Here is a 56116-nt window from a genome sequence, read left to right on the forward strand (position 1 = left end):
CGCAGGGCAAGTGGAAGTTCGACCACATGCTCGCCTATCACACGGCGGAGCTTGACCACACGGGCAAGATGGCTGCCGATGCGCGCTTCCCGATCTTCCCGCCGCACCTTGTCGGCCAGGTCCGCGATGCGATGCCTGAAGACGGGATCATCTGCCTGGATAACGGCGTCTACAAGATCTGGTTCGCGCGCGGCTACACTGCCTATCTTCCCAATACCGTGCTGCTCGACAACGCGCTTGCCACGATGGGCGCGGGGCTGCCCAGCGCGATGATGAGCGCGATGGTCTATCCCGAACGCAAGGTCATGGCGATCTGCGGCGATGGCGGGTTCATGATGAACAGTCAGGAGATGGAGACGGCGGTAAGGCTGGGCCTGAACCTGACGGTGCTGATCCTGCGCGATGATTCCTATGGCATGATCCGCTGGAAGCAGGCCAACATGGGCTTCAAGGACTGGGGGCTGACCTATGGCAACCCCGATTTCGTCGCCTATGCGGAAAGCTATGGCGCGAAGGGGCACCGCATCGAAAGCTCTGCGCACCTGGCCGAAGTCCTGGCCCATTGCCGCGATACACCGGGCGTCCATCTGATCGATTGCCCGGTCGATTATTCGGAAAACGACCAGATCCTGAACAAGGATATCAAGGAACTTTCGAAGGCGTTGTAGGCTTTGCAATAACGAAGTGCCCCTCTCGCTTAAGGGAGGGGATAGGGGTGGGCCTGTTTGCCGCCCCGTCCTTTCCCACCCCCGGCCCCTCCCGCAAGCGGGAGGGGGGAGGAAACGATGGTCAAGCTCAAGGACACCTATCCGCTCTATCTCAACAACAAGGCCGCGCAGCCTAACACGGACCTTGCTGTTACCGACAAGTTCACCGGTGAGGTGGCGTTCCGCACCGCGCTCGCCACGCCGGACGTGATCGACGAGGCCATTGCCGGGGCGGTGCGCGCGGCGGAGCCGATGGCGAAGTTGGCGAGTTACGAAAAGCGCGACGTGCTGGATCACTGCGTCGCGCGCTTCCAGGAACGGTTTGACGAACTCGCCTATGCGCTGTGCGTCGAAGCGGGAAAGCCGATTGCCGATGCCGAAGGCGAAGTAACCCGGCTGATCGACACGTTCCGCATCGCGGCGGAAGAGGCGACGCGCAATTATGGCGAGATCCAGCCGCTGGATATCTCGGCACGCGCGAAAGGATACATGGGGATGTGGAAGCGCGTGCCGATCGGGCCGTGCAGTTTCATCAGCCCGTTCAACTTTCCGCTGAACCTTGCCGCGCACAAGATCGCACCCGCCATCGCGGTCGGCTGTCCCTTCGTGATGAAGCCCGCCAGCATGACGCCGCTGGGCGCGATCATCATGGGCGAAGTGCTGGCGGAATGCGATGTGCTGCCCGAAGGCGCGTTCTCGATCCTGCCCGCCAGCCGCGACGGCGCGGACCTGTTCACGGTGGACGACCGGCTGAAGCTGCTCAGCTTCACCGGATCGCCCGGCGTCGGCTGGGATCTGAAGGCGAAGGCGGGCAAGAAGAAGGTCGTGCTGGAACTCGGCGGTAATGCCGCGGTGGTGGTCGACAAGGATGCCGATCTCGATCATGCGCTCGCCCGCATCATCTTCGGCGGCTATTACCAGTCGGGCCAGAGCTGCATCCACGTGCAGCGCGTGATTGTTCACGAAGACGTGTATGACACCTTCCGCGATATGCTCGTCGCGAAAGTCGGCACGCTGAAGGCCGGCGATCCCAAGAACCGCGAAACCTTCATCGGTCCGATGATCTCAGAGAAGGAGGCGAAGCGGCTGAAGGGCTGGATCGATGCCGCGGTTGGCGGCGGGGCGAAGCTGCTGGCCGGCGGCGGGCTGGAAGGCGCGATGCTGGAAGCGACGCTGCTGGAAGATGCACCCGATGCCAGCGACGTCGTGCGCGAGGAAGCGTTCGGCCCCGTGGTCGTGCTATCGCGGTTTTCGGACTGGGGTGCGGCGCTTGCGGAAGTGAACGACAGCCGCTTCGGGCTTCAGGCCGGTTTGTTCACGCGCGATATCCACAAGGTGCTCGAAGCGTGGGACGATCTCGACGTCGGCGGCATCGTGGTGAACGATGTTTCGTCCTACCGGGTCGACAACATGCCTTATGGCGGGGTCAAGGATTCGGGCCTAGGCCGCGAGGGCGTGCGGTTCGCGATGGAGGACATGAGCGAGATCCGAAATCTGGTGATCCGGCGCGAATCGTGAAACGGCGACTGGCGAACATGGACTGAATTCGCTTCGCGAAATCGGCCAAATTCTGCGGGTTAGCTAATCGTTTTCGCAAGTCTGTTTCATTTCGGCACTTGATTGGCGGGCTTTGCGTGTCATAGTCGCGCGCAACGGGGTCGTATTGCATGGACTACCGGCGTTGGGGGAAAAGGGGCAAAAGCTTCGGTCCCGCACGCTGCGTCGGCAGGAACGAGGGGCAATGCTGGGCAATTTGAAACCTGTGCAGCGGCTCACGGCCGCCTGCCGTTCCTTTACGCGCACCGGTGCGGTGGCGGTGTTCGCTTGTCTTGCGATGGCGGCAAGCGCGCTTTCGGCCTCTTTCCTGATCGCGCCGGAACCCGTCCGGGCCGAAGGCACGGTCTCGTCCACGATGGCCCAGTCCACGATGGCAAAGCACCTTGGCGTGGCAAGCTGTGCGGGATCGACCTGCCACGGTCATTCTGTCGCTGACGGTCATCCGGTCCGCCAGGACGAGTTGAAGCTGTGGCAGGAGGAAAGCTCTCCCGGCGGTGCGCACAGTCGCGCCTATCGCGCCGTTCTGGAGCCGCGCGGGCAGGGCATTGTTCGGCGGCTCGGCCTCGATGCGGCCGGCGTGCAGCGGGAATGTCTGGGCTGCCATGCCTCGCCCGGCGGTCACAAGCTGTCGGACGGCGTCGATTGCGAAACCTGCCACGGCGCGGCCGGCGGCTGGATTTCCAGCCACTATACGGTCGGCGCCAGCTATCGCCGCGATGTCTCCAACGGGATGACGGACCTTGTGAACCCGCGCACCCGTGCACGGGTTTGCCTGGATTGCCACTTGTCCGGCGACGGGCAGGGGCAGTTCATCTATCACCGCATCATGGCGGCGGGGCATCCGCGCATTTCTTTCGAACTGGACCTGTTCTCCACGCTCCAGCAGCACTGGAACGAGGATGCGGATTATGTCCAGCGCAAGGGCGGCAAGACGAACTCGATGCGGATGTGGGCCGTGGGCCAGGCCGAGGCGGTGAACCGTTCGCTGGAACTGTTCAGCGAGCCGGCGAAAGGCATGGACGGTATCTTCCCCGAGTTCACGTTCTACGATTGCCATTCGTGCCACCGTCGCATCTATGACGGGGACGAGGCGCACGTAACGGCTATCCCCAATCCGGGGCGCCCGATCCATCTGGGTATGCCGCCTTACAACGATGAGAACATGATCATGCTGATCGCGGCGTCGCGCGTTGTGGCACCCGATCTGGCCGGCACGTTCGAAGCGCGGAGCAAGGCGTTCCACGCGGCGATGGGCAAGGGGCGCAGAGAAGCCGTCACCGCGGCGCAGGCCCTTCGCCAGAGCGCCAACGCACTGGCCGACCGCTTTTCCGGCGCGACGTTTTCGAAGGCCCAGACCTTCGCGATCATGGACAGCATCGCCAGCAACGCGATCACTCCGCGCTTCACCGATTACGAAGGCGCGGTCCAGTCGGTCATGGCGATCGACACCTTGCTGAACGGCATGGTCAACCAGGGGATGGTGAGCCAGGGTGCCGCGGGCGACCTGCGTGTGCGGATCAACGAAGCCTATGCCGCTGTGCGCGATCCCAACGGCTTCCAGCCGATTGCCTTCCGCCGCGCGTTGACCGACGCGGTTTCCAGCATCCGGAGCTTGCGCTGACATGAGGCCGAATGGCGCACCGCACCGCACGTCAGCCGCGGTCGCGGCTCTTTCGCTGATGCTGGCGGGTTGTGGCGGCGGAAACGGGAATTCGGTTCCCGGAACCTTTCCCACGCCTACGCCCACACCAACGGCCACCGGCGCGCGCGTCTATCCCACGGTGCAGGAGGCATCGCTTTCGGTAACCGATGTGCAGCAGGTTATCGCGCAGGCGGTTGGCGAGGCGCAGGCGCGCAACCTGCCGGCGGTGATCGCGGTGACGGACCGGGTGGGCAACGTGCTGGCCGTGTTCCGCATGAACGGTGCGAAGGCGACGATGCTGACCAGCACCTATAACTCGGAATTCAAGCAGCAGATTGCCAATCCGGTCGATGCCGAGGGGTTGACTCTTCCCGCGGAAGTCGGCGCGATCGCCAAGGCGGTAACCGCCGCCTACCTGTCGTCGGGCGGCAACGCCTTTTCCACCCGCACCGCAAGCGAGATCGTGCAGCAGCATTTCCCGCCCGCGCCGCAGACGCCGGGACTGGAAAGCGGTCCGCTGTTCGGCGTGCAGTTCAGCCAGTTGCCCTGTTCCGACCTTACCGCGCGGTTCCAGGCCGGCGGGGGGAGCATATTCCGCAATCCCGTGACGCAGACCGAGGACAGCAGCCCCGGCCTGATCGGACCCAAGCGTTCGCCCATTGGGCTTTCGGCCGATCCGGGCGGGATGCCGCTGTACAAGAATGGCGTGCTTGTCGGCGCGGTCGGCGTGATGGCCGATGGCGATTACGGCTTCGATCCCGATGTGACGGACGTGGACAACGATGGCGAGGAGTACATCGCGCTCGCCGGGCTTCAGGGATTTGCGCCGCCCGACAACATCACCGGAGACAAGATCACCGTAGACGGCACGACGCTGCGTTTTTCGGACGCGACGGTGAACAACCTTGCGCCGCTTCAGACCAATTTCAGCGCGATCAACAATGCCGCGGGCACGCTGATCCCGGTGCGCGGATACAATGACGGCGCAATTGTCGCGGGCACCGCCTATGGCACGGAGGCCAGCGGTTTCCGTTACGCGACCACCGCCGAATTCGACAATCCCGACGCATTCGTGCTGACCGACGGTTCGGGCAACGATCGCTTTCCGATCCGCGCCGCGACCGACGGCGGCACCAACTCCAGGCCCTTGACCAAAGCCGAAGTGCGCGAAATCCTGACGCAGGCGTTCAAGGTGATGAGCCGCGCGCGGGCGCAGATCAGGCGGCCGCTGGACAGCAGGGCCGAAGTGTCGATCAGCGTGGTCGATACGCACGGCGCGGTGCTGGGCATTGTGCGCGCGCCCGATGCGCCGATCTTCGGCATCGACGTATCGTTGCAGAAAGCGCGCACGGCCACGTTCTTTTCCAGCCCCGACGCGGCGACCGCGTTGCAGGGCGATCCCGACCAGGAAATTCCCGATTTCGTCGGCCGGGTGCGCAACTTCCTGGGCGACCAGACGGCCCTTACCGGCACCAAGGCCTTTGCCGACAGGTCTGGCGGCAACCTGTCGCGCCCCTATTTCCCCGATGGGCAGCTTGGCACCGCCAACGGTCCGCTGAGCCGCCCGATCGCGCAGTTCAACCCGCTGGCCACGGGGCTGCAATTCGCGCTGGTCAGGTCGAACGTGCTGGCCCATGCCGCCTATATCGGCGGTGCGGCCAACGATACCGCGCACCAGTGCACGTCCATCCCGATCAAGGCGAGCGCCAACGGCCAGCAGCGGCTTGCCAATGGAATCCAGATTTTCCCCGGATCGGTGCCGATCTATCGTGGCACCCAGCTTGTCGGCGGAATCGGCGTTTCGGGCGACGGTATCGACCAGGACGACATGATCAGCTTCCTTGGCGCGAACAATGCCGGTGTTTCGCTCGGCACGCTAGGCAATGCGCCCAAGGACATGCGCGCCGATACGATCGTGGTCCCGGTCGGCAACGGGGTGCGGCTGCGCTATGTCAATTGCCCGTTCGCGCCGTTCCTCGACAGCAGCGACCAGAACGTCTGCGAGGGCTTGTGATCCAGCCCGCCATCGCCTTGATTGTCCCGTTGGTGGGCGCATCGGGAGCGAACCCGGCGGCAATGCCGCTTACATTCGGGACGTTGCCTTCAAGCGACATGGCGGCTGGCGGCATTCCCGCGGTACTGTTCGGCGCAGGCGCCGAAGGTGCGACGGATGCGGCGCAGGCGGACCAACCAGCCGCTGATCCGAAGCAAGTGCGCGAAGAAGACGCCAAGACCGCCCAAATGCCGAAGAACACTCCGGCAGAAGCGAAACCCGCCGTAGCCAATGACGGACCGGAAATAGACGCGGGCGACGCGCTGATCGACGGTCGCCGCCGTCCCGGCTATCAAAAGCAGCTTCCCGAACGGATCGAGCAATTCAACCAGGGTGCGGTCACCGCGCCGCCACCCGAAGCGTTTTACGAAAAATACGATGGCGAAGGCCCGGTCGGAAGCCTTTCGCTCGACGTTGCGGTGCCCGACCGATGGCGCATAACGTCTTCGCTCTGCCCGAAAAAGAACCCGAAGACCGGCCAGAAGAACCGGGCCATATTCACCCTGTTCCCGAACCTGGAAAACGTCTGTCATTCGACGCTCGACCCCTTCCACCACAACGTGCTGAAGGGCGACAAGCCGATCCGCGCGAAAGACAAGCCGGGCTTCCTGAAGGGCGACGACTGGTTCTTCATCGTCAACGCCACGTCCGATACCGTGATCGAGCCGCGCACGTTCCCGATTCCCGTCAGCGTCCAGACGACCGAACGGCCCAACTCGGTTGACACCTTCGGCAAAGGGCAGAGCCTTGTGCTCTCGCAGACCTTCATCGCCGGGGTGTCGCTGCTGAAGGGGATGACGGCCTACAAGCCGCCGATCGTGGAATACCGGCTGACGCTGGCCGCGAACATGAGCTATGTGAACGTGCCCGAACGGCGCGTTCTGGATGTGCGCCCCAGTCGCGAGACGCAGCGGCTTGACGGGTTCATCGGGGTGCAGGACGCCTTTATCGACTATCACCTGGGGCGCTTCGACACGAGCCGGTACGATTTCGTGTCCGTGCGCCTTGGTATCCAGCCGATCACCACCGATTTCCGCGGGTTCCTGTTCCTCGACAACCAGCTTGGCCTGCGCATCTTCGGCAACCGGGACGATAACCGTTGGCAGTTCAACCTTGGCGCGTTCTGGCGGCTTGAGAAAGACACCAATTCGGGCCTGAACAACGTTTTCGCCACGCCGCGCAGGGACTGGGTGTTCCTTGCCAACGCCTATCGCCAGGATTTTCCGTTCACCGGGCTGACCAGCGAAGTGTCGGTCACCTACAACATGAACCGGGAAAAGAACGACGTAGAGATCGACAAGAACGGCTTCCCGGTCCGCCCCGCGCTGATCGGCAACTTGCGCGGCCGCGATTACGACGTGGTCTATCTGGGATACGGCGCCGACGGGCGGATCGGCCGGATCAACGTGACCGCGCAGGTCTATGGCGCGCTGGGGCAGGACCGCGACAACTTCCTCACCAGCCGCCCGGCGAAAATCCACGCGCTGTTTGCGGCGGCGGAGCTGAGCTATGACCAGGACTGGATGCGTTTTCGCCTTTCGGGCCTCTATGCCAGCGGCGACAGCGATCCCTATGACAACACCGAAGGCGGCTTCGACGCCATCTTCGAGAACCCGCAGTTCGCCGGGGCGGATACCAGCTACTGGATTCGCCAGGCGATTCCTTTTGCGGGCGGCGGGCGCGTGATCTCGGTCAACGGGCGCAACGGCATCCTCAATTCGCTGCGCAGTTCGAAAGAGCAGGGGCAATCGAACTTCACCAACCCCGGTACGGTGCTTGTGGGGGCGGGCGGAGATTTCGACCTGACGCCCGAAGTGCGCGTTTCGACCAATGTGAACCACTTGTGGTTCGACAATACCCGCGTGTTGCAGGTGCTGCGCAACGAAGGTTCGATCCCCCGCGACATCGGGTGGGATACCTCGGTCTCCACGATCTGGCGGCCCAACGCATCACAGAACATCGTCTTCCGCCTTTCGGGAGCGATGCTTTTCGCCGGTTCCGGCTTCAAGGACCTGTTTACCCAGCAGGACCGCAAGAGTCGCTACTATTCCGTCCTTGCCAATGCGATCTTCTCGTTCTGAACCGATGACAGCGCGCCTCGCCTCTTTCGCTCCCGCCAGCTTCCGCCGGTTTCCGCTCGCGTGGTTCCTGCTGGCGCTGGCATTCCTGATCGTTCCGGTGGCGCTGCGCGCCTCTGACGAGGAAAAGCCACAGGACGTCCACTACATGAAGGCGCCTTCCGCGCCGCGCGGGCAACCGGGTGAAACCGCGAAGGAACAGTGGGCCTATGTCGACAAAAAGAACGAGGGCTGCGTTTCCTGCCATACCAAGTCCGACCACAAGACGATGCACGCCAGCCCGGCGGTTGTGCTGGCCTGCGTCGACTGCCACGGCGGCAATTCGAAGATCGTCGCGGACAAGAGCTGGGACTGGAAGGGGCTGCAATACACCACCGCGATGAACGAGGCGCACGTCCTGCCCAAGTATCCGCAGGCGTGGGGCTGGCCTTCATCCGCCAATCCAAAGCGGTCATACGCCACGCTGGCGAAGGAAAATCCCGAATTCGTGCGTTTCGTGAACCCGTCGGACTATCGCGTGGTGCGCGAGGCTTGCGGCGCCTGCCACATGAATATCATCACGGCGTCCGAACGATCGCTGATGACGACGGGCGCGATGTTGTGGGGCGGCGGCGCGTATAACAACGGCATCGTCCCCTTCAAGAACTACATGTTCGGCGAAAGCTATACCCGCGATGGCGAGCCCGCGCTGATCAAGTCCCCGTCTGACGAGATCGGCCCCGACGGCAAGCCGATGTGGGGCACGGTGACACCCGCCGAAAAGGCGCGCGGCGCGCTGCCTATCCTCTATCCGCTGCCGACATGGCACACGATCCCGCCGTCGGACGTGTTCCGCGTGTTCGAGGACGGCGGGCGCGTGATCAATCCGCAGTTCCCGGAGATCGGCCTGCCCAATTCCACCGGCCAGATCCAGCGCCTGGATGAGCCGGGACGGCCCGACATCAAGCAGTCGAACCGCGGCCCCGCCACCGGTCTGCGCGTTGCGATCGCGGTGCTGAACATTCACAAGACGCGGCTTAACGACCCGTTCCTTTACCAGATGGGCACGAACGACCAGCCAGGGGATTATCGGTCTTCCGGCTGCGCGGCCTGCCACGTGATCTATGCCAACGATCGCGAACCGCGGCACAGCCTGGACTATGCCAGGTGCGGTCGCGACGGGCAGACGATCACGGTCGATCCCACCATCAACCGCCTGCGCGAAGGCGAGCATCGCACCGAAAAATTCGGCACCTTCGACCCGACGAGGCACGAGGAACATTCGCTGGTGCGCGGCACGGTGCTGGGCGCGGACGGCGGGGGATACCTGGGCGGTGACAGCACCTATCCCGAAAATTCGAAGCACATGGCCGAAGACTGCTTCAAGTCCATCCAGTCGGCAGAGCAGCTTTCCACGTTCTCGTCCGGCGCGGGCGTGGCGCCGCATGGATCGATGCCGGGTCACAAGATGTCGCAGGCCGAAGCGCACGCGACGGCGGGTCTGGACGAAAGCGGCCATGCGGCGGACGGCGGCCCGGTGCCGATGCAGGAGCGTGAGCGCGGGCATCCGCTGGTCCACGGCTTCACCCGCGCCATCCCGACCTCGCAGTGCATGAACTGCCACATGCACCAGCCCAACATCTTCCTGAACAGCTATCTCGGCTACACGATGTGGGATTACGAATCCGACGCGCCGTTCATGTGGCCGGGGCCGGAAAACAAGGCGCCCAAGCCGCCGAAGCTGTCCGAAAAGGACTATCAGCGCATCTTCAAGAAGCAGTTCCACCCGACGATGTCGGAACAGCACGAGGTGCTGGACCGCAACCCCGAAGGCGCGGCGCCGCGGGGCCTGTGGCGCGACGTGGAATTCCTGCGCAATGTCTATGACCTGAACAGCAAGCTGAAGACCGAGCAGTTCGCGGATTATCACGGTCACGGCTGGAACTTCCGCGCGATCCTGAAGCGCGACCGGCGCGGCAACCTGCTCGATGCCGATGGCGACATGAGCACGTACGGCACCGATACCAGGCATATCATCAACCCTGACGATCCGCAGAAGTGGCGCAAGGGCAAGGAAGGCGCGTTCGTGCCGGTGGGGCCGGACAATCCGGGCAAGACCGTGCACATGATGGACATCCATGCCCAGCTTGGCATGCAGTGCGCCGATTGCCACTTTGCGCAGGACAATCACGGCAACGGCCTGATCTATGGCGAAGTGGCGAACGCGGTCGAAATAGGCTGCAAGGACTGCCACGGCACCGCCGATGCCTATCCCACGCTGATGACGTCCAACCTAGCCGCGCCTCCGGGCGGGCACGATCTTTCGCTGTTGCGCAACATGGACGGGCAGCGCCGTTTCGAATGGATGCACGACAAGAACGGCCGCCGCGTGCTGATCCAGCGATCGGTAATCGATCCGAAGCTTTCATGGCAGGTCAGCCTGGTGAAGGATTCGGTCGATCCGAAAAACAAGGGGCTGACGAAGCCCGACGGCGCGCCGGTGTTCAATCCCAAGGCCGCCCGCGCCAAGCTGATGAGCAAGAGCGGATCGGAAACCGGAATCTACAAGTTCGGGCTGGGCGTTCCCAAGTCCGATCGCGCGCACCCCGACGGCGACATGGCGTGCTTTACCTGCCACCTTTCGTGGACCACCAGCTGCGCTGGCTGCCATCTTCCGATCGAAGCCAACTGGAAGATGAAGATCCACAAGTACGACGATGAAGCCACGCGCAACTATGCGACCTACAACCCGCAGGTGGCGCGCGACGACATGTTCCAGCTTGGCAAGCACCAGACTACCAAGACCAGCGAATCCGATCCGGTTAAGTTCGACAAGGACGGCAATCCGATTGGCGGCAAGTCGATCATCGCGCCGATCCGTTCAAGTTCCGCGCTGATCCTTTCGTCGAGCAACATCAATCGCGAACGCATCTATGTGCAGCAGCCGCCGATCAGCGCGATCGGCTACAGCTCGCAGGCATTCGCGCCGCACTTCCCGCACACGGTTCGCCTCAACGAAACCAAGCAATGCACCGATTGCCACCTGTCGAAGGCGGACGATAACAACGCGATCATGGCGCAGCTGCTCTTGCTGGGCACCAATTACGTGAACTTCGTGGGCTTCAACGCGTGGTTCGGCCTCGATACCGGGTTCGAAGCGGTACGCGTGACCGAATGGAGCGAGCCGCAGGCGGTGATCGGCAGCTATCTCCAGCGGTATGCCTATCCGGATGACTACAAGAAGTTCGTTGCCGAAGGGCGCGAGTTGAAGAGCCGCACGACCGGCAAGATCTTCGGCAAGGATTTCTCCGGCGAGGAAGGCAATCGCGAGACCTACCTGAACACCACGCAAGGCACGAAGGACGCGGTCCGCTGCCTCCAGATGCGCGGCGAATACATGTTCGTGGCCGAAGGGAAGGGCGGTTTCCGCGCCTATGACATCGCGTCGATCGGCAACAAGGCGTTTTCGGAGCGCATCATTTCGGCGCCGTTCTCGCCGCTGGGCCATGACACGCACGTCAAGACCACAGACGCGACCTGCATGGCGCTGCCCACGAACCAGAACATCGCGCCCACGCGCAACACGCCCGAACTGCGCAAGGTGAACCAGGAACAGCCGTTCTCGCCCGTCTATCACTATGCCTTCATCACCGACCGGGTAGAGGGCCTGATCGCGGTGAACGTGGATACGCTGGCCGATGGCGAGTTCCGCAACAACTTCTTCTCGCGCCAGTTCACCTTCAATCCGGACGGTGTGCTGACGGGCGCGCGGCACATCACGCTGGCGGGCGATTATGCCTATATCGTGACCGACAAGGCGCTCGTCACCGTGCACCTGCCCAAGCCGTGGTCCCCGCAAAAGCCGTGTGAGGTTGCCGATCCGCTGAAGCACAAGAATGGCGAGACCTGCCTCGATCCCAAGGTTACATCGGTCGTCCCGCTCGACGATCCGCGCGCATCGGCGCTGCAGTTCCGCTATCTGTGGGTGACGACCGCGCACGGGCTGGAAGTAATGGACGTCACCGACATGGCGCATCCCAGGGAAGTGCCCGGGGCAACGGTGCCGCTCGACGATGCGCAGCGCGTCTATGTCGCGCGGACATATGCCTATGTCGCGGCGAAGAAGCAGGGTCTGGTGATCGTGGACGTGACCGATCCGATCAAGCCCAGGATCTACCAGCAGTTCACCGCCGGCGGGAAACTGGACGATGCCGAAGACGTGATCGTGGGGTCAACCAACGCATCGGCGTTCGCCTATGTCGCGGACGGGAAGAACGGTGTGAAGGTGATCCAGCTGACATCGCCGGAAAGCCAGCCCGGCTTCTACGGTTTCGCGCCCGAGCCCAAGCCGGAACTGATCGCCTGGGCGAAAACGCCCAGCCCGGCGCTGGCCCTGTCGAAGGGGCTGGACCGCGACCGCGGCGTTGACGAGACGGGCGGCCAGATCGCGATCTTCGGCCGGCTGGGCGCGCGTCCCTTCAACCGCAAGGAGATGGAGACGCTGTTCCTCAATTCGAAGCGGCAGCCCTACAAGGTGTCGAACAGCGTGGACATGACCCTGTGGGTCGATGCGACACCCGAGAAACCGCCGCTGCTGGCCAAAAGCGACCAATAGCGGCGATCTCGCTGGCGAACACAGGCTGGCCGTCAACTCTCGTCCAGCAGCAGCAGTTCGATCCGCACGACAAGCCGGGGGGCGGGAACCATCCTGTGATCCACCCGGCAAACCGTCGCATCCGCGACGAGCGTCCCCGGCAGCGTGAATTCGTGATCGGGCAGGGCTGCGATGAAATTCTCGCCGTCATGCGAAACGGCGCAGCCGTCGAACGATAGCGTGAATGCGTGGCGTGACCCGGCAAAGGTGACGCTCGCCCAGGGTGTTTCGCTGTGGTCCAGGATTTCGGCGCGCGGCCCCGCCAGTACGCGGATCGCACGGCCCAGGCGCTCGCCTGTGGACAGGCGGCGGCGCGGCGTGCGGGCGAGGGCGAGGGCGGTGTCATGCTGCATCGGACGTCTCCCGAAGATAGATGTTCATGAAATGTTCCACACGTTCCGTCATCGCGCGGCGGGGCTCGCGACCGTTGCGCAAATCGCCGATCAGACGCGGATCGTGGGCGGCGAGCCGGCCAAAGCGCGTTTCGGCCATTCCGGTCTGGCGAAGGAACTTCTCTATCTGGCGCAAGAGCATGGCCAAGCGACTCCCTGGAGGTTGGATAGGATTTTTCCGGTGTTGACGTTTAAATCCTACAAGTCTAGGAAAAATCCTTCGATATCGGAGTGAGGCCCAGCCGGAGCCGGTCAATGGTTGACGATCCTTCAGATGGCGCTGCGCGATCGCGCCTGCTGCAATTGTCGGGCGAGAAGGGCGTAAGCCTTTCCGCGCTTTCGGCGATGATCGGGCGCAATCCCTCGTATTTGCAGCAGTTCGTGCGCAAGGGCTCTCCCAAGCGGCTGGAAGAGCGGGATCGCCACGTGCTTGCGCAATTCCTTGGCGTGGACGAGGCGGAGCTTGGCGCGCCCGAACACTTGCGCGAACGCGTTGCGCCCGCGGGCAGGGCCGCGCGCAAGGGGGCGGACTGGATCGACGTGCCGCGCCTGCCGCTTGGCGCTTCTGCAGGGCCGGGTGCCTTCGCGAGCGGCGAGGCGCCCGAAGGACAGCTTCGATTCTCTGCCGCATGGCTTTCGCGCAACGGGTTTGCGCCGGGCAGCCTCAGCGTGATCGCGGTGGAAGGCGATTCGATGGAACCCACCTTGCGCGACGGGGACGAGATTCTGGTGGACCGCAGCCCGGCGCCCTTGCGTGCGGGCATCCACGTGATCCGGCTGGACGACATGCTGCTGGTAAAGCGGCTGGAACCTGCAGGACCGGACACGATACGCGTGATCAGCGACAACCCCGCCTATGGCCGGGGCGAGCATCCCCTGGGCGACGTCCGGGTGATCGGCCGCGTGGTGTGGAAGGGCGGGCGGCTGTAAAGCCCGACCTTGGCGTTGCAATCGCCGCGCATTGCCGCCATCTCGTCAGCATGACCGAAGCATCCCGGACCGCCGAACCGCCCATGCGCGTGGCCATCGTACCCGTCACCCCGCTCCAGCAGAACTGCACGCTGGTGTGGTGCACGAAGACCAAGAAGGCGGCATTCATCGATGCAGGCGGCGATCTGGACCGGTTGAAGCAGGCGGCCGAAAAGGCGGGCGTGACGGTAGAAAAGCTGCTCGTCACCCACGGCCATATCGATCACTGCGGCGGAACGGCCAAACTGGCGCGCGAACTGGGCGTGCCGATCGAAGGGCCGCAGGAAGCGGACCGCTTCTGGATTTCGCGGCTTGGAGACGATGGCGCTAAATACGGGATCGACGGCGAAGTGTTCGAACCGGCCCGCTGGCTGGAAGACGGCGATACCGTGACCATCGGCGACCTGACGCTGGACGTGATCCATTGTCCGGGCCACACGCCGGGGCACGTGGTTTTCTATCACGCGCCCAGCCACTTCGCGATCGTTGGCGACGTTCTGTTCCAGGGATCGATCGGTCGCACCGACTTCCCGATGGGCAACCACCAGGACCTGATCGATTCGATCACGAAGAAGCTCTGGCCGCTGGGCAACGACGTTACGTTCGTGCCCGGCCACGGCCCGCACAGCACATTCGGGCGTGAGCGCCAGACCAATGCTTTCGTCAGCGATTACGCATTGAGCTGAGGCCCGGCCGGGCCAACGGCCTACCAGCCGGCTGCGATCGCCACGGCCCAGCCGGCAAGGCCAAGCTGGGTGAGGAAGGTCACCATCGTGCCGATCGAGCGGCCGGTGGCGAATCCCTTTCCGTCCATGCCAACGCCATGCGCCACGCGGCCCAGCAGATAGATAGCGGCCACCGCCATCAGCACCGGGCTCCAGTGCGTTTGCGCAAATTCGATTCCGCCGATCAGCAACAGCACCAGCGGCGTGTTTTCGGCGAAGTTCAACTGGGCGCGCATCCGGCGGGTCAGCATCTCGTTGCCACCGTCGCCGATGCTGATCTTTTCGCTGGTGCGCACTTGTCCCACGCGGACGGCAAGCCACAGGTTGATAACGGCCGCGGCAGCAACCGCGGTAAGCGTGATCGGCAGAACCATTGTCGGGAAACTCCCCCCTTGCGCCGCCCGATTGGCGGTCGATGCGCCTTGATAGCCGCGCGGGCCTTGCATTGCGACGGAAAATCCGTATAGGCGCCGTTCGCCCGCGGTGGGATTTCCCCGTTCGTTGCCGAACCTTCGCGCAAGTCTGCGCAGGGGTTGTGTAGTGGATGGGTTCGGCCTATCGCAGAATTCGAACAGCATTTCGCAAGTATTCAGGAACAGGTGCCGAAATGGCCGTCCCCAAGAGGAAAGTCTCCCCGTCCCGTCGCGGCATGCGCCGCAGCCACGATGCGCTGAAGGCGGAAGCCTTTCACGAGTGCTCGAATTGTGGCGAGCTGAAGCGCCCGCACAATCTGTGCCCGTCCTGCGGTCACTACAACGGTCGCGAAGTAATCGCCGTCGGCCTCTAAGGCCGTTTCCTTGGAGTTTGTCACGTCATGAGCCTGCCGCGTATCGCCGTCGATGCGATGGGCGGAGATGAAGGCGTTCGCGTGATGATCGAAGGGGCGGCGCTTGCGCGTCGCCGCCACGATCGCTTCAAGTTCCTGTTGGTAGGCGACGAAACGCGCATTCGCGCGGCGCTTGAAAACCATCCCAATCTGAAGGGCGCGTCGGAGATTCTCCACGCGCCCGATGTCGTGTCGGGCGAAGAGAGGCCGACGCAGGCGCTTCGCCGCGCCAAGACGACGTCGATGGGCCTGGCAATCGATGCGGTGAAACAGGGCAAGGCCGGTGCCGCCGTCAGCGCGGGCAATACCGGCGCGCTTATGGCGATGAGCAAGCTGGCCCTGCGCACGATGCCGGGAATCGACCGTCCCGCGCTTGCGGCGCTGATTCCGACGTTGGGCGATAACGATCTGGTGATGCTGGATCTTGGCGCGAACACGGAATGCGATGCCCGCAACCTTGTCCAGTTCGCGATCATGGGCGCGGCCTATGCGCGCATCCTTCACGATCTTGACCAGCCGCGCGTGCGCCTTCTCAACATCGGCACCGAAGAAACCAAGGGCACCGATGCGCTGCGCGATGCGTCGGAACAGCTGCGCGACGCGAGCGGCGACCTGGCGATGTCGTTCGACGGCTTCACCGAAGCCGACAAGATTTCGCGCGGCGACGTGGACGTGGTCGTGACCGACGGGTTTTCCGGCAATATCGCGTTGAAGGCGGTAGAGGGCGCGGCGCGTTTCGTGGGCGACCTTCTGAAGCGCAGCTTCGCATCGTCGCTGCGTTCGAAGATCGGCTTCCTGATCTCGCGCCCGGCAACCGAACTGCTGCGCCACCACCTCGATCCCAACAACCACAACGGCGCGGTCTTCCTGGGGCTCAACGGCGTTATCGTGAAAAGCCACGGCAGCGCCACGGCGCTGGGCGTGGCCAATGCCGTAGCGGTTGCGGCGCGCCTTCTGGAAGACGACCTGACCCACCGGATCGCGGCCGACCTGGAACGGGTTGGTGAAGACGCGATCCGCCAGCCCGTGGTGCGCCGCACCGCGCAGAAAGGCGAACCTGCGTGACCATCCGTTCTGTTATCAAGGGCAGCGGGTCGGCCTTGCCCGCGCGCGCGGTTCCCAATGCCGAAATGGCGGAAATGGTGGACACCACCGACGAATGGATCGTCGAGAGGACCGGCATCCGCAATCGTTATATCGCGGGTGAGGGTGAAACCACGTCCACCCTGGCCACCGGCGCCGCGCGCAAGGCGTGCGAGGCGGCAGGCGTCGATCCGGCGAGCGTGGACATGATCGTTGTCGCAACCGCAACGCCCGACCAGACATTTCCCGCCACCGCGACGATCGTCCAGCAGGCGCTGGGCTGTACCGGCGGGATCGCGTTTGACGTGGCCGCCGTGTGCACCGGCTTCCTCTATGCGCTGGGCGTTGCCGACAGCATGATCCGCACCGGAATGGCGAAGCGCGCGCTGGTCATCGGTGCCGAAACGTTCAGCCGCATCCTCGACTGGGAAGATCGCACCACCTGCGTGCTGTTTGGCGACGGGGCGGGGGCGATCCTGCTCGAATCGGCGGACGTCGACGAAGCCGATCCGCGCGCGCCCGGCATCATTGCCACCCGGCTTCATGCCGACGGCAGCCACAACCAGCTGCTCTATGTGGATGGCGGCCCGTCGAGCACCGGCACCGTGGGCAAGCTGCGGATGAAGGGGCGTGAGGTTTTCCGCCATGCGGTGGTCAACCTGGCCCAAGTTCTGGAAGAAGTGCTTGCCGAAGCGGGCAAGACGGCGGCCGATCTCGACTGGGTTGTGCCGCACCAGGCCAATTCGCGCATTCTGGATGCCACCGCGCGCAAGCTGGGCCTGCCGCCCGAAAAGGTGATCGTCACCGTGGATCAGCACGCGAACACAAGCGCAGCCTCCGTGCCGCTGGCTTTCGACTCGGCGATGCGCGATGGCCGGATCAAGCCCGGAGATCTCGTGATGTTTGAGGCCATGGGGGGCGGATTTACCTGGGGCGCATCGCTCGTCAGGCTCTGAATGCCCCTTTGAGTCCAATTTTGATACGAAAAATCCCTTCAATGCCAGCGCATTGATTTGCGTTCCCACCGTTTCGGGTTATGTTAGCCAAGGGTAATTGATTTGGTGGGAGAACGAAGGGGATGCGTTCTGTCGGAACATTGACGCGGGCGGACCTTGCGGAAAGCATCAATCGCCGGGTCGGATTGTCGCGCGCGGATTCGCTAGAAATGGTGGAATCCATTCTGGACGAGATGTGTGACGCGCTCGAAAAGGGCGAAAACGTCAAGATCTCGGGTTTCGGGACATTCCTCTTGCGAGACAAGACCGAACGGATCGGGCGCAATCCCAAGACGGGCGTCGAAGTGCCAATCACGCCGCGCCGCGTGCTTACGTTCCGGGCCAGCCAGATGCTGAAGGACCGCATCTGCACCGAAGAATGACCGACCAGCCTTCTCTCGATTTCCAGGATGACAAGGAACCTGACGCGCTGCGCACGATCGGCGAGGTGGCAAAGGCGTTCGGAATAAAGCAGCACGTGCTGCGCTATTGGGAAGAACAGTTCCCGCAGCTGAAACCGCTGACCCGTGCGGGCGGACGGCGATACTATCGTCCCGAAGACGTGGAGCTGATCCAGGAAATCAGCAGGCTGCTCTATCAGGAAGGTTACACCATTCGGGGTGCGCGCCATGTCCTTGGCGGGCGCAAACGCGTCGCGCGCGAAGGCGCGACGCAGCCTGATGCCGGTCAATCGCAAGGTGGCCGGGCCGATGCCGCGCTTGTGCGCAAGTTGCAGAATATCCGCGCCGATCTGGCCGCTGCACTGGCCGCCGCAGGTTGAATCTTCGATTGGCGGTTAGCGGCGCCAGCCACTGAGCGTGAGGATTTCGAACGTTTCCGTAACGCGGCCTTGTTCATCCGCCAGTTCGTCAAACGCATCCAGCGCCCGCGCATGGGCCGCCTTGCCCAGTGCCGGCCCGTGCTTTGCAAGCACATTCTGCTGGCCCTGCGCGCGCACGTCGGCAACCAGCGAGGCGAGAGAGCCGAAGCGTACCGAAAGGCTGCGGCTGTCGATAACCGGATCGTCAAACCCGCAACGCTGGAGAAGTTGCCCGCCCGCGCGCACGTCAACCATGGGGTGAAGGCGCGGGGCAGGGCGCTCTGCATCGGCAGCAGCCATGATCTCGCGCAGGGCGGGCAGGCTTCCCGCGCCGGCGAAACTTGCAATCATCAACCCGCCCGGCGCCAGTGCGGCGCGCAAGTGCAGCAGGGCGCCGGGAAGGTCATTCACCGTGTCCAGCGTGCCGAAGCTGGTAACAAGCTGGAACCCGCCGCCGGGCAGGGGCTGTTCTTCGTCAATCGCCTGCTCGCCGCTTACGGGAAGCGGATCGGCGCGATCCACTTCCACGCCGCGCGCGTCCAGCGTTTGCGCCAGTGTGCCGGTCCAGTCTCCGATGACCAGCGCCGACTTTGGCTCGTGCCGCAGGAAATCCAGGCGCTCGATCACGTCCTCGGTCATGTCGTCGAGCAGGTAACGCGCGGCGTCCGGCGATTGTTGCATCCGGTGCAGGCGGCGACGCACCGCAAGGCGGCGGCGCGGTGAAAATATCGTGGGGGGCAAAGCCATCGATTTCGCGACTGCCCGTATCCGCGCCACTTGCCAAGGGGCCGCAGGCACGAAAAGGTCAATCGCATGGCCCTTGCCGCTTCGTTTGCGCCCGTTGTGGACTTTGTTTTTCCGCCGCGCTGCCCATTGTGCGGCGATGCGCTGGCCGCGCAGGGCGGGCTTTGCCTGTCTTGCTGGAGCGGGCTTGTGATTCCCGGAGAGCCAAGCTGTTCGAAGTGCCAGCGCCCGCTGGGGAACGTCGTCGAGCGAGGTCATTCCGTTTGCGCTCCATGCATGGCGATGCCGCCGAAGCATGGGGGTATCCACGCGGCAACGCTCTACAACGATACCGCCCGGCAGCTTGTGCTGGCCTTCAAGCACGGGCGGCGAATCGGACTGTCGGCGCTGCTCGGCCGGCTGATTGCCGCGAGGATTCCTGAACTTGACGGCGAATGGCTGGTTGTCCCGGTGCCGCTGCATCGCTGGCGCTTGTGGTCGCGCGGGTTCAACCAGTCGGCCATGCTCGCGCGCGAGGTATCGCGCCGCACCGGCCATCGCCTGCTGGTCGATGCCTTGCTGCGCACGCGGCGGACGCCCGCGCTGGGCGGCCTGTCACGCAAGGCGCGCGCAAAAACGCTATCCGGCGCGATCGTCGGCAATCCGCGCCAAATTGCAAGGTTGAAGGGCGCGCGCGTCCTGCTGGTCGACGATGTGCTGACAAGTGGTGCAACGTCCGGCGCGTGCATTGCCGCCTTGCGCAGGGCCGGTGCGCGCGATGTGCGCATCGCCTGCTTCTCGCGCGTTCTGGACGAGGCGCTTGATCATGCCGCTACGGCGGTTGAGTCGGGAACTGGAGGGCCGGAACCAGAGGGGGCACATAAGAAAACGCCCGGGAGCGGATGCTCCCGGGCGCCGTCGTGACGAAATTCTCGGCGTCCGTGCCTAGGCCCGGATCGACGGCCCCCCGACCGTCTCGCCATTATCCCTCACCGTCAGCATTCCCGTCCTCATGCCCCCAATTCGACCGGGTCGGACGCTGACCACTTTCCCTGAACATTGGCGCACATGCGCCGCCTTTCGGCGGTTCAGTTGCACGGTTCCCTCAAACCGCAGAGCATTTGTTGCCGAGCAAGCGCGCGGATGAAAGGGCTTCGTGCGGGAACTGTGGATTTTGGCGTCTCCCTGTGGTTATCGTGCAACAAAAGCTGCTGCAGAGCAGGCACTTGCGAAAGGCTATAACCATTTCCGACCGATCCGAGACCGAATTGCGCGAACAGGGGGACCGATTCATGCCCCGTTTCGATGCCGCGGGCCTGCTTACGGCTGTCGCCATCGACGTGAACAGCGGGCGTTTGCTGATGCTGGCGCACATGAATCGCGAAGCCGTGGACAAGACCGTCGAGACCGGATTCGCGCACTTCTTCTCCCGGTCGCGCGGCAGGCTGTGGATGAAGGGGGAGAGTTCCGGCCACGTCCTGAAAGTCCGCGAAATCCGCGTCGATTGCGACCAGGATGCCGTCGAACTGCGAGTCGAACCTGCCGGCCCTGCGTGCCACACGCTGGCAACCAGCTGCTTCTACCGGAAGCTGGGCGCGGATGGCCGACTCGAGCGGATCGAGGATTGACGTTTACGTAAAGGTGAATTAGCGCGGGCGCATGTCGACGCCTGATGCCGCAAAGCACCCTGAGCGGGAGCGCCAGACCGGATATCTCGATCATCCGGATGCCCAGGCGCGCGAGCAATACACGATCTCCGACCTGTCGACCGAATTCGGCGTAACCGCCCGCGCGCTTCGTTTCTATGAGGACGAAGGGCTGATCGCGCCGACGCGTTCCGGGCTGTCGCGCATCTATTCCAAGCGGGATCGCGCGCGGCTGGCGTGGATCATGCGCGCCAAGAACGTGGGTTTCAGCCTTGGCGAGATCCGCGACATGATCGACCTTTACGATCGCGACGACGGCCGTGCGGAACAACGCCGCTTCACGATAGAAAAATGCCGCGAACGGGTGGAAGCGCTCAGGCGCCAGCAGGCGGATATCGCCGATACGATCGATGAACTCACCGGATTCATCGACCTGGTGGTAGAACGCGAACGCGCCGAGGGCCGCGATCCGGATTCGTGGACCACGGACAACACAAAGCCGAATACACCAGACAAGGACTGACCATGCCCACCTACAAGGCGCCGACCGGCGACACGCGTTTCATCGTCAACGAAGTGCTGGACATTGAAAGCTACGGGAACCTGCCGGGCTTCGAGAATGCCACGCGCGACATGATTGACGCGATCATCGAGGAAGGCGGTCGTTTCGCTTCCGAAGTCTTCGCGCCATTGAACCAGGTGGGCGACCAGGAAGGCTGCACCCGCAACGCGGACGGGTCCGTGACGACGCCCACCGGGTTCAAGGAAGCCTATGCGAAGTATCGCGAAGGCGGCTGGGGCACCTTGTCCGCGCCGGCCGAGTTCGGCGGGCAGGGGCTGCCGCACGTGCTGGGCTTCGTTATGGAGGAATACCTTGCCACCGCGAACCATGCGCTGGCGATGTATCCGGGACTTGCCAACGGCGCGGTCAGTGCGATCCTTGCCAAGGGATCGCCCGAACAGCATGCGAAGTACCTTCCGAAGATGATCTCTGGCGAATGGCTGGGGACGATGAACCTGACGGAGCCGCACTGCGGCACCGACCTGGGCCTGATTCGCACCAAAGCCGAACCGCAGGCCGATGGCTCCTATGCCATCAGCGGTACGAAGATCTTCATCTCGGCCGGCGAAAACGACCTTGTCGACAACATCATCCACCTCGTGCTCGCCAAGACGCCGGGCGCGCCGGAATCGTCGAAAGGTATCTCGCTGTTCATCGTTCCCAAGGTACTGGTGAACGATGACGGATCGCTGGGCGAACGCAACGCGGTTTCGTGCGGGTCGATCGAACACAAGATGGGCATCCACGGCAACGCGACCTGCGTGATGAATTACGATGGCGCCAAGGGCTGGATCGTGGGCGAAGAGTGCAAGGGCCTTGCCGCGATGTTTATCATGATGAACGCCGCGCGCCTTGGCGTTGGCATCCAGGGGCTTGGCCAGGCCGAAGTCGCTTACCAGAACGCGGTGACGTATGCGCAGGAACGTCGCCAGGGCCGCGCGCTGACCGGCCCGGCAGAGCCCGACCAGAAGGCCGACCCGATTTTCGTCCACCCCGATGTGCGCCGCATGCTGATGGATGCGAAGGCATTTACCGAAGGTATGCGTGCCCTGTGCATGTGGGGCGCGCTGCAGGTGGACCTGAGCCACAAGGCCGCGACCGAGGAAGAGCGCCAGCTGGCCGATGACCTGATCAGCCTGATGACCCCGGTCATCAAGGGATACGGCACCGACATGGGATATGCCACGGCCACCAACATGCAGCAGATTTATGGCGGGCACGGCTATATCAAGGAGTGGGGCATGGAGCAGTTCGTGCGCGATGCCCGCATCGCCATGATCTACGAAGGCGCCAACGGAATCCAGGCGATGGACCTGTGCGGTCGCAAGCTGGCGATGAACGGCGGGCGTGCTATCCAGGCTTTCTTCAAGCTGGTGGACGACGAATGCGCGGAAACCGGCGGGAACGAAACCGTCGCCGCCGTTGCCGAAAGGCTTGCCAGGGCGAATGGCGAACTGAAGGCCGCAACGATGTGGTTCATGCAGAACGCCATGGCTGACCGCAATTCGCTGGGTGCGGGCGCCTATGCCTATATGACGGCGATGGGCATCGTCTCGATCGGGCTGATGTGGCTGAAGGTTGCCAAGGTGGCCGCCGCGAAGCTGGAATCGGGCGAAGGCAACACGGCGTTCTACGAAGCCAAGCTTGTCACCGCGAAGCACTTTGCGCTGCGCTCGATGCCGCAGGCCGGCGCGCTGCGGCGTGAGATCGAAGCGGGCGGAGAAACCGTGATGGCGCTGCCGGTCGAGGCATTCGCCACGGCCTGACGGGCATTTCCCGAAACGTGAAATAGCGCCCCTGCCTTTCTCCCAAGCGGGAAGGGCAGGGGCGCCGTTTCTATCCGAATATTTCGTCGAAGAATGAAAGCATCGCGGCCCAGCTCTGCCGGTCGGCGCTGGCATCGTATTTCACCGCGTCCATGCCGCGGCTGTCGCTTTCGGGATCGGTGAAGCCGTGCCTTGCGTTTGAATAGACGTGCAAGTGCCAAAAAGCGCCCGCGGCGTCCATTTCTTCTTCAAAAGCAGCAACTTGTTCGCGCGGAACCAACGGGTCTTTGTCGCCGTGGCAGACGAGGATACGCGGCGTGATGCGGTCACCGTCGCGCGCCGGCCGGTCCGACGAGAGGATGCCGTGAAAAATGGCGACGGCTTTCAGGTCTTGCCCCGCGCGGGCCAGTTCCAGCACCGCCTGGCCGCCCATGCAGAAGCCGATTGCGGCAACCGGAAGACCCTTTGCCGCATCATGTCCCGCCAGCGTGGCCAGGTTTGCTGAAAGCCGCGTGCGATAGTGGTCCACATCGGCGCGCAAGCTGTCTGCAAGCGCGCGCACGCGCTCCGGCTCCTGGGGCACTTCGCCATAGAAATCGGCGATCATGGCCAGATAGCCGGCGTCCGCCAGCATCTGCGCGCGCCGTTCGATCGCCGGGCGCAGGTTCGCGATCGTGGGAAACACAAGAACCGCTGCGCGCGGCTTTCCGGCGGGCCGGCAAAGCCAGCCGGTAAGCGCGGTTTCGCGGTCTCGGAATTCGATCCTTTCCAGCATTCGCGATTTACTCCGGCAAGAAATCGGGCACCGACAGGTATCGTTCGCCGGTATCGTAGTTGAAGCCCATTACGCGCGCGCCTGCGGGCAGTTCGGGCAGCTTGAGCGCAATGGCCGCCAGCGTCGCGCCCGAACTGATCCCGACCAGCATCCCTTCCTCGGTCGCGCAGCGGCGAGCCATCGCCTTTGCATCGGCCGCATCGACCTTGATCGCGCCGTCGATCGCCTGCGTGTGCAGGTTGCCGGGAATGAAGCCCGCGCCGATGCCCTGGATCGGGTGAGGGCCGGGCTGCCCGCCCGAAATCACCGGCGAAAGGTCGGGCTCCACTGCGAACGCCTTCATTTCGGGCCACGCCTTCTTCAGCACTTCGGCGCATCCGGTCAGGTGGCCGCCGGTGCCGACCCCGCTGATCAATGCGTCAAGCGGAGTGTCGGTATAGTCAGCAAGGATTTCCTGCGCGGTGGCGCGGGCGTGAATGGCCGGGTTGGCCGGATTTTCGAACTGCTGGGGCATCCAGGCGCCGGGTGTTTCCTGCACCAGTTGCGCCGCGCGTTCGATCGCGCCCTTCATGCCCTTTTCCTTGGCCGTAAGGTCGAATTTCGCGCCATAGGCCAGCATCAGCCGCCGCCGTTCGAGCGACATCGATTCGGGCATGACCAGGACAAGTTTGTAGCCCTTCACCGCCGCGACCATCGCAAGGCCGATCCCGGTGTTTCCGCTGGTCGGTTCGATGATGGTGCCGCCCGGCTTCAGGCTGCCGTCCGCTTCGGCGGCTTCGACCATGGACAGCGCGATGCGGTCCTTGATTGAACCGCCGGGATTGGCGCGTTCGGCCTTCACCCACACTTCATGGTCCGGAAACATCCGCGACAGGCGGATGTGCGGTGTATTGCCGATGGTGGCAAGAATGCTGTCGGCCTTCATTGTGCGGGCTCCTTCTCCGTTGTCTCGTGTTCGGTTGCGCTCGTCTGGCGGAACTGCGGGGCGAATGTGCGCGCCCGCGCCAGTTCCGGAAAGATTACCGCCCAGATTGCGGTTACAACTATCGCGCCAACGCCGCCGAATACAACCGCGCCCGTTGCCCCCAGGATCGCGGCGGCAACGCCGGACTGCATCTCACCCAGCTCGTTGGAGGCGGAAATGGTGAGGCCCGATACCGACGAGACGCGCCCGCGCATGTCGTCGGGCGTGTTAAGCTGCACCAGCGTGTTGCGCACGAAAACCGAAACCATGTCCGCCGCGCCGAGCAGCACCAGCATGGCAAGCGAAAGCAGGAAACTGCGCGATACGCCAAACACCGCCGTTGCCGCGCCAAACACGGCGACCGCCCACATCATCTTGACGCCCACGTTCCTTTCCAGCGGACGGAACGAAAGCCACAGCGCCACGATGGCCGCACCCACGGCGGGTGCTGCGCGCATCTGCCCCAGGCCTTCCGGCCCGACGTGCAGGATGTCGCGCGCATAGACCGGCAGCAGCGCAGTCGCGCCGGCGAGCAGCACGGCGAAGAGGTCAAGCGTGATGCAGCCCAGCAGGAATCGTTCGTTCCAGACGTATCCCAGCCCCTCGGCCATCTGGCGGACGGGGTGAATGTCGCGCCGCATGCCCGATGCGCGGATCGGGCGGATCAGCAGCACGCAGGTCATCGAAAGCGCCAGAAGTCCTGATCCTATCCAGTAGGGCAGAGCCGGGTGCGCGGCATACAGCAAACCGCCCGCCGCGGGGCCGAGCATCGATGCGGCCTGCATGGCGATGCTGGCAAGGGCAATGGCTTTGGGCAGCAGGGAAGGAGGTACGACATTGGGTACCATGGCGCTCAACGCCGGGCCGGAAAACACGCGCGCGGTGCCGTGCAGCGCCGCCAGCCCGAACAACAGCGGCAACGAGAGCGAATGTGTCTGCGTGGCAATGCCCAGCGACAGTGCCACGACTATATCGGTGGAATAGGAGAACGCGGCCATAAAGCGCCGGTCGAACCGGTCAGCCGCCCAACCGGCGACGGGCGTCAGCACGAACAGCGGCAGGAACTGGAACAGTCCGAGCAGGCCCAACTGGAAGGCCGCGTGCGAACGGCTCATCCCATAGGCGCTGCGCGCGACGTCATAGACCTGCCAGCCGATCACCACGACCATCGACGTCGTGGCCATCACCGCAGCGAAGCGCGCGACCCACAACAGGCGAAAATCGGGGATTGCGACGGGGGAGGTGGGTTCTGGGCTTGAAGGAGTCACCGCGCCGCAATGGCAGCGCGGATCATCCTTGCCAAGCAAGCAATTCTAAACCGGGTTCAAATTGAAACTGCCAGCGTCAACTTCACGTTGCGCCCGGTGATCGGCACGAAGTCCCGCGTTTCGGATGCGGACCGCCGTCCATCGGCGTTCAGCAGGTTGTCGCCCGAAAGGATCAGCGTAAGCGGGCTGTCTTCGCCCAGCGGCCGCCAGGTTGCGCTGGCGCCCAGCAGGGTGAAGGCCCCGGTCGGATATTCCTTGGCCGATACGCGGTCCTGCTTCGCGTTCCATTCAACCTCGCCGCGCAGCGAAAGCGTGGGCATGTCGAACTGCACCGCGCCGCGCAGGCGCAGGGGCGGGATGCGCGGCACCGGACCGATGCCCTTGAGCCTGGCGTTTACATAGTCTCCGCCCGCTTCCATCTTCAGCGAATTGTCGCCCCAGCGCGCGGCGGTAACCGAAGCCTCGCTCTCCACGCCCCAGAACCGCGCCGGAGCCTGGATGAACTGGTAGACCGGCAGGTCCTCTATCACTGCGCCCGTCGGCACGGGTGTGATGAAGTTGTCGAAATCGGTGTAATAGGCGGTCACCGCGAAAAGCGCGCCGTCGCCGCGGAAGCGCAAGCCGCCTTCCACGCCGTTGCTCTTTTCCACCGTGAAGTTCGGGTTGCCGATTTCATAGGACTGGGTGGCATCGTGCGCCCCGTCCACGAAAAGCTCTTCCGACGCGGGCGCGCGCTCTCCGTGAATGCCGGCAAGGTTGAGCATCAGTTCATCGGTAACGTGCCAGCCGATGCCCGCGGAGGCGGATACCTGGTTGAAGCTGTGCGTGAGGCCCGCCGGCTTTGCCCGCACGTTGGAATGTTCGTATCGCAGCGCGGCTTCCAGATCGACGCGGGCGAGGCGATACTGCTGCAAGGTGAAGGCGGCAAAGCGGCTGGAGTTGCTGTCCGGCAGCAGTTTTTCGTCACCCACTACCGCCAGGTTGCCGTCGCCGTACTGGATGCCCGTCTGCCCGCGCCATCCGCCCCGGCGCGCTTGCGTGGCGACAAGCCGGGTATCGAATGCCTTGTTGAGAAAGCGCGTTGCCGGCACGCCATTGTCCAGTTCGGCGTGATCGTAATCGGCATAGGCGGCGTTCAACTCCACCTTCCTGATGAAGCCGCCATCCAGGTTAACCCCGGTGCGCAGGCCGAAGCGCGTCTGGCGCAGCGCGATGGACGTATTGCTGCCCGGTGTCGCACTGGGACGCGGGGGAATGCCATAGTTCGTTTCGAGCCGTTGAACCGAAACGCCGATCGTCCCGCCATCGTCGATGAAGGCAAGCCCCGCACCCAGTGTGTGCCCGTTGGCCCAGCTGTTCGCGATGCGACCGCTCGCATTGGCCGCATCGGTCAACGCCGCCGCGCCGCCGGTGTCTCCGTTTGCGGCAAGATCCGCCGCGTCGGCCAGTGTCTGCGCGCGCAGTTGTGGAGACAGCACATAGCCGCCGATGCGTTCATCGGTGCTGTGATTGTAGGACGCATCGAAATGCGCGACGAAGCGCGGCGCAAGGGCCACGTCCAGCGCGCCGGCGCCAATGGCCTGGTTGGCGGCGGTGCCGTAACTGGCAAGACCATCGAATTTATAGCCGTTTTCCGGAACCCTGCGCGGGATGCGCTTGTCCATCGCGTTCACCACGCCGCCCATCGGGTCCGACGAATACATCAGGGCCTGCGGCCCGTGCAGAACGTCAACCCGCTCTACATTCAGTGTATCGAGCGCCACCGCGTGATCCCCCGAGACGGACGAGGCGTCGAGCGATCCGATACCGTCGAGAAGCACCTCCACGCGCGGGCCGTCGAAGCCGCGAAGCACGGGGCGCGACACGCCCGGCGCGAAGGATGAAGAGGAGACGCCCGGCAGCTTGGCCAGCGTATCGCCGATCTGTGGCTGGACCTCGCGCAGAAGCTCGTCACCCTTCATCACGACCGGCGCCATGACCGGGTCGCTGTCGGGCGAAAAGACGCGGCCGGTCACAACGATTTCGGGGCCGTGCATGTCATGTCCGGGCGGAAGCTGCGCCGCTTCCACGGCGGACGATCCGGCGGCGGCGTCCTTTGCCTGCGCTGCCGTCGCGGCAAGTGGCGCGGCGGAAAGAATGGTGGCGGCAAGCAGGATATGGCGATTGGTCAAGGGGGCGTCCCGTCGGTTCTGATGAGTTGACGGCGCCTCTCATAGAGAAATGATATATTGTATCAAGCGGAATATACCGCAGTGCGGCAACATGAACCGATTTTCACGTTTGAAGGCGGCCGTTCACCGCTCGGGCCAGCAAAAACCTCTGAAATTGAAGTCGCGTTCGCCCCTCAGCGGGCGCGAAGAAGGCGCGGGTTCGGCTTGAGCGCGCGAAGCATCTTGACGAAGTCGTCCTGTCGCAGGATGCGTTCGAACTGGAAGCCGCCGCGCTCGCCATCGGCCCACACCAGAAATGCTTCGATCCGGCCGATAACCGGAAGGCGGATGGTAACGCGTTCGCCGCGGCCCAGTTCAATCTCGTTGCGCACCATGAAGCCGTTGCTCGATATGTTGACGATGTGCAGCATCACGTCGCCCAGCGTGCGATGCTCGCCGATGACCGGCATTTCCACCGGGTGCCGTGCAGCCCGGCGAAGATCAGTGACTGAAAGCTGCGCTCCGCCAGTCATTTGCGCTCCCTCGTGTTTTCTCGAACATCCGGGAGCCGTAATGATCCAAATTGGCGAACATTTGGTAAAACAGGGCAGGATAGAAGCGGCCTAGCCTGCGCGGACGATCCCGTGCTTCTTTTTTCCCGCGGAAATCCGCGCTTCTCCGCCGTCCAGCGAAATGACGAAGGCATCGTCCCTGACCTGATTACCGTTAACGCGCGCGCCGCCGCCGGCAATCAGGCGCTTTGCTTCGCCTCGGCTCGCCGCGAATCCAAGGCCGATCAACGCATCGATCAGGCCCAGTTCCATGTCGGGCGAATCGAACGTGGGCAGATCATCGCCAACGCCGCCGCCGGCGAATGTTGCCGCAGCGGTCTTTTCCGCCGTCTCCGCCGCTTCGTGCGACCGCACGAGCGCCGTCACTTCGTTCGCCAGCACCACCTTGGCGGCGTTGATCTCGCTGCCTTCCAGCGCTTCCAGCCGCGCGATCTCGTCCAGCGGCAGGTCGGTGAACAGGCGCAGGAACCGGCCCACGTCGCGGTCGTCGGTGTTGCGCCAGTATTGCCAGAAATCGTAGGCCGGAAGCTGTCCCTCGTTCAGCCACACGGCACCGGAAGCGGTTTTGCCCATCTTCGCCCCGTCCGCCGTGGTCAGCAGCGGGGTGGTAAGGCCGAACAGTTCGATCCCGTTCATCCGGCGGGTCAGTTCGATGCCGTTGACGATATTGCCCCACTGGTCGGAACCGCCCATTTGCAGGCGGCAGGCGTGGCGCAGGGCAAGCTCACGGAAATCGTAGGCCTGCAGGATCATGTAATTGAATTCGAGGAAGGTCAGCGGTTGTTCGCGCTCAAGCCGCAGCTTGACGGAATCGAACGTCAGCATCCGGTTGACCGTGAAATGCGGCCCCACGTCGCGCAGCAGTTCGACATATCCCAACTGGCTGAGCCATTCGTCGTTATCGACCATGATCGCGTCGGTCGGCCCGTCACCGAAGGTGAGCAGCCGTTCGAACACGGTGCGGATCGATGCGATATTGCCCTTGATGATCTCGGGCGTAAGCATCTTGCGGCTTTCGTCCTTGCCCGAAGGATCGCCGATCTTGGTCGTTCCGCCGCCCATCACCACGATCGGCTTGTGCCCCGCCTGCTGGAGACGGCGCAGCATCATGATCTGCACCAGGCTGCCGACATGAAGCGATGGCGCGGTCGCGTCGAAGCCGATATATCCGGGCACAACCTGGCTTGCGGCAAGGGCATCCAGCCCCGCCGCGTCGGTCATCTGGTGGACATAGCCACGCTCGTCGAGCAGGCGGATAAGATCGGACTTGTATGTCATGGCGGCGGGCCGCCTAGCACGGAGTTGCGCGATTGGAAACGCACAGGCTGATCTGCCACCCCGATATGCCGCCGCTTGCCGTCACATCGGTCGAGGCGCGGATCGTCTCGCGAGACGAAAACTGGCTGCGCCTGCGCTGGCGGATCGAAGGGAGCGGCACGCTGTATGTGCCGCCGTTCGGCGGCAAGGGCAGGGCGGACAACCTGTGGCAGACGACGTGCTTTGAAGCCTTCCTGATGCCGGGGGAAGGGCCGGCCTATGTGGAACTGAACCTGTCGCCTTCCGAACATTGGGCGGCTTACGATTTCACCTCGCGGCGCGAAGGCATGGCCAACCGGCCGTTCCCGCGTGAGCCGGATTGCACGATGCGGCAGGGTAGCACGTTCGCGATCTTCGACGCGGCCGTTCCGGCAAGCGCCCTGCCGCCGCTGCCCTGGCGATACGGGCTGACGGCGGTGATCGAAGAGGAGGGCGGCATAAAATCGCTGTGGGCGATGGCGCACGGCGACGGCCCGCCCGATTTCCATGATCCGGCTTGCTTCACCGGCACCTTTGCGGCACCCGGACACGCATGAAATTCGGTATCGACCGCCTGCTGGCGGACCCTGATTTGCGCAAGCCGCTGGAAGGCAAGCGCGTCGCGCTGGTGGCGCATCCCGCATCGGTGACGGACACGCTGGTCCATTCGCTCGATGCGCTGGCGGCCTGCCCCGGCATCCGCCTGTCCTCCGCCTTCGGCCCGCAGCACGGGTTGAAGGGCGACAAGCAGGACAACATGGTCGAAACCGCGGATGAGCTTGATCCGGTTTACGGCATCCCGGTGTTCAGCCTCTATGGCGAAGTGCGCCGTCCCACAGGACAGATGATGTCGAGCGCGGACGTGTTCCTGTTCGACCTGCAAGACCTTGGCTGCCGGATCTATACCTTCGTGACCACGCTGCTCTACCTGCTCGAAGCGGCGGCCGAACATGGCAAGAGCGTGTGGGTGCTCGACCGTCCCAATCCCGCCGGTCGCCCGATGGAGGGGACGAAGCTGGTGCCCGGCACCGAAAGCTTCGTGGGCGCGGGGCCGATGCCGATGCGCCACGGGCTGACGCTGGGCGAGATGGGGCACTGGTTCATTCGCCGCTTCAACCTCGATGTCGATTACCGGGTGATCGGAATGGAAGGGTGGCAACCCGATGCCGCCCCCGGTTTCGGCTGGCCGCAGGACCGCGTGTGGATCAATCCCAGTCCCAACGCGGCGAATCTCAACATGGCGCGCGCCTATGCGGGCACGGTGATGCTGGAAGGCACGACGCTGAGCGAGGGGCGCGGCACGACGCGCCCGCTGGAAGTGCTGTTCGGCGCCCCCGATGTCGAGGCAGGTGCGGTAAAGGCGGAAATGCAACGCTTGGCACCTGACTGGCTGGAGGGCTGTGCCATCCGCGAATGCTGGTTCGAGCCGACCTTTCACAAGCACGCAGGAACGCTGTGCAATGCATTGATGATTCACGCGGAATCGGGATTCTACAATCACGCCGCGTTCCGCCCCTGGCGGCTCCAGGCGCTCGCGTTCAAGGCGATCCGCCGGCTCTGGCCCGATTATCCGCTGTGGCGGGATTTCCCTTACGAATACGTGTTCGACCGGCTGGCGATAGATGTGATCAACGGCGGCCCGGCCTTGCGCGAATGGGTGGACGACAACGCGGCGGAGCCGGGCGATCTGGATGCGCTGGCGAGCGCGGATGAGGCGTCGTGGCGCGAAGAGGTGGCGCCGCTGTTGCTATATCCCTGAGGGCGTTGACGGCACCGGTCCGCGATGCCAATGACGGACCGTCATCTGGGGAGTAGCCAGCCGTCCGCAAGGGCGGGCCTTCACGTCAACATACTCGGCCGAGAGGCCGTGGCGCGGGGGAAGCGGAGCACCGCTTGGGCGAGACCAATGGCATCGTATCTCCGCCTTGGCCGGGCGGGAGAGCGGTGCGCATTGGCTTTCGAACGCTGCCCGGCCCCGGAGAATTCTCGATGGAAGCCTTCCTTACCTCGACAGCCGTGGTGGCGCTTGCCGAAATCGGCGACAAGACCCAGTTGCTGGCGATCCTGCTGGCCACGCGTTTCAGGAAGCCCGTGCCCATCATACTGGGCATTTTCGTCGCCACGGTGGCCAACCATTTCCTGTCCGCCCTGCTGGGCGCTGAAGCGGCCTCGTTCCTGAGCGGATCGTGGTTCCGTTACCTGGTTGCGGCGTCGTTCATCGGCATGGCGATCTGGACGCTGTTTCCCGACAAGGTGGATGACCTTGAGGACAAGCCCGCCCGCTTCGGCGCATTCGTGACGACCACGATCGCGTTCTTCCTGGTGGAAATCGGCGACAAGACGCAGGTGGCGACAATTGCGCTGGGCGCGCGCTTTCACGATGTCGCGCACGTCACGATGGGAACGACCGTGGGCATGCTTCTGGCAAATGTGCCGGCGGTTTTCGTCGGGCACGAGGTGTTGCAGCACGTTCCGCTGAAGGCCGCGCGCATGATCGCGGCCGCGTTGTTCCTTGTGATCGGCGTCTGGCTTCTTTTGCAAACGGCCGGGATGATCTGACGCGCGGGCGGGAAAGGGCGCGCTTGCGTGCGCTCCCCCGATCCGGCCCGGCGGCTCCTAATGCTTCTTGCGCGTCAGTTCGCGCATGGCATCGTCCAGCCCCGCAAGCGTCAGCGGGTACATCGAATCGCCCACCAGATCGCGCATCATCTTGGTCGACTGCGAATAGCCCCACTGTTTCTCCGGCACGGGATTGAGCCAGACGGTGGCGGGATAGATGTGCGCCACGCGGCTCATCCACGTCGCGCCCGCTTCATCGTTGAAGTGTTCGACCGAACCGCCCGGATGCGTGATCTCGTAGGGGCTCATCGCCGCATCACCCACGAAGATCACCTTGTAGTCGTGCCCGTACTTGTGGAGGATATCCCAGGTCGGCGTGCGTTCGGACCAGCGGCGGTTGTTGTCTTTCCACACCGCCTCGTAAAGACAGTTGTGGAAATAGAAGAATTCCAGGTTCTTGAACTCGGCGGTAGCGGCGCTGAACAGTTCCTCCACCAGCTTGATGAACGGGTCCATCGATCCGCCCACGTCAAGGAACAGCAGCAACTTCACCGCGTTGTGGCGTTCGGGCCGCATGTGGATATCCAGCCAGCCCTGCTTGGCCGTGCCTTCGATTGTTGCGTCGAGATCGAGCTCGTCGGGTGAACCTTCGCGCGCGAAGCGGCGCAGGCGGCGCAGCGCAACCTTGATGTTGCGGGTGCCCAGCTCGCGCGTATTGTCGAGGTTCTGGAACTCGCGCTTTTCCCATACCTTCAACGCGCGCTTGTGCTTGGATTCGCCGCCGATGCGCACACCTTCGGGGTTGTAGCCCGAATTGCCATAGGGCGAGGTGCCGCCGGTGCCGATCCACTTGTTGCCGCCCTGGTGGCGCTTTTCCTGTTCTTCCAGACGCTTTTTCAGCGTCTCCATGATCTCGTCCCACGATCCCAGTGACTCGATCGCTTCCATCTCTTCGGGCGTCAGGAATTTTTCGGCCACCGCCTTCAGCCACTCTTCGGGAATATCGACCGGGTTCTGGCCATAGTCGGTCAGCAGCCCCTTGAAGACCTTGTTGAACACCTGGTCGAAGCGGTCGATCAATCCTTCGTCCTTCACGAAGGTGGCGCGTGAAAGGTAATAGAACGCCTCGGGCGTTTGCTCGATCACGTCCTTTTCCAGCGCTTCCAGAAGCGTCAGGTGCTCCTTGAAACTGGCGGGAATGCCGGCTGCGCGCAGCTCGTCGACAAAGTTGAAGAACATCGGATCAGGCTTTCTTTCGGACGGAACGGATGGTCAGTGGACAGTTGGATTTCCGGATGGTCGCTCCGGCAGACTTGTAAGCAATACATACAATCCGCTAGGGTCGTTCCAAACGGAGAGGATATCACACGAATGCTCAAGCTTTACAGTTTCGGTCCCGGCGCCAACTCGCTCAAGCCCTTGCTCACGCTCTATGAAAAAGGGCTCGAGTTCGAGGGAATCAGGCTCAATCCCGCAAAGTTCGAACATCATTCGGACTGGTTCAAGGCGATCAATCCGCGCGGGCAGGTGCCGGCGCTGGTCGATGGCGATCACGTCATCACCGAATCGACCGTGATCTGCGAATACCTTGAGGACGAATATCCCACCGAAGTGAAGCTGCGGCCGGAAAACTCGTATGACCGGGCACAGATGCGCGTCTGGACCAAGTGGGTGGACGAATATTTCTGCTGGTGCGTTTCCACCATCGGCTGGCATCGCGGTGTCGCCCACATGGCCCAGGCGCTGTCGGACGAGGAATTCGAGGCGCACATCAAGAACATCCCCATTCCCGAACAGCAGGTGAAATGGCGCCGCGCCCGCGAAGGGTTCCCGCAGGATCTTCTCGACGAAGAGATGCGCAAGATCGGCGTTTCCGTGCGCCGGCTCGACGATCACCTGGCCGATAACGAATGGCTGGCCGGCGGGATGTTCACCCTGGCCGATATCTGCAACTTCGCCATCGCCAACGGCATGCAGTTCGGCTTTGCCGAACAGGTCAACACGTCGGACACTCCGCACCTGGTCCGCTGGATCGAACAGATCAACGAACGGCCTGCGGTGAAGAAGATGTTCGCCGAAGTGCCGATGGAACGGCTCGGCCCGCCCAGGGATTGAACCCGCCAAGGCGCGGTGGCCGGTCAGTTGCCCTGCCGCCGCGCCATGAAGGCCAGCCGTTCGAACAGCATCACATCCTGTTCGTTCTTCAGCAGCGCACCGTGAAGCGGCGGAATGGCCTTTGACGGATCGCGGTTCTGCAACACGTCCAGCGGCATGTCCTCGTTCAGCAGCAGCTTCAGCCAGTCGAGCAGTTCGCTGGTGCTGGGCTTCTTCTTCAGGCCGGGCACTTCGCGGATTTCGTAGAAGACTTCCATCGCCTTGGAGACGAGCGTCTTCTGGATGCCGGGGAAGTGCACGTCGATGATCGCCTGCATCGTCTCGCGGTCGGGAAACTTGATGTAGTGGAAGAAGCAGCGGCGCAGGAACGCGTCGGGCAGTTCCTTTTCGTTGTTCGAGGTGATGACTACGATCGGGCGTTCCTTCGCCTCGATCCGCTCCTGCGTTTCATAAACGTCGAAGCTCATCCGGTCGAGTTCCTGCAACAGGTCGTTGGGGAACTCGATGTCAGCCTTGTCGATCTCGTCGATCAGCAGGACGGGCAGCTTTTCGGAGGTGAACGCCTCCCACAGCTTGCCCTTCTTGATATAGTTGCGGATGTCGTGAACACGCTCGTCGCCCAGCTGGCCATCGCGAAGGCGGGCGACCGCATCGTATTCGTAAAGCCCCTGGTGGGCCTTGGTGGTGGATTTCACGTTCCATTCGATCAGCGGCGCGCCGGTGGCCTTGGCAATTTCATGCGCCAGCACGGTCTTGCCGGTGCCCGGTTCGCCCTTCACCAGCAGCGGGCGGCGCAACAGCACCGCGGCGTTGACCGCGACTTTCAGATCTTCGGTCGCGACGTATTCCTGTGTCCCCTCGAAACGCTGCATATGCCCTGTCGTCCTGCTATGGTTTAACTGTTCGGTTAAACGAATAGGGGAGGCGGCTTCGCCGCGCAAGCGCGCTTGCGATGCAAAAGCGGACGGTTTGCCGCCGGGATTGATGCAGATCATGTTTTCATCCGAATCGGATGGTATTTGGAATCCGGGTGAGTGCCGGACGGATCATGAGATCTGGAAGGCAGGATAATGCAAAGACAAGGCTTCAGGGAGAAAGACGTTCTCCGTGCCCGGCCGGGCGGACGCGCGGCTGGCAGGATCATGATGGCGGCAGGGCTTCCCGTCTTGCTGGCCGGGACGGCGCTGGCTTTCGCAATCCGTCCGGCGCACGCGGTGCCCGCATTCGCCGAGCAGACCGGGCTTGGTTGCGAGGCTTGCCATGTCGGCGGTTTCGGGCCGCAGCTCACGCCGTTTGGCCGTGAATTCAAGCTGGAAGGCTATACGCTGCGCAGCGGCAAGAAGTTCACCCCGCCGATTTCGGCGATGGCCGTCGGCTCATTCACGCATACGAAAAAAGACCAGGTTCCGCCGCCGGACGGCCTCGATTCCAATGACAATTTCGCGTTCGATCAGGGCAGCGTGTTTATTGCCGGCGGGATCGGCCAGCATTTCGGCGGCTTCGCGCAAATCACATACGATGGCGTGGGCAAGGCCTGGGCGTGGGACAACCTGGACCTGCGTGCCGTGACGAAGGGGCATGTGCTGGGGCAGGACGCGGTTTTCGGGCTTACGCTGAACAACAGCCCGACCGTGCAGGACGTGTGGAACACCACGCCCGCCTGGGGATATCCCTATACCGATACCGCGGTATCGGGCACGCCGGGCGCTGCGCCGCTGATCGACGATGCGCTGGCGCAGGATACGCTGGGCCTCAGCGCCTATGCCTGGATCGGGCAGAAGTATTACCTGGAGGCGGGCGCCTATACGAGCCCGGCTGCCGGAACGCTCAACTGGCTGGGCGTGGACCCCACCGATCCGGGTGATATTGCTGGCCTTGCGCCCTACGGCCGACTGGCCTTCCAGACCAACGCGGGCGGCGGGACGCTGGAGCTTGGTGCCTTCGCGCTGAAGGCGGCGCTCAATCCGGGGCGCGACCGCAGCACCGGGCTGCACGATCGCTACAGCGACGTGGGTCTGGATGCTTCGTGGCAAAAACCGTTGGCCAACAACGACCTCGTTTCGGTCCAGACGCGCTATGTCCATGAATCGAGCAACCTTCAGGCCAGTTGCGCGCTCGGGTTGATCGGCACGAACACCAGCCCGAACTGCGCGAAAACCGACCTGAACGAGCTGCGCGGCGATATCCACTATGTCTGGCACGGCAAGGTGGGCGCCACGCTGGCCGGTTTTACCACCAGCGGTTCGACCAACATGGACCTTTATGGCCCGGCCGGAAATCCCGACAGCAACGGCGTGATGGCGCAGCTCGACTATACGCCGTGGGGCAACGGCCACTCGCCACTCGGCCCGCGATTCAATATGCGGGTGGGGGTGCAATATACAGCTTACGGCAAGTTTGACGGTGCCACACACAACTATGACGGTGCCGGGGCAAACGCCGCGGACAACAACGCATTGAGGGTATTCACATGGGTCGCTTTCTGAAAAAGTCCGTTCTGACTTCGGCGATTGCCACAGGGGCGTTGGTTGCGCTTGCCGCTCCCGCGGCGGGTGCCAGCAGTCAGGCGGGGGCAAAGGACTTCGCTTCGCAGTGCGCGATGTGCCATGCGCATACCAGCGGCGCGCGGTCGGGGATCGGACCGAACCTGTTCGGCGTGGTTGGCCGCAAGGCGGGCAGTCTTGCCGGTTACAGCTATTCCCCCGCGATGAAGTCCGCCGGCTTCGACTGGGACGCGCAGCGGCTGGACCACTACCTGGCAAAGCCCCAGCAAGTGGTCCACGGCAACAAGATGCCGTTCGCGGGCATCGGTAACGCCGCGGAGCGGGCGGAAATCATCGCTTACCTTTCGACGCTGAAATAGGGCGAGCGGCGCGCGGGCGGGCATAACCGTCCGCCCCCTTGCGCCAATGCTGCTTACGCGGTTGGGGCAGCGCAGGCGGAAATGCCCGCACCAGAAATTGCCGCACCGGTCAGGCGCCCGGAAAACCGCCGGTCAGGCGTCGATCAGGTCGCGATCCACTTCGCCCGCCCGGTTCTGGATGAACGTGAAACGGTGTTCGGGGTTGCGGCCCATCAGCCGGTCGACCAGGTCTTTCACCGCAAAGCGTTGTTCGTGTTCGGTGGGCAGCGTTATGCGCAACAACGAACGCGTTGCCGGTGCCATCGTCGTTTCGCGAAGCTGCTGCGGGTTCATCTCGCCAAGCCCCTTGAAGCGCCCGACTTCCACCTTCTTTCCCTTGAACACGGTCGCTTCCAGCTCGGCGCGATGCGCTTCGTCGCGGGCATAGGCGCTCTCTTTTCCGGCGGTGAGCCGGTAGAGCGGCGGCTGGGCGAGGTAGAGGTGCCCCCTGCGCACCACTTCGGGCATTTCCTGGAAGAAGAACGTCATCAGCAAGGTCGCGATATGCGCGCCGTCCACGTCGGCGTCGGTCATGATCACGATGCGATCATAGCGCAGGTTGTCCGGGTTGCAGTCCTTGCGGGTGCCGCAGCCCAGCGCAAGGTTCAGGTCGGCGATTTCCTGGTTGGCGCGGATCTTGTCTGCGGTTGCGCTGGCGACGTTCAGGATCTTGCCGCGGATCGGCAGGATCGCCTGCGTCTTGCGGTCGCGCGCCTGCTTGGCGCTGCCGCCGGCGCTGTCTCCTTCAACGATGAACAGTTCGGTTTCGCCGTCACCTTCGCCCGAACAGTCGGTCAGTTTGCCCGGCAGGCGCACTTTCTTCGCGTTGGTCGCGGTCTTGCGCTTGATCTCGCGCTCGGCCTTGCGGCGCAGGCGTTCGTCCATCCGCTCCATGACAGAGCCGAGCAGCGCCTTGCCCCGCTCAAGGTTGTCGGAAAGGAAATGGTCGAAGTGATCGCGCACCGCGTTTTCCACCAGCCGCGCGGCTTCCGGGCTGGTCAGGCGATCCTTGGTCTGGCTCTGGAACTGGGGATCGCGAATGAAGACCGACAGCATCACCTCGCTGCCGGTAACGACGTCTTCGGGCGCGATGTCCTTGGCCTTCTTCTGGCCGACCAGTTCGCCAAAGGCGCGGATTCCCTTGGTCAGCGCGGCGCGCAGCCCCTGTTCGTGCGTGCCGCCGTCCGGCGTGGGAATGGTGTTGCAGTAATAGCTGTATGACCCGTCGGACCATAGCGGCCAGGCGATGGCCCATTCGACGCGGCCCTGTTCTTGCCCCGCGTCGTTGGCCGGAAAATCCTGAGAGCCGGAAAACGGCGCGCTGGTCACGCATTCGCGGCCTTGCAACTGTTCGGAAAGGTGATCCGCCAGCCCGCCGGGGAACTGGAACGTCGCCTCTTCCGGCACGTCTTCGCTGGCCAGCGAGGGTGCGCATTTCCAGCGGATTTCCACGCCCGCGAAAAGATAGGCCTTCGATCGCACCAGCCGGAACAGGCGCGCCGGTTTGAATTTCTGGCTTCCGAAAATCTCGGTATCGGGCACGAAGGTTACGCTGGTGCCGCGCCGGTTGGGCGCAGCGCCGATCTTCTGGAGGCCGGTTGTCGGCGCGCCGCGCGAAAATTCCTGCGCGAACAGTTCCTTGTTGCGGGCCACTTCTATGCGCGTCAGCGACGACAGCGCATTGACGACCGAAACACCCACGCCGTGCAGGCCGCCGCTGGTGGCATAGGCCTTGCCCGAAAACTTGCCGCCCGAATGCAGCGTGGTGAGAATCACTTCCAGCGCCGACTTGCCGGGGAACTTGGGATGTTCGTCCACCGGAATGCCGCGCCCGTTGTCGGTAATGGTCAGGCGGCCGGCGCTTCCGGGCTCATCCTCCAGCGTCACTTCGATGCGGTTGGCAAATCCTGCAACCGCTTCGTCCATCGCGTTGTCGAGCACTTCGGCGGCGAGGTGGTGAAGCGCGCGCTCGTCCGTGCCGCCGATGTACATGCCGGGACGCCTGCGGACAGGCTCAAGCCCCTCCAGCACTTCGATCGCGGCACCATCATAGGATTCGCCGCCGGCTGTCGGCAGCTTGTCGAAAAGATCGTCTGGCATCGTGGAACGACTATAGAACGCGCGCGAATCCCGGCGCAAGCGAAGTCGCGCGCTTTTCCGCAGAATTACGAGGGTTTTGCCTGCGATTCGGTTGAATCGCGGACGGTCAGAAGCGCGAAGGGGCGGGCGACACGATCGAGAACGTGCCGTCTTCCACTTCGCGCACGTCCATCGCCCGCTCGGCCACGCCATCGGAGGCAAAACGGAATACGCCGTCCAGCCCGATGAACCCGTCCTTGTCGTAAAGCCGCGCGGTGGGGAACAGCGTTCCCGGCTTCCAGTCGCGCGCGACATTCAGCGTGAGCAGAACGCTGTCATAGCCAAGCGTCGCAAGGCGCGACGGGGAGGAGCCGAAGCGGCTGCGATAGCTTTTCTGGAACTGCGGCCAACGCGCATCCGAAACGGCGGCAAACCACGCGCCGCGCAGCGCCGGGCTGCGCGCGATGCTGGCTTCTCCGCTCCACAATTCCGTACCCAGAAGGCGCGGCCCCGGACCGATCAGCGTCCCGGCCTGAAGCGCCATGCGCGCGCCGTCGGCGATCAGCACCGCGTCATAGTTGTCCTTCTGCTTCACCTTCTGCACGGCGGACGCCAGCGAAGCGGGCGTGCGGTCGTACACTTCGATGTCGGACACCGTAACCTTGTCCGCCCGCGACGCACGCAGCAACGAAGCGGACGCGCGCTGGCCATAAACGCCGCTGGGGATCACGGCGGAAATGCGGTTCACGCCGTGTGCCTTGGCATATCCGATCACCCGCGCGACGGCCTGGCCGGGAACCTGGCCCAGGACGAAAACATCGCGGTTGGCCACGTCAACGTCGTTCGAATAGGTGATCATCGGCACCTTGGCGGGCCGGGCGACACCGGCCACCTTCACCACGTTGTCGGACAACAGCGGCCCCAGGATCAGGCGGTTGCCGTCCGCCACGGCCTTGCGCGCCGCAGCCACCGGGTTCGCGGCTGTATCGTATGTGGTGATGCGGATGTTCTGGGCATTGGTGTCGAGCAGCGCCATTGTCGCCGCATTGGCGATCGATTGCCCGACCGTGGCATTTGAGCCCGAAAGCGGCAGGAGCAGCGCGATGCGGTGACGCGAGGTATCGGTCGGCAGCACGCCCGCCTGCGGACCCTTTTCGGCGGGACGTTCCGGCGGGGGGGCGGTTTCGGGGCCGTGGGCGCTGGGAATGACCTGGCAGCCCGCCAGAAGGGCGAGCGTTCCCGCCACCACCAGCCTGCGCCCGATCAGCGCCTGCCTGCCAAAACCACTCTTCGCCATCTTGCCGCACTCCGTGACCCGGTCCATGACGGCAAGAATGAACACGCCGTCGCTTGAACCCGGGCTGTATATAGTCGCAACCCCGATTGGCAATCTCGGTGACGTTTCGCGTCGCGCCGAAGCGGTGCTGGCCGCGTGCGACCTGGTCGCCTGCGAAGACACCCGTATAACCGGCAAGCTTTTGAATCACCTGAACATTCGCAAGACGATGCGGCGCTATGACGACCATGCCGATGCCGCCGCGCGGGAACGCCTGCTCGCCGAAATGGGTGAAAAAGCGGTCGTATTGGTCAGCGACGCGGGAACCCCGCTGATTTCCGATCCCGGATACCGGCTGGTGCGCGAGGCGCGCGAAAGGGGGATCGCGGTGACCAGCATCCCCGGTGCCAGCGCGGCGATCGTGGCGCTGACGCTGGCGGGTCTTCCCACCGATCGCTTCCTGTTCGCCGGTTTCCTGCCGGTGAAGGCGAAAGCGCGGGAGGATACGTTGAAGGAACTGTCCGGCGTTCCCGCAACGCTGGTGTTCTATGAAACGGGGCCGCGCCTCGTCGCCTCGCTCGAAGCCGTGGCGTCGGCGTTGCCGGGGCGGGAAGTGGCGGTGGCGCGTGAGTTGACCAAGCTGCACGAGGAATGCCGCACCGGCACCGCCGATGATCTTGCGGCCCACTATCGCGCTCATCCGCCCAAGGGCGAGATCGTGCTGATGGCGGGGCCGCCACTCGCACCGCAGGCGCCCGGCGAGGCCGATATCGACGCGCTGCTGCGCGCGGCGCTTGCGGAAATGCCGCCGTCGAAGGCGGCAGGGCAGGTGGCGAGGGCACATGGCCTCGACCGCAAGGCGCTTTATGCGCGGGCGATGGAATTGAAAGCGTGAACCGGCGGCGCGTCGCGGCCGAACGGCAGGGGCGGCGGGGAGAGCGCGCCGCGGAACTGTGGCTGCGCGCAATGGGCTGGTCGATCCTCGACCGCCGCCGCAAGACGCCCGCGGGCGAGATAGACCTTGTTGCACGATCGGGCGGGACGGTCGTTTTCGTCGAAGTCAAATGGCGGGCAAGGGCCGCCGATCTTGACCATGCGATAGACGAATACCGGTTGCGGCGCGTGGCCGCCGCCGCCGAAATGGTTGCGCACGAATATGCGGCGAATGGCGATGACATGCGCGTGGACGTGATCCTGCTTGCACCGCGCAGCTTGCCCCGCCACATCGTGAACGCGTGGCAGCCATATTAGCCGCCAGTCGGGATTCCGTTCGTGCAGAGCTTGTCGAAGCACCGCTGATTCCCTAGCGCAACGTGGAACGTGAACCACCGCCCTTCGACAAGCCAGGGCGAACGGGAGTCGGTTAGTTGACCCTACGAATTGCAGTCCAGATGGACCCGCTCCAATCGATCAACATCGCCGGCGATTCGAGCTTCGCCCTGATGCTGTCCGCGCAGGAGCGCGGGCACGAAATCTATCATTACGATGTCGGATCGTTGACGCTGGATGAAGATGACCGGCTGATCGCCCATGCCAACCCGGTGACGGTGCAGTGGGTGGAAGGCGATCATTTCCACTTGGGCGAACGCCGCCGGATCGACCTTGTGAAAGATGTCGACGTGGTGCTGATGCGGCAGGACCCGCCTTTCGACATGGGATATATTACCGCCACGCACCTGCTTGAACGGATCGAAGGGCAGACGCTGGTGGTCAACAACCCGCGCAGCGTCCGCAACGCGCCCGAAAAGGTCATGGTGCTCGATTATCGCCGGTTCATGCCGCCAACGCTCGTCACGCGATCGGTGGAGGAAGTGCGCGCGTTCCAGAAGCGCCACGGCGCGGTGGTGATAAAGCCGATCCACGGCAATGGCGGCAAGGCGATCTTCAAGATTTCCGAAGCGGGCGAAAACCTATCCGCGCTGTTCGAGGTGTTCAACCAGACCTGGCCCGAACCCCACATGGTGCAGGCGTTCCTTCCCGAAGTGGCCGAAGGCGACAAGCGCATCGTGCTGGTCGATGGCGAAGTCGCGGGCGCGATCAACCGCAAGCCGGGCGAGGGGGAGTTCCGGTCCAACCTTGCCGTGGGCGGCTATGCCGAAGAAACGCGCCTTACCCCGCGCGAAGAGGAAATCTGCGCCGCGCTTGGCCCCGAACTGAAGCGGCTGGGCCTGATCTTCGTCGGCATAGACGTGATCGGCGGCAAGTGGCTGACGGAGATCAACGTCACTTCGCCGACCGGCATCGTCGCGATCGACAAGTTCAACGGCACCGATACGCCGGGCATGATCTGGGACGCGATAGAGGCGCGCTTATAGGACCCTTGGTCGCGCTTCGGGCGTTGCCTTCGCAATGAACGACTGGATCATCCACCTGATCGAGGGCGGCGGCTATTGGGGCATCGCCTTCCTGATGGTGCTCGAAAACGTGTTTCCGCCGATCCCGTCGGAGCTCATCATGGGCATCGGCGGGATCAGCGTTGCGCAGGGGCGCATGGAGATTGCGCCGTTGATGCTGTTCGGCACGGTCGGATCGACGCTTGGCAACTATGCATGGTTCCTGTTCGGCCGCGCCGTCGGGTACCAGCGGTTGCGGCCGCTGGTGCGCCGCTGGGGCCGGTGGCTGACGCTCGACTGGCGCGCGGTGGAGGCGCTGGTGCGCTTCTTCCAGAGCCACGGGCAATGGGTGGTGCTGGGCGCGCGCGTCTCTCCGTTCATGCGCACGATGATCTCGCTGCCCGCGGGCCTTGCGCGCATGGGGCACGCGAAGTTCCTGGCCTTCACGTTCGTGGGCGCGGCGGCGTGGAACGCGGTGCTGGTTGGCGCCGGCTACTTCCTGGGGAAGAACTTCGGCGAGATCGACAAGTACTTAGGCCCGGTCTCGACGGGGATCGTCGTGGTGATCGTGCTTGCCTATATCTGGCGGGTGATCCGCTGGAAGCCGCGCGGAACGAAGGACTGAACCGTCAGCCCTTCTGCCTGTCCAGCCATTCCTCCAGCCACTTGATCGAATAGTCGCCGCTCAGGAAATCGGGTTCGCGCAGCAGTTTCTGGTGCAGCGGGATCGAGGTTTTCACGCCTTCGATCACCATTTCCTCAAGCGCGCGGCGCAGACGCATGATGCATCCCTCGCGCGTGCGGCCATAGACGATCAGCTTGGCGATCATCGAATCGTAATAGGGCGGGATGCGATAGCCCGCATAAAGGCCCGAATCGACGCGCACGTGCATGCCGCCCGCCGCATGATAGCTGGTGACGAGGCCGGGCGAGGGCGCGAAGGTTTCCGGGTCTTCGGCGTTGATGCGGCATTCGATCGCATGGCCGGTGAAGCGGATCTCGTCCTGCTTCACCGAAAGCGGCTTGCCGTCGGCAATGCGGATCTGTTCGCGCACCAGGTCGACGCCGGTGATCGCTTCGGTCACCGGGTGTTCAACCTGGAGGCGCGTGTTCATCTCGATGAAGTAGAATTCGCCGTCTTCCCAAAGGAACTCGATCGTGCCCGCGCCGCGATACCCCATGTCGGCCATCGCCTTGGCGACGATGCCGCCCATGCGGTCGCGTTCCGTGTCGCTGATGACGGGGGAGGTGGCTTCTTCCAGCACCTTCTGGTGGCGGCGCTGCAACGAACAATCGCGCTCGCCCAGGTGGATCGCCTCGCCATTTCCGTCGCCGAACACCTGGAACTCGATATGGCGCGGGTTGCCGAGGTATTTTTCGAGATAGACGGTATCGTCGCCGAAGGCGTTCCGGGCCTCGCTCTTCGCCTGGCTGACAAGCGATTCGAGCTGCTCCTCGTCCGGCACCACTTTCATGCCACGACCGCCGCCGCCGCTGGCGGCCTTTACCAGCACGGGATAGCCGATTTCCGCCGCGACCTTTTTCGCGTCCTCAATCGATTCCACCGCGCCGTCCGATCCGGGGACGAGGGGCAGGCCCAGCGCGCCCGCGGTGCGCTTGGCCTCAACCTTGTCGCCCATCGTGCGGATATGTTCGGGCTTGGGGCCGATCCAGATCAGGTCATGCGCTTCGACGATTTCGGCGAACTTGGCGTTCTCCGACAGGAAGCCGTATCCCGGATGGATCGCGTCGGCCTGCGTGATCTCGGCCGCAGAGATGATTGCCGCGACGTTGAGATAGCTGTCCTTCGCCGCGGGCGGGCCGATGCACACCGCGTGGTCTGCCAGGCGGACGTGCATGGCATCGGCATCCGCGGTGGAATGCACGGCGACCGTTTCGATGCCCATTTCGTGCGCCGCGCGGTGGATGCGCAGTGCGATTTCGCCCCGGTTGGCGATAAGAATCCGGCTGATCGCCATTGCTTACTCGACCACCACCAGAGGTTGGTCGAACTCTACCGGCTGGGCATTGTCGACCAGAATCTGCTTCACCGTTCCCGCGGCGGGCGCGGTAATCGGGTTCATGACCTTCATCGCTTCCACGATCAGCAGCGTATCGCCCGCCTTCACGGCCTGACCCGCGCTTACGAACGGGGCCGCGCCCGGTTCGGACGAGAGATAGACGGTGCCGACCATCGGCGACTTGATCGCGTTTGCAGGCGCTTCGGGTGCGGCAGGTGCGGCGGATGTCGCCGGCGCCGGTGCGGCAGGCGCGGGCGCCGCCGCTGCGGCGGGTGCGGCCACGGTGACGGGTGCGGCCGCCGTAAGCGTGCGCGCGACGCGGATCTTGCGATCGCCGTCCTCAACCTCGATTTCGGAAAGCCCCGTGTCGGACAGCAGTTCCGCAAGCTCACGAACCAGCTTGCTGTCGATAGCCATCTTGCTGCCAGCCCCGGCGGCGCGCTCTTGACCCATTGTATTCCTCGCGAACGGTATATTTCGGCCCGTCGCTATGCGCGGGGCGCGGCGCGGTTGCAAGGGGGCGGGTGCGGGCAGACGGGTGCGCGGGCGTGGAAAACCGCGAAAAGTCTCTTTTGAAACGAGCGTTTGCGGGCCGGAAAACCGCTCAGAGCCGGGCCGCAGCCTCAAGCGCGAGCAGGTAGCTGGTTGCCCCGAATCCGGCGATCGTGCCTTTCGCCGCCATCCCGACATAGCTCTTGTGGCGAAATTCCTCGCGCGTGTGCGGGTTGGACAGGTGAACCTCTATCACCGGCGTGCGGATGCCCTTGATTGCGTCGTGCAGCGCGATCGAGGTGTGGGTAAAGGCGCCCGCGTTCAACAACACCGCTTTCGCGCCGGTCGCCTGCGCTTCGTGCAACCAGTCGACCAGATGGCCTTCGTGGTTCGACTGGCGAAGGTCGATTTCCAGGCCCAGCTCGCGGGCGCGGTCTTCCAGCATGCCGGCAATGTCGTCCAGCGTGTCGGACCCGTAAATCTCCGGCTCGCGCAGGCCGAGCAGGTTGAGGTTGGGTCCGTTGAGGACGAGAATCGTCGAAGTGTCAGTCATCGTCGCACCGGCTGGATTGCTTTGCAGTTCAGCCCTGATAGGCCGCATTGCGCGTGAGGCAAGCGCCAGCAAGCCGGCGCTGCCCGCGTGCGTCAGTCCGGCGGGGGCGTATCGTCAGGGTTTATGTCGCCCGCCATCGGCGGATCGGGCGGGGCCGGAAAGTCGTTCGGCGCCGCATCCAGCCCGGCGTTGGGATCGTATCCGTAATCGTCGTCCACGGTGGTCGGATCGGTCGGGCTGCCATATTCCGGCTCCCTGGCCTCCGATACGCCCCTGTCCGTGGAATCGTCGGTGGAATCGTCAGCGGAATCGCCGTCGTCCACCATATCGGCGTCGGATTCGGCGTTGGCATCCTCGCGGGCAGTCTGCGCCACGCGCTGGGCAGCGCCGCCCTTGGCCTCTGCGGCCGCCTGGCGCGCGGCAAGATCGCTCCCGCCGCAAGCCGCAAGCGATGCGCAGCAAGCGCCCAGCATGGCTGCAAAGGCCAGCCGTTTCATCGTTTCGCCTGAAGTGTTTGCCATCGCGCGCTGTCGTTCCATTTTCAGAAGCGTCGTTCCGTTGTCAGAGACGTCGGGCGATAGCATCTAAAGGTTACGCGATGCTAACCGGCAGGGGGCCGGTTGCACCCGGATCGGTGCGGAATCAGCGATCGGTCCCCTTGGCCTTTCCCCATTGGCGCGCTGCCGTATATCCCAGGTATCCCGAGCCGAAGAGCATATACAGCGGTTCGGGAAGGCCGTTTAGATAGGACGTGATTCCTTGCGCGATGCCGTGTGCGGCTTCTGGCCGGAACGCGGAAATCAGCCCCATCGGCAGCGAGAACAGGATCATCGCGTACATCACGTAAAGAAATCCGGGCCGCGCACGGCTGGTCCACGGATCGGCCGAATTGGCCTCGGCTATGATCGCGGAAAGCCGGGCCTGCACATTGGCAAGATCCTGGCTGCCCTGCAGCTTGATCAGTTCCAGCTTGGCGGCATCGCGCGCCTTGGGATCGGGAATGATCTTGTCGATCACTGACGCGATCGGCGCGATGATGGAATCGAGAACGGGCATGAAAACGCTCCTGCAATAAGAACGGAGCCCGAACAGGTAACCGCAAGGGCCACTGTAGGAAAAGGATTTCTATGAGAGCGGGTCTGCCGTGCCGATAATATCATGCTTGCAGAATTGGTCGGGACGAGAGGATTCGAACCTCCGACCCCCACACCCCCAGTGTGATGCGCTACCAGGCTGCGCTACGTCCCGACCGGAGCCGCGCCCTATAGGCATGGCTTTGCGCTATGGCAAGCGGCTGTCTGCGACCGGTGCGTATCGGCGGCTTGATTGCCATGCCGCGGGTTAGCTGCTAGGCGCCCCGACCATCTGTTCACGCACGGCCCTTGCGGCGCGAAAAGACGCCCGGGGCTCCGTCACGAGAATTCGCAAGACAACATGACAAGCACGTCCATGCTTTACGCCCTTTCAAGCGCCGCGGCTTCGGCCGGCGGCGGCGAACCGCCCGTCTGGCTCCAGTTCATGCCGCTGGTCGCGATGGGGGCCATTTTCTGGTTCCTCATCATCCGCCCGCAGATGCGCCAGCAGAAGCAGCACCGCGAAAAGATCGCCGGTATCAAGAAGAACGACATGGTGGTCACCGCCGGCGGCCTTGTCGGCAAGATCACGAAGATCGACGAGCATTATTGCGAAGTCGAACTGGCGCCGGGGATGAAGGTGAAGGCCGTGCGCTCCACCATCGGCGACATCATCCCGCCGGGCGGCACCGCCCCGGCCAACGACTGATACGCGAAAGAGGTCGCAAACCATGCTCGATTTCCCGCGCTGGAAGGTCATCTGGCTGTGGTCGATAACGATCGTCGGCATGCTGGCCGCATTGCCTTCGATCTTTTCGACGGCCGGCGTTCCCTGGCCTTCGCAATTGCCCAGTCCGACCGTGAACCTGGGCCTCGACCTTGCGGGCGGCAGCCACCTGCTGCTTGAGGCGAGTCCCAACCAGGTGAAGACGCAGCGGCTGGAAGCGATGGACGAAAGCGTGCGCAGCGCCATCCGCCGGGCGACGCCGAAAGTGCGCATCAGCGACATTTCCAACCACGACGGGAAGCTGAGCTTCATTGTCGACGATGCCAGCCAGGTCGACCAGGTGCGCGACCTTGTGCTGCCGCTGACCAGCGGCGCCGGGCTGACCGGCCAGCGCACGTGGAACATCGACGTGGTCGACACCAATCGCTTCGTGCTTACGCCCACGCAGGAAGGGCTGGACGACGCGGTAAGCAAGGCGATGGACACCGCCGTAGAAGTGGTGCGCAAGCGTATCGACGCGTTGGGAACGCGCGAACCCACGATCATCCGCCAGGGTTCGGACCGCATCGTTGTGCAGGTGCCGGGCCTTCAGGATCCGCGCGCGCTCAAGGAACTGCTGGGCAAGACCGCCAAGCTGGAATTCAAGCTGGTCGATACCACGGCGCTGCCGTCCGACCTGCAGAAGGGCATCGTGCCGCCGGGTGACGAATTGCTGCCCTATGCCGATCCGGCCAAATACGGCACCGCGGGGATCGCGGTGAAGCGCCTTGGCGGCATTCGCGGCGACCAGCTGACCAATGCGACGCAGGGCAACGACCAGCAGACCAACGAACCTGTGGTCAACATCACCTTCAGCAACGAAGGCGGGGCGAAATTCGCCAAGCTGACCAGCGAGAACGTGAACAAGCCCTTTGCCATCATCCTTGACGGCAAGGTGCTTTCCGCCCCCAACATCAACGAACCGATCCTTGGCGGCACCGCGCAGATTTCGGGCGGGTTCACCACCGAAACCGCGAACCAGCTGGCGATCTCTCTGCGTTCGGGCGCGCTGCCGGTGGACCTGAAGGTTGTGGAAGAGCGCACCGTCGGGCCTGACCTTGGCGCCGATTCGATCCGCAAGGGCATGATCGCGATGATGGTCGGCACGATCGCGGTGATGGCCTTCATCCTTGTCACCTATGGCCGCTTCGGCGTCTATGCGAACATCGCGCTGATCATCAACGTGCTGCTGATCCTGGGCGTCATGGCCATCGTCAACGCGACGCTGACCTTGCCCGGCATCGCGGGCTTCGTGCTGACGATCGGTGCGGCGGTGGACGCCAACGTGCTGATCAACGAACGAATACGCGAAGAGCGAAAACGCGGGCGGCGCGTCGTGCAGGCGGTGGAAACCGGCTATCGCGAGGCCAGCCGCGCGATCTTCGACGCCAACCTGACCAACGTGATCGCCGCCGCGCTGATGTTCATCTTCGGCTCCGGCCCGGTGAAGGGGTTCGCCGTCGTCCTTGTGATCGGCATCTTCACATCGGTGTTCACCGCCGTGACCATGACCCGCATGTGGGTTGCCCAGTACCTGCGCCGCGCCCGTCCGGCGACGATCCACATCTGAGGAGGGACGGACCATGAAACTGCTCAAGCTCGTCCCCGAAGACACCAACATCCACTTCCTGAAGTGGCGGGTGCCGTTTTACCTGATCAGCTGCGCGCTGATCCTGGCTTCATGGGGATTGATCGCCACGCGCGGGTTGAACCTGGGCGTCGATTTTGTCGGCGGCCAGATGATCCGCGTGACCTTCACGAAAAGCGCGGAAGCGCCGATTGCAGCGCTGCGCAAGGACGTGGAGCAACTGGGCGTGGGTGAGCCGATCATCCAGCGGTACGGCCAGCCCAACGAAGTTTCCATCCGCATGAAGCTGCCCGCATCGGCGGAACACGATGCCGGCGCGGCCGAAGCGATGGCCAACAAGATCACCGCCGCCGTGCGCACCGCGCACCCGGACGTGCGGATCGACGGTATCGATTCGGTTTCCGGCAAGGTTTCGGGAGAGCTGTTTACCAGCGGCATCTATGCGCTGCTGGCCGCCATGATCGCGATCTCGATCTATATCTGGGTGCGGTTCGAATGGCAGTTCGGCGTGGGCGCGCTGTTCGCGCTGGTCCACGACGTTTCGCTGACGCTGGGCATGTTTGCGCTGACCCAGATGGAGTTCGACCTCAACATCGTTGCCGCGGTGCTGACGGTGATCGGCTATTCGCTGAACGACACCATCGTCGTTTACGACCGCATCCGCGAGAACCTGAAGAAATATCGCCGGATGCCGATGCCCGAACTGCTCGACCTGTCGGTGAACGAGACGCTGGCGCGCACGGTGATGACCTCGCTGACGCTGCTCATCACGCTGTCGGCGCTGCTGTTCCTGGGGCCGGACGTGATCTTCGGTTTTTCGGCCGCGATCACGCTGGGCATTTTCGTCGGTACGTACAGTTCGATCTACATGGCCGCGCCGATCCTCATCTGGCTCAAGGTCACGTCGCAAAGCTTCGTTCCGGCCGAATCCGTGGTCGAAAAGCAGGAACGGCTCGCGCGCGAAGGCAAGGCGGGCTGATCCCGAAGCAGGCGGGCGCGGGGCCGGTTCAGCCCCGCCGCACCATCACGGCATAGCGATCCGCCATGTCCGCCGCATTCGCTTCCCACGAGAAGCGGGCGACGGTTTGCGCCACTTCGTCTTGCGGCGGCGGGGCGGCCAGCAGTTCGCCAACCGCCGTGGCGATAGCTTCGGGGTCACGCGTAACCAGCCGTCCGGCGGCCGGCGACGTGACGATTTCGCTTGCCCCGCCGATATCCGGCACAACGATCGGCGTGCCGCAGGCCAGTGCCTCAATCCAGGCATTGGCCAGCCCTTCGCGTTCCGATGGCAGCACCATCACATCTGCCGCGCTCAACAGGCCAGGCAGGGTTTCGTGCCCTACGGCGCCCAGGAATTGCACCCGGTCGGCCGCGCCCATCGCCGCGGCAAGTGTTTCCAAGCGCGCCTGTTCCGGGCCTGACCCCGCGATGGCGAGGTGTACGTCTTCGGGCAACAGCGGCATGGCGCGGATTACAAGGTCTTGCCCCTTGACCGGAACCAGCGCCCCCACGCTCAGCAGCAGCCGCCCTTTCGACCAGACGTTGAGATCGGGCATCGCGGCGACAAGCTGGCGCGCGGCGGCGCGTTCAAGCGGCTGGAAACGTTCGCGGTCAAGCCCCGTATAGTGCACGACTGTCCTGTCGTCCGGCAGGCCCAGTGCAGCCATGTCGCGGCGCAAGGCGTCCGATACGGCCAGCAACAGGTCGGCCTGCGCTGCGGCGGCGTGCATCTGTTCCAGCGCATAGGGCGTCTTGCCCCAGAAATGGATATCGCTGCCGCGTGCCTTGATGGCGAAGGGAAGGCCCAGGTCTTGCGCGATACGCGCGGCGGCGGGACCGTCAGGATAGAAGAACTGCGCATCCACGGCATCGAACGGCCGCTCCGCATGCAGCCGCCTTGCCAGCGGCAGGATCGCGCGCGCGATCAGCGCCGGATTGAACCGCCCGCTTATCCGGGGGATCAATGTAAACTGTTCGTGATAAACCGTTATCGGCCCATCGGTTTCCACAGGCGGTATCTCGGCAAGACTGGCATATCGCCCGAAGTGCAGCGGCGGCAGGCCGACCGGGTTGATAACCGTCACCTCCCAGTCGCCGCGTGCGGCCAGCGCATCCATTTGGCGCTTGACGAACCGGCCGAAGCCGGGTCGCTGCGGCGCGGGGTAAAGCGTCGCGATAGACAGCAGGCGAAGCGGGCGATCCGTCACGGGCTTCGGGCTCTACAGCCGCCGGACCAGCATTTCGGCAACCGCCATCCAGGGCGGGCGATCCACCACGATCTGCCGGCTGCCCGCGCCGGGCGGCAGGATCGCAACGCGGCCGTCGCGATGATCGATCATGCGGCCGAACGCAAAGCGGCCCGCCGGGCGTGGCACCAGCACGTCGCGGTTGAGCGCGCGGACGAATCCGTCCGGCTCGCTCGGGCGTAGCCACACCTGGTCCCCCGCGCGATATTCTCCCGCGCCGGTCTCGACGATCAACGCCATGTGGTTCGAATCAGGCGAAAGTTCGGTGGGCAGCACCGCGTCCATCGGGCGCGGCAGCGCCTCTGCCCCGATGTCGGTCAGTCGCGCGACAATTTGCGGGGCAGGGCTGCTTTCGCTTTTCACCAGCACGTCCGGATCGACGCCAAGCGCGGTGGCGATGCGGTTCATCCAGCCGAGCGAAAGCGTGCGCATGCCCGTTTCGAGCCGCCCGATTGTCTGCGCGGTCGTGGGCGGCGTGCAGCGCGCGGCCACTTGCGCAAGCGTCAGCCCTTTTTGCCGGCGAATGTCGCGGATGCGATTGATCATTCCTGTGGCGTGCCCCCGGCGTCTGGCCTCTTGGTGCTGATGGAAAAAGCGCTTTCCTACAAAGCGGGCGCGGGGGCAAGGGAGGTGATCGTTCCAATTATGTTCCATTTTGGAGGAATTATGCGCAGGATGCTCGCCGAACGCGAACTGACGAACGAAGGTGTGCGCCGTGTGAACAGCGGCGCACGGCGAACCCGGACGGCAACGGTGAATCTGGCGGAATCGCCGCTGACCTGGCTTCACGCGCGCGGCAAGCTGACCGATCGGCAATTCGATGCGGGCGAACGGTTGCGCGCCGATTGGGAACGCGCCCAGCTTGCGCCGTCGGTGACGATGCGGTGGGAGGCCGTGCGGGTGAAGGGCGGCGTCGATACCGGCCTGACGCCCGGCGAACGGCAGATCGCCGCAAAGCAGCGGTTCGACGAGGCAATCGTGCAAGCGGGCGCCGGACTGTCTGACATCCTGTGGCGTGTGGTTTGCGCGGGTGAAGCGTTGCCCACGGCGGAAAAGGCGCTGGCGTGGCCTGCGCGGAGCGGAAAACTGGTGCTGTCCATCGCGCTTGACCGGGTGGCGGATTTCTACCGAATCCGGTGATCCGGCCCGCCCGCGCAGCCGACCAACCGCACAATCTCATCGACAGGCGACATTGCGCCCGCGCCCGCCAGCCGCCAATCCGGTGTCATTCGTAATCAACGATCGGGGGCAAGGCATATGGAACGCAGGCAATTTCTGGCAGCGAGTGGCCTGGCGCTGGCGTGGGGCATGGCCGGACCGGCGCGGGCGCTGGCCGCGCAGGCAGAAGGCGATGTGCCGCTGGTTGCATTGATGGACCGGATTTTCTGGGGCGGAATGCGGCTCAGCCCCATGTCGATGACGGCGCTTGGCCTGGACAAGGGCACGTATGCGTCCGCACGCGCGAGGCTTGACGATTTCAGCCCGGCGGGCGACGCGGCCGGCACGGCCTTTACGAAGGACATGCTGGCGGCCACCAGAGCGCTCGACCCCACGGGGTTCAGCGATACGGGCAAGCTGCGGCGCCAGATCGTCGAATCGATGCTCGAGACTCAGTTGATGTCGGAACCGTTTCCGATTCCATCGGTCGGCGCGCCTTATCGCCTCAGCCAGCAGGACGGCGCCTATTTCTCCATCCCCGATTTCCTCAATTCCACCCACCCGATCGAAACGCGCGAGGATGCGGAAGCCTATCTTTCGCGCCTTTCGCAGTTTCCGATGGCGCTGGACGAACAGACCGCGTGGCAGCGCGAGGAAGCGGCCAGGGGGTATGCCGCGCCGGGATGGTCGCTCGACCTTGTGGCCGGGCAGATCGGCAAGCTGCTTGAACCCGCGGCGGCGGACAGCGGCATGGTGTCCTCTCTGGAAAGCCGGTGCCGGAAGAAGGAAATTCATGGCGAGTGGGCATCGAAGGCGACGAAAATTGTCGAGGAGGGCGTCTATCCGGCGCTGCGCCGCCAGCTTGCGCTGGTGAAGAAGATGCGCGGCACCACGCGCGCTGGCGACGGTGTGTGGCGCGTACCGCAAGGCGCGGAGATCTATTCGCGCGCGCTGAAGATGTTCACCACCACCGATATGGGCGCGGAGGAGATCCACCAGCTTGGCCTGCAACAGGTGGCAGAGCTTTCCGCACAGCTCGATACGATCCTGAAGGCTTCGGGCATGACCCAAGGCACGGTGGGCGCGCGGCTGACGGCGCTCAATTCCAGGCCCGAGCAGCTTTATGCCAATGACGACGAAGGCCGCGCCGCGCTGATCGCGGAACTGAACCGCAGTGTGCAGGCGATGATGAAGAAACTGCCGCAGGCGTTCGCCACGATCCCCGGCCAGCCGCTTGAAATCCGCCGCGTGCCACCGGAAATCCAGGACGGCGCGCCCAACGGCTATTACAATCCCGCCTCGCTCGACGGGTCGCGGCCCGCGATTTACTGGATCAACCTGAAAAGCACGGGCGACTGGCCGAAATACACGCTGCCTTCGCTGACCTATCACGAAGGCGTTCCCGGCCATCACCTGCACGGCAGCATCCTGCAGGAAGACAAGCATCTGCCCTTGCTGCTCAAGAACTACTGGAACTCCGCCTATGGCGAGGGGTGGGCGCTCTATGCCGAGATGCTGGCGGACGAACTGGGCGGTTATCAGGGGCTGGAAAAGGCGGGGGCGCTGCAATCGTGGCTGTTCCGCGCCGTGCGACTGGTGGTGGATACCGGGCTCAATGCCAAGCGGTGGAGCGTGAAGCAGGCGACCGATTACATGGTCGAGCACACCGGCTTCCCGCGCGCCCGCGCCCAGCGCGAGATCGAGCGTTATTGCGCCTCGCCGGGGCAGGCGTGCAGCTACAAGATCGGCCAGAACACGTGGATGCGCCTGCGCGCCCAGGCGGAAGGCGCGCTTGGCGACAAGTTCGACATCCGCCAGTTCCATGAAATCCTGAAACAGGGCGTGATGCCGCTGAACCTGCTTGAACAGCAAGTGGATGCCTGGGTGACGCAGCAGACGGTCTGAGGCCGCGCGCGCCAACTTGGCGTTGGGGTGACGCGGCGATCTTGCCGCGTCACAACTGGCCGATCGAGGTCACCTTGAAGGCGCTGCCGGGCGGGTTTTCGCCAATCGTCAGCGTATTAGCGCCGGCGAAATGATACGGCGGGACGGGCAGGTTGTATGGCGCCGGAACGCTTTTGAACACGCGCCCCGCCATATCGTATTTCGACCCGTGGCATGGGCAGAAGAAGCCGCCCGGCAGATTGTCGCCGATCGATCCGGGCGTGGGCTTGAATTCGGGGATGCAGCCCAGGTGCGTGCAGATCCCGATCAGCACGAGATACTCGGGCTTGATCGACCGGCTCCAGTTGGCCGCATAATCGGGTTGCTGCGCTTCGTGCGAGTCCGGATCGCGCAAGTGGTTCAGCAGCGCCGGCTCGCGCAACCCGGCAAGGTCTTTCGGCGTGCGGTTGACGATGAAGATGGGCATGGAGCGCCATATGGTCACGATCCGCTGGCCGGGCGCTACCTGGCCGAGATCGAAGGTTTTCGGTTCGCCCGCAGCCAGAACGTCGGCGGCCGGCGCCATCTGGCTGATCAGCGGGTAAAGCGTAGCGAGGCCGGCGATCCCGGCGGAGGTTACCGCGGCGACGTTGATGAAGTCGCGCCGCCTGACGCCGCTTTCGGGCACGAGATCGTTGGTGTTGGTTGGCGATGCTTGAGTCATGGATGTCTCGCCCTTCCGGAAGTGCCTGATCCCCGATCAAAGCCCCCCAGAGCGTTGCACCGCCCCATGGATCATAACGCCGAAAAGCGGCTGCCGTTCCGATGGGATATCCTCTGGCCACGCCAAATGGCAGAAAACGGCGCCA

Annotated in this window: 54 protein-coding genes, 1 tRNA gene and 1 pseudogene (1 of these 56 cut by a window edge); 33 read left to right on the forward strand and 23 right to left on the reverse strand. The window is 63.9% G+C overall.

The window, feature by feature from the left end:
• From RXV95_RS06695 to RXV95_RS06720, 6 genes are all read left to right on the forward strand, one after another.
• Positions 1-668 carry the 3' portion of an acetolactate synthase large subunit gene (locus tag RXV95_RS06695; protein WP_338468233.1) on the forward strand. The gene continues 994 nt to the left of window position 1, outside the view, so the window shows 668 of its 1662 coding nt (coding positions 995-1662); its start codon lies beyond the left edge, outside the window; its stop codon occupies positions 666-668.
• Between the two features lie 117 nt (positions 669-785).
• Positions 786-2225: an aldehyde dehydrogenase family protein gene (locus RXV95_RS06700; protein ID WP_338468234.1), complete on the forward strand. Its 1440-nt coding sequence runs from the start codon at positions 786-788 to the stop codon at positions 2223-2225.
• A gap of 223 nt (positions 2226-2448) precedes the next feature.
• A complete protein-coding gene (locus RXV95_RS06705; protein ID WP_338468235.1) occupies positions 2449-3885 on the forward strand; it encodes a multiheme c-type cytochrome in 1437 nt (478 codons plus the stop codon).
• 1 nt (position 3886) lies between these two features.
• Complete coding sequence (locus RXV95_RS06710) at positions 3887-5920, forward strand: heme-binding protein (protein ID WP_338468236.1); 2034 nt, start codon at positions 3887-3889, stop codon at positions 5918-5920.
• Positions 5921-6147: 227 nt separating this feature from the next.
• Positions 6148-8040, forward strand: coding sequence for a hypothetical protein (locus tag RXV95_RS06715; protein ID WP_338468518.1), 1893 nt, complete (start codon positions 6148-6150; stop codon positions 8038-8040).
• A 4-nt stretch (positions 8041-8044) separates the two neighbouring features.
• Entirely contained in the window at positions 8045-12631 is a 4587-nt protein-coding gene (locus tag RXV95_RS06720; RefSeq protein WP_338468237.1) for a hypothetical protein, read from the forward strand.
• A gap of 32 nt (positions 12632-12663) precedes the next feature.
• On the opposite strand, the gene RXV95_RS06725 is transcribed toward RXV95_RS06720, so the two are convergent.
• Complete coding sequence (locus RXV95_RS06725; protein ID WP_338468238.1) at positions 12664-13023, reverse strand: hypothetical protein; 360 nt, start codon at positions 13021-13023, stop codon at positions 12664-12666.
• On the reverse strand, positions 13013-13204 hold the full coding sequence (locus RXV95_RS06730) for a hypothetical protein (protein WP_338468519.1): 192 nt from the start codon (positions 13202-13204) through the stop codon (positions 13013-13015). The genes RXV95_RS06725 and RXV95_RS06730 overlap by 11 nt, the downstream gene beginning before the upstream one ends.
• Positions 13205-13317: 113 nt before the next feature.
• Here RXV95_RS06730 and RXV95_RS06735 point away from each other — a divergent pair, with 113 nt between their 5' ends.
• Both RXV95_RS06735 and RXV95_RS06740 read left to right on the forward strand, forming a co-directional pair.
• On the forward strand, positions 13318-13992 hold the full coding sequence (locus tag RXV95_RS06735; RefSeq protein ID WP_338468239.1) for a S24 family peptidase: 675 nt from the start codon (positions 13318-13320) through the stop codon (positions 13990-13992).
• Positions 13993-14042: 50 nt separating this feature from the next.
• Positions 14043-14717, forward strand: coding sequence for an MBL fold metallo-hydrolase (locus RXV95_RS06740; RefSeq protein ID WP_338468240.1), 675 nt, complete (start codon positions 14043-14045; stop codon positions 14715-14717).
• 20 nt (positions 14718-14737) lie between these two features.
• On the opposite strand, the gene RXV95_RS06745 is transcribed toward RXV95_RS06740, so the two are convergent.
• Positions 14738-15130: an MAPEG family protein gene (locus tag RXV95_RS06745; RefSeq protein ID WP_338468241.1), complete on the reverse strand. Its 393-nt coding sequence runs from the start codon at positions 15128-15130 to the stop codon at positions 14738-14740.
• Between the two features lie 233 nt (positions 15131-15363).
• Here RXV95_RS06745 and rpmF point away from each other — a divergent pair, with 233 nt between their 5' ends.
• The 5 genes from rpmF (at position 15364) to RXV95_RS06770 (ending at position 18441) form a co-directional block, all read left to right on the forward strand.
• The gene (rpmF, locus tag RXV95_RS06750; protein ID WP_338468520.1) at positions 15364-15543 is read left to right on the forward strand and encodes a 50S ribosomal protein L32; all 180 of its coding nucleotides are present in this window, start codon (positions 15364-15366) and stop codon (positions 15541-15543) included.
• A gap of 27 nt (positions 15544-15570) precedes the next feature.
• Positions 15571-16647 (forward strand): phosphate acyltransferase PlsX, encoded by a 1077-nt coding sequence (gene plsX / locus RXV95_RS06755; protein ID WP_338468242.1) that lies wholly within the window; start codon positions 15571-15573, stop codon positions 16645-16647.
• Positions 16644-17621 carry a beta-ketoacyl-ACP synthase III gene (locus RXV95_RS06760; protein ID WP_338468243.1) on the forward strand — a complete coding sequence of 326 codons (978 nt, stop codon included), beginning with the start codon at positions 16644-16646 and terminating at the stop codon, positions 17619-17621. Before plsX ends, RXV95_RS06760 begins: the two co-directional genes overlap by 4 nt.
• 122 nt (positions 17622-17743) lie before the next feature.
• The gene (locus RXV95_RS06765) at positions 17744-18043 is read left to right on the forward strand and encodes an integration host factor subunit alpha (RefSeq protein ID WP_338468244.1); all 300 of its coding nucleotides are present in this window, start codon (positions 17744-17746) and stop codon (positions 18041-18043) included.
• Entirely contained in the window at positions 18040-18441 is a 402-nt protein-coding gene (locus tag RXV95_RS06770) for a MerR family transcriptional regulator (protein WP_338468245.1), read from the forward strand. Before RXV95_RS06765 ends, RXV95_RS06770 begins: the two co-directional genes overlap by 4 nt.
• 15 nt (positions 18442-18456) lie before the next feature.
• On the opposite strand, the gene RXV95_RS06775 is transcribed toward RXV95_RS06770, so the two are convergent.
• Positions 18457-19227: a methyltransferase domain-containing protein gene (locus tag RXV95_RS06775; protein WP_338468246.1), complete on the reverse strand. Its 771-nt coding sequence runs from the start codon at positions 19225-19227 to the stop codon at positions 18457-18459.
• Between the two features lie 66 nt (positions 19228-19293).
• On the opposite strand from RXV95_RS06775, the pseudogene RXV95_RS06780 reads away from it, so the two are divergent.
• The 5 genes and pseudogenes from RXV95_RS06780 to RXV95_RS06800 all read left to right on the forward strand — a co-directional run.
• Positions 19294-19491 (forward strand): annotated as a pseudogene (locus tag RXV95_RS06780) (double zinc ribbon domain-containing protein); the annotation flags it as partial.
• A gap of 9 nt (positions 19492-19500) precedes the next feature.
• Positions 19501-20127: a phosphoribosyltransferase family protein gene (locus RXV95_RS06785; RefSeq protein ID WP_338468521.1), complete on the forward strand. Its 627-nt coding sequence runs from the start codon at positions 19501-19503 to the stop codon at positions 20125-20127.
• 368 nt (positions 20128-20495) lie between these two features.
• On the forward strand, positions 20496-20831 hold the full coding sequence (gene hisI / locus RXV95_RS06790) for a phosphoribosyl-AMP cyclohydrolase (protein ID WP_338468247.1): 336 nt from the start codon (positions 20496-20498) through the stop codon (positions 20829-20831).
• 31 nt (positions 20832-20862) lie between these two features.
• Positions 20863-21372 carry a MerR family DNA-binding transcriptional regulator gene (locus RXV95_RS06795; RefSeq protein WP_338468248.1) on the forward strand — a complete coding sequence of 170 codons (510 nt, stop codon included), beginning with the start codon at positions 20863-20865 and terminating at the stop codon, positions 21370-21372.
• A 2-nt stretch (positions 21373-21374) separates the two neighbouring features.
• The gene (locus tag RXV95_RS06800) at positions 21375-23177 is read left to right on the forward strand and encodes an acyl-CoA dehydrogenase C-terminal domain-containing protein (RefSeq protein WP_338468249.1); all 1803 of its coding nucleotides are present in this window, start codon (positions 21375-21377) and stop codon (positions 23175-23177) included.
• Between the two features lie 70 nt (positions 23178-23247).
• Here the strand turns inward: RXV95_RS06800 and RXV95_RS06805 are convergent, their stop codons facing one another.
• The 6 genes from RXV95_RS06805 to tyrS all read right to left on the reverse strand — a co-directional run bounded on the left by RXV95_RS06805 (position 23248) and on the right by tyrS (position 30184).
• The gene (locus RXV95_RS06805; protein WP_338468250.1) at positions 23248-23952 is read right to left on the reverse strand and encodes a dienelactone hydrolase family protein; all 705 of its coding nucleotides are present in this window, start codon (positions 23950-23952) and stop codon (positions 23248-23250) included.
• A 7-nt stretch (positions 23953-23959) separates the two neighbouring features.
• Positions 23960-24877 carry a cysteine synthase A gene (gene cysK, locus RXV95_RS06810; protein ID WP_338468251.1) on the reverse strand — a complete coding sequence of 306 codons (918 nt, stop codon included), beginning with the start codon at positions 24875-24877 and terminating at the stop codon, positions 23960-23962.
• Positions 24874-26184, reverse strand: a complete 1311-nt coding sequence (locus tag RXV95_RS06815) for an MFS transporter (protein ID WP_338468252.1) — start codon at positions 26182-26184, stop codon at positions 24874-24876. Before RXV95_RS06815 ends, cysK begins: the two co-directional genes overlap by 4 nt.
• Positions 26185-26240: 56 nt before the next feature.
• Positions 26241-28355, reverse strand: a complete 2115-nt coding sequence (locus tag RXV95_RS06820) for a TonB-dependent receptor (RefSeq protein ID WP_338468253.1) — start codon at positions 28353-28355, stop codon at positions 26241-26243.
• 173 nt (positions 28356-28528) lie between these two features.
• Positions 28529-28867, reverse strand: a complete 339-nt coding sequence (locus tag RXV95_RS06825; protein ID WP_338468254.1) for a PilZ domain-containing protein — start codon at positions 28865-28867, stop codon at positions 28529-28531.
• A 90-nt stretch (positions 28868-28957) separates the two neighbouring features.
• A complete protein-coding gene (gene tyrS / locus RXV95_RS06830; protein ID WP_338468255.1) occupies positions 28958-30184 on the reverse strand; it encodes a tyrosine--tRNA ligase in 1227 nt (408 codons plus the stop codon).
• Positions 30185-30216: 32 nt separating this feature from the next.
• Between tyrS and RXV95_RS06835 the strand changes: the two genes are divergently transcribed.
• From RXV95_RS06835 to RXV95_RS06845, 3 genes are all read left to right on the forward strand, one after another.
• Positions 30217-30759, forward strand: coding sequence for a DOMON-like domain-containing protein (locus RXV95_RS06835; RefSeq protein WP_338468256.1), 543 nt, complete (start codon positions 30217-30219; stop codon positions 30757-30759).
• On the forward strand, positions 30756-31961 hold the full coding sequence (locus tag RXV95_RS06840; protein ID WP_338468257.1) for a DUF1343 domain-containing protein: 1206 nt from the start codon (positions 30756-30758) through the stop codon (positions 31959-31961). The genes RXV95_RS06835 and RXV95_RS06840 overlap by 4 nt, the downstream gene beginning before the upstream one ends.
• Before the next feature lie 230 nt (positions 31962-32191).
• Positions 32192-32761 (forward strand): TMEM165/GDT1 family protein, encoded by a 570-nt coding sequence (locus tag RXV95_RS06845; protein ID WP_338468258.1) that lies wholly within the window; start codon positions 32192-32194, stop codon positions 32759-32761.
• Between the two features lie 57 nt (positions 32762-32818).
• Here RXV95_RS06845 and RXV95_RS06850 read toward each other — a convergent pair whose 3' ends face one another.
• Entirely contained in the window at positions 32819-34000 is a 1182-nt protein-coding gene (locus RXV95_RS06850; RefSeq protein WP_338468259.1) for a VWA domain-containing protein, read from the reverse strand.
• 132 nt (positions 34001-34132) lie between these two features.
• Between RXV95_RS06850 and RXV95_RS06855 the strand changes: the two genes are divergently transcribed.
• Positions 34133-34876 (forward strand): glutathione S-transferase family protein, encoded by a 744-nt coding sequence (locus RXV95_RS06855; RefSeq protein WP_338468260.1) that lies wholly within the window; start codon positions 34133-34135, stop codon positions 34874-34876.
• A gap of 23 nt (positions 34877-34899) precedes the next feature.
• Here the strand turns inward: RXV95_RS06855 and RXV95_RS06860 are convergent, their stop codons facing one another.
• The gene (locus RXV95_RS06860) at positions 34900-35748 is read right to left on the reverse strand and encodes a MoxR family ATPase (protein ID WP_338468261.1); all 849 of its coding nucleotides are present in this window, start codon (positions 35746-35748) and stop codon (positions 34900-34902) included.
• A 198-nt stretch (positions 35749-35946) separates the two neighbouring features.
• Between RXV95_RS06860 and RXV95_RS06865 the strand changes: the two genes are divergently transcribed.
• Both RXV95_RS06865 and RXV95_RS06870 read left to right on the forward strand, forming a co-directional pair.
• Positions 35947-37362: a hypothetical protein gene (locus RXV95_RS06865; protein ID WP_338468262.1), complete on the forward strand. Its 1416-nt coding sequence runs from the start codon at positions 35947-35949 to the stop codon at positions 37360-37362.
• The gene (locus RXV95_RS06870) at positions 37347-37739 is read left to right on the forward strand and encodes a c-type cytochrome (RefSeq protein ID WP_338468263.1); all 393 of its coding nucleotides are present in this window, start codon (positions 37347-37349) and stop codon (positions 37737-37739) included. The genes RXV95_RS06865 and RXV95_RS06870 overlap by 16 nt, the downstream gene beginning before the upstream one ends.
• A 132-nt stretch (positions 37740-37871) precedes the next feature.
• Here the strand turns inward: RXV95_RS06870 and parE are convergent, their stop codons facing one another.
• Positions 37872-39878: a DNA topoisomerase IV subunit B gene (gene parE, locus RXV95_RS06875; protein WP_338468264.1), complete on the reverse strand. Its 2007-nt coding sequence runs from the start codon at positions 39876-39878 to the stop codon at positions 37872-37874.
• A gap of 106 nt (positions 39879-39984) precedes the next feature.
• The gene (locus RXV95_RS06880; RefSeq protein WP_338468265.1) at positions 39985-41199 is read right to left on the reverse strand and encodes a penicillin-binding protein activator; all 1215 of its coding nucleotides are present in this window, start codon (positions 41197-41199) and stop codon (positions 39985-39987) included.
• Between RXV95_RS06880 and rsmI the strand changes: the two genes are divergently transcribed.
• From rsmI to RXV95_RS06900, 4 genes are all read left to right on the forward strand, one after another.
• Positions 41192-42028, forward strand: coding sequence for a 16S rRNA (cytidine(1402)-2'-O)-methyltransferase (gene rsmI, locus RXV95_RS06885; RefSeq protein ID WP_338468266.1), 837 nt, complete (start codon positions 41192-41194; stop codon positions 42026-42028). The two genes, RXV95_RS06880 and rsmI, sit on opposite strands and share 8 nt — an antisense overlap.
• Complete coding sequence (locus RXV95_RS06890; RefSeq protein ID WP_338468267.1) at positions 42025-42384, forward strand: YraN family protein; 360 nt, start codon at positions 42025-42027, stop codon at positions 42382-42384. Before rsmI ends, RXV95_RS06890 begins: the two co-directional genes overlap by 4 nt.
• A 116-nt stretch (positions 42385-42500) precedes the next feature.
• Complete coding sequence (gene gshB, locus RXV95_RS06895) at positions 42501-43448, forward strand: glutathione synthase (protein ID WP_338468268.1); 948 nt, start codon at positions 42501-42503, stop codon at positions 43446-43448.
• Between the two features lie 34 nt (positions 43449-43482).
• Positions 43483-44091, forward strand: coding sequence for a DedA family protein (locus RXV95_RS06900; protein ID WP_338468269.1), 609 nt, complete (start codon positions 43483-43485; stop codon positions 44089-44091).
• A 4-nt stretch (positions 44092-44095) separates the two neighbouring features.
• Here RXV95_RS06900 and accC read toward each other — a convergent pair whose 3' ends face one another.
• From accC to RXV95_RS06930, 6 genes are all read right to left on the reverse strand, one after another.
• A complete protein-coding gene (accC, locus tag RXV95_RS06905) occupies positions 44096-45445 on the reverse strand; it encodes an acetyl-CoA carboxylase biotin carboxylase subunit (RefSeq protein WP_338468270.1) in 1350 nt (449 codons plus the stop codon).
• Positions 45446-45448: 3 nt separating this feature from the next.
• Entirely contained in the window at positions 45449-45940 is a 492-nt protein-coding gene (gene accB, locus RXV95_RS06910) for an acetyl-CoA carboxylase biotin carboxyl carrier protein (protein WP_338468271.1), read from the reverse strand.
• A 151-nt stretch (positions 45941-46091) separates the two neighbouring features.
• The gene (gene aroQ, locus RXV95_RS06915; RefSeq protein WP_338468272.1) at positions 46092-46532 is read right to left on the reverse strand and encodes a type II 3-dehydroquinate dehydratase; all 441 of its coding nucleotides are present in this window, start codon (positions 46530-46532) and stop codon (positions 46092-46094) included.
• Positions 46533-46624: 92 nt separating this feature from the next.
• On the reverse strand, positions 46625-47053 hold the full coding sequence (locus RXV95_RS06920) for a hypothetical protein (protein WP_338468273.1): 429 nt from the start codon (positions 47051-47053) through the stop codon (positions 46625-46627).
• 121 nt (positions 47054-47174) lie between these two features.
• Positions 47175-47588, reverse strand: a complete 414-nt coding sequence (locus tag RXV95_RS06925) for a holin family protein (RefSeq protein WP_338468274.1) — start codon at positions 47586-47588, stop codon at positions 47175-47177.
• A gap of 115 nt (positions 47589-47703) precedes the next feature.
• Positions 47704-47780: transfer RNA gene (locus RXV95_RS06930), tRNA-Pro, on the reverse strand.
• Positions 47781-47966: 186 nt separating this feature from the next.
• Between RXV95_RS06930 and yajC the strand changes: the two genes are divergently transcribed.
• Genes yajC through secF form a run of 3 tightly spaced genes read left to right on the forward strand, consistent with a single transcriptional unit; the run spans position 47967 to position 50938 of the window.
• On the forward strand, positions 47967-48314 hold the full coding sequence (gene yajC / locus RXV95_RS06935) for a preprotein translocase subunit YajC (RefSeq protein WP_338468275.1): 348 nt from the start codon (positions 47967-47969) through the stop codon (positions 48312-48314).
• 22 nt (positions 48315-48336) lie between these two features.
• Positions 48337-49941 (forward strand): protein translocase subunit SecD, encoded by a 1605-nt coding sequence (gene secD / locus RXV95_RS06940; RefSeq protein ID WP_338468276.1) that lies wholly within the window; start codon positions 48337-48339, stop codon positions 49939-49941.
• A gap of 13 nt (positions 49942-49954) precedes the next feature.
• Positions 49955-50938, forward strand: coding sequence for a protein translocase subunit SecF (secF, locus tag RXV95_RS06945; protein ID WP_338468277.1), 984 nt, complete (start codon positions 49955-49957; stop codon positions 50936-50938).
• Between the two features lie 28 nt (positions 50939-50966).
• Here the strand turns inward: secF and RXV95_RS06950 are convergent, their stop codons facing one another.
• Both RXV95_RS06950 and RXV95_RS06955 read right to left on the reverse strand, forming a co-directional pair.
• Positions 50967-52166 (reverse strand): glycosyltransferase, encoded by a 1200-nt coding sequence (locus tag RXV95_RS06950; RefSeq protein WP_338468278.1) that lies wholly within the window; start codon positions 52164-52166, stop codon positions 50967-50969.
• 12 nt (positions 52167-52178) lie between these two features.
• Complete coding sequence (locus RXV95_RS06955; RefSeq protein WP_338468279.1) at positions 52179-52751, reverse strand: helix-turn-helix transcriptional regulator; 573 nt, start codon at positions 52749-52751, stop codon at positions 52179-52181.
• Between the two features lie 120 nt (positions 52752-52871).
• On the opposite strand from RXV95_RS06955, the gene RXV95_RS06960 reads away from it, so the two are divergent.
• Together RXV95_RS06960 and RXV95_RS06965 are read left to right on the forward strand one after the other, a co-directional pair.
• Complete coding sequence (locus tag RXV95_RS06960) at positions 52872-53345, forward strand: DUF6456 domain-containing protein (RefSeq protein WP_338468280.1); 474 nt, start codon at positions 52872-52874, stop codon at positions 53343-53345.
• A 117-nt stretch (positions 53346-53462) separates the two neighbouring features.
• Positions 53463-55268, forward strand: coding sequence for a DUF885 family protein (locus tag RXV95_RS06965; protein ID WP_338468281.1), 1806 nt, complete (start codon positions 53463-53465; stop codon positions 55266-55268).
• Positions 55269-55317: 49 nt separating this feature from the next.
• On the opposite strand, the gene petA is transcribed toward RXV95_RS06965, so the two are convergent.
• A complete protein-coding gene (gene petA, locus RXV95_RS06970) occupies positions 55318-55971 on the reverse strand; it encodes a ubiquinol-cytochrome c reductase iron-sulfur subunit (protein WP_338468282.1) in 654 nt (217 codons plus the stop codon).
• Positions 55972-56116 lie beyond the last annotated feature (145 nt).

Origin of the sequence: Novosphingobium sp. ZN18A2 (assembly GCF_036784765.1) — a bacterium.
Classification (GTDB): Bacteria; Pseudomonadota; Alphaproteobacteria; order Sphingomonadales; family Sphingomonadaceae; genus Novosphingobium.

What these genes read in the sequence shown, in the direction of transcription:
- RXV95_RS06700 (WP_338468234.1), top strand. Translation starts at nt 786, where the DNA reads ATGGTCAAGCTCAAGGACACCTATCCGCTCTATCTCAACAACAAGGCC.
- RXV95_RS06705 (WP_338468235.1), top strand. Translation starts at nt 2,449, where the DNA reads ATGCTGGGCAATTTGAAACCTGTGCAGCGGCTCACGGCCGCCTGCCGT.
- RXV95_RS06710 (WP_338468236.1), top strand. Translation starts at nt 3,887, where the DNA reads ATGAGGCCGAATGGCGCACCGCACCGCACGTCAGCCGCGGTCGCGGCT.
- RXV95_RS06715 (WP_338468518.1), top strand. Translation starts at nt 6,148, where the DNA reads ATGCCGAAGAACACTCCGGCAGAAGCGAAACCCGCCGTAGCCAATGAC.
- RXV95_RS06720 (WP_338468237.1), top strand. Translation starts at nt 8,045, where the DNA reads ATGACAGCGCGCCTCGCCTCTTTCGCTCCCGCCAGCTTCCGCCGGTTT.
- RXV95_RS06725 (WP_338468238.1), bottom strand. Translation starts at nt 13,023, where the DNA reads ATGCAGCATGACACCGCCCTCGCCCTCGCCCGCACGCCGCGCCGCCGC.
- RXV95_RS06730 (WP_338468519.1), bottom strand. Translation starts at nt 13,204, where the DNA reads ATGCTCTTGCGCCAGATAGAGAAGTTCCTTCGCCAGACCGGAATGGCC.
- RXV95_RS06735 (WP_338468239.1), top strand. Translation starts at nt 13,318, where the DNA reads ATGGTTGACGATCCTTCAGATGGCGCTGCGCGATCGCGCCTGCTGCAA.
- RXV95_RS06740 (WP_338468240.1), top strand. Translation starts at nt 14,043, where the DNA reads ATGACCGAAGCATCCCGGACCGCCGAACCGCCCATGCGCGTGGCCATC.
- RXV95_RS06745 (WP_338468241.1), bottom strand. Translation starts at nt 15,130, where the DNA reads ATGGTTCTGCCGATCACGCTTACCGCGGTTGCTGCCGCGGCCGTTATC.
- rpmF (WP_338468520.1), top strand. Translation starts at nt 15,364, where the DNA reads ATGGCCGTCCCCAAGAGGAAAGTCTCCCCGTCCCGTCGCGGCATGCGC.
- plsX (WP_338468242.1), top strand. Translation starts at nt 15,571, where the DNA reads ATGAGCCTGCCGCGTATCGCCGTCGATGCGATGGGCGGAGATGAAGGC.
- RXV95_RS06765 (WP_338468244.1), top strand. Translation starts at nt 17,744, where the DNA reads ATGCGTTCTGTCGGAACATTGACGCGGGCGGACCTTGCGGAAAGCATC.
- RXV95_RS06770 (WP_338468245.1), top strand. Translation starts at nt 18,040, where the DNA reads ATGACCGACCAGCCTTCTCTCGATTTCCAGGATGACAAGGAACCTGAC.
- RXV95_RS06775 (WP_338468246.1), bottom strand. Translation starts at nt 19,227, where the DNA reads ATGGCTTTGCCCCCCACGATATTTTCACCGCGCCGCCGCCTTGCGGTG.
- RXV95_RS06785 (WP_338468521.1), top strand. Translation starts at nt 19,501, where the DNA reads ATGGCGATGCCGCCGAAGCATGGGGGTATCCACGCGGCAACGCTCTAC.
- hisI (WP_338468247.1), top strand. Translation starts at nt 20,496, where the DNA reads ATGCCCCGTTTCGATGCCGCGGGCCTGCTTACGGCTGTCGCCATCGAC.
- RXV95_RS06795 (WP_338468248.1), top strand. Translation starts at nt 20,863, where the DNA reads ATGTCGACGCCTGATGCCGCAAAGCACCCTGAGCGGGAGCGCCAGACC.
- RXV95_RS06800 (WP_338468249.1), top strand. Translation starts at nt 21,375, where the DNA reads ATGCCCACCTACAAGGCGCCGACCGGCGACACGCGTTTCATCGTCAAC.
- RXV95_RS06805 (WP_338468250.1), bottom strand. Translation starts at nt 23,952, where the DNA reads ATGCTGGAAAGGATCGAATTCCGAGACCGCGAAACCGCGCTTACCGGC.
- cysK (WP_338468251.1), bottom strand. Translation starts at nt 24,877, where the DNA reads ATGAAGGCCGACAGCATTCTTGCCACCATCGGCAATACACCGCACATC.
- RXV95_RS06825 (WP_338468254.1), bottom strand. Translation starts at nt 28,867, where the DNA reads ATGACTGGCGGAGCGCAGCTTTCAGTCACTGATCTTCGCCGGGCTGCA.
- tyrS (WP_338468255.1), bottom strand. Translation starts at nt 30,184, where the DNA reads ATGACATACAAGTCCGATCTTATCCGCCTGCTCGACGAGCGTGGCTAT.
- RXV95_RS06840 (WP_338468257.1), top strand. Translation starts at nt 30,756, where the DNA reads ATGAAATTCGGTATCGACCGCCTGCTGGCGGACCCTGATTTGCGCAAG.
- RXV95_RS06845 (WP_338468258.1), top strand. Translation starts at nt 32,192, where the DNA reads ATGGAAGCCTTCCTTACCTCGACAGCCGTGGTGGCGCTTGCCGAAATC.
- RXV95_RS06850 (WP_338468259.1), bottom strand. Translation starts at nt 34,000, where the DNA reads ATGTTCTTCAACTTTGTCGACGAGCTGCGCGCAGCCGGCATTCCCGCC.
- RXV95_RS06855 (WP_338468260.1), top strand. Translation starts at nt 34,133, where the DNA reads ATGCTCAAGCTTTACAGTTTCGGTCCCGGCGCCAACTCGCTCAAGCCC.
- RXV95_RS06860 (WP_338468261.1), bottom strand. Translation starts at nt 35,748, where the DNA reads ATGCAGCGTTTCGAGGGGACACAGGAATACGTCGCGACCGAAGATCTG.
- RXV95_RS06865 (WP_338468262.1), top strand. Translation starts at nt 35,947, where the DNA reads ATGCAAAGACAAGGCTTCAGGGAGAAAGACGTTCTCCGTGCCCGGCCG.
- RXV95_RS06870 (WP_338468263.1), top strand. Translation starts at nt 37,347, where the DNA reads ATGGGTCGCTTTCTGAAAAAGTCCGTTCTGACTTCGGCGATTGCCACA.
- parE (WP_338468264.1), bottom strand. Translation starts at nt 39,878, where the DNA reads ATGCCAGACGATCTTTTCGACAAGCTGCCGACAGCCGGCGGCGAATCC.
- rsmI (WP_338468266.1), top strand. Translation starts at nt 41,192, where the DNA reads ATGAACACGCCGTCGCTTGAACCCGGGCTGTATATAGTCGCAACCCCG.
- RXV95_RS06900 (WP_338468269.1), top strand. Translation starts at nt 43,483, where the DNA reads ATGAACGACTGGATCATCCACCTGATCGAGGGCGGCGGCTATTGGGGC.
- accC (WP_338468270.1), bottom strand. Translation starts at nt 45,445, where the DNA reads ATGGCGATCAGCCGGATTCTTATCGCCAACCGGGGCGAAATCGCACTG.
- accB (WP_338468271.1), bottom strand. Translation starts at nt 45,940, where the DNA reads ATGGGTCAAGAGCGCGCCGCCGGGGCTGGCAGCAAGATGGCTATCGAC.
- aroQ (WP_338468272.1), bottom strand. Translation starts at nt 46,532, where the DNA reads ATGACTGACACTTCGACGATTCTCGTCCTCAACGGACCCAACCTCAAC.
- RXV95_RS06920 (WP_338468273.1), bottom strand. Translation starts at nt 47,053, where the DNA reads ATGGCAAACACTTCAGGCGAAACGATGAAACGGCTGGCCTTTGCAGCC.
- RXV95_RS06925 (WP_338468274.1), bottom strand. Translation starts at nt 47,588, where the DNA reads ATGCCCGTTCTCGATTCCATCATCGCGCCGATCGCGTCAGTGATCGAC.
- yajC (WP_338468275.1), top strand. Translation starts at nt 47,967, where the DNA reads ATGACAAGCACGTCCATGCTTTACGCCCTTTCAAGCGCCGCGGCTTCG.
- secD (WP_338468276.1), top strand. Translation starts at nt 48,337, where the DNA reads ATGCTCGATTTCCCGCGCTGGAAGGTCATCTGGCTGTGGTCGATAACG.
- secF (WP_338468277.1), top strand. Translation starts at nt 49,955, where the DNA reads ATGAAACTGCTCAAGCTCGTCCCCGAAGACACCAACATCCACTTCCTG.
- RXV95_RS06955 (WP_338468279.1), bottom strand. Translation starts at nt 52,751, where the DNA reads ATGATCAATCGCATCCGCGACATTCGCCGGCAAAAAGGGCTGACGCTT.
- RXV95_RS06960 (WP_338468280.1), top strand. Translation starts at nt 52,872, where the DNA reads ATGCGCAGGATGCTCGCCGAACGCGAACTGACGAACGAAGGTGTGCGC.
- RXV95_RS06965 (WP_338468281.1), top strand. Translation starts at nt 53,463, where the DNA reads ATGGAACGCAGGCAATTTCTGGCAGCGAGTGGCCTGGCGCTGGCGTGG.
- petA (WP_338468282.1), bottom strand. Translation starts at nt 55,971, where the DNA reads ATGACTCAAGCATCGCCAACCAACACCAACGATCTCGTGCCCGAAAGC.